Source organism: Pseudomonas sp. TH21 (assembly GCF_016651025.1).
Classification (GTDB): Bacteria; Pseudomonadota; Gammaproteobacteria; order Pseudomonadales; family Pseudomonadaceae; genus Aquipseudomonas; species Aquipseudomonas aylmerensis.
On sequence record NZ_JAEKEQ010000001.1, the window covers coordinates 1,208,333 to 1,263,731 of the forward strand.

Genomic DNA, 55,399 nt, shown 5'->3' on the forward strand with positions numbered 1-55,399 from the left:
CAGGCAGTGTGGCCACAGGATCCAACGCAACGCTGAGGCATATCACTTTCGACCTGTCCCGTTCTGCACGAACGGCAGCAGAGACGCGCCCGCGCAACCTTGCGGTCTTGTGGTGCATAAAGGCTTGGAATGCGCCAATTAATCAAGGAAATATCGACGTTGCAGCGCTCGTCAGCGAGCTTGATGCGCTGAAGTCTGCTGTTCCGGTTGGATCGATTATTCCATTTCCGAAGGCGTCAGTGCCACCGGGGTATTTGGAGCTGGATGGGAGTGTGCAAAGTATCAGTGTTTACCCCGATCTCGCTGCTTATCTAGGCACCACATTCAATACCGGTAGCGAGCCTGCTGGCTTTTTTCGCCTGCCAGAGTCGCGTGGTGAGTTTATGCGTGGCTGGGATCATGGGCGAGGCATCGACTCTGGTAGAGCAATCGCAAGTTATCAAGGCGATGCGTTCAAAAGCCATACCCATACTCCACCTAATCAAACTGGGATCAACTCTGCTGCAGTTGCGACGGGGGCCAAGTCTCTCGGCGGTAATACTTACGACACGCTCTATAATGTGGGTTTTACAGGTGATACTGAGACTCGGCCGCGTAACTTAGCGGTCATGTGGTGCATCAAGGCCTGGAACGCACCGGTCAATCAAGGAAACATCGACGTTTCGGTACTCGCTTCACAGGCAACCGAAACCAATCAAGGCACGGCAAAGACAGCCACCCAACCCCAAGCCGACGCTGGCGTGGATGACGCCACAATCGTCACCCCGAAAAAAATGCGCTTCGGCTTTGCAATGAACTTCACCGCAGCCAGTGGATACGTCCTGTTTCCAACATGGCTCGGCGGCCTGCTGATTCAATACGGCCGCGCATCCCTGGCGGCTGACCAGTTCACCACACTGACCTGGCCACTTGCCTGGCCCGATGCGTGTTATGCCATTTCCGGGGCGGTGCACTCGTCACTTGCCCGTGTCGACGATGGTATCTCCGCACAGTATCGAAATCTGACTAAAACCACGGTCATCCTGGACAGGCAAGACATCGTCTCGGCAGTAGCCAACAACCGCGATATGTTCGTTATCGGAATCGGGAAATAACCATGAGCATTTTTTATTGCGCAGAAACGGGCGGATTTTATCTGCCCGGCATGCAGCCATCTGATAGGGCCTGCCAGGAAATCACCCATGCGCGCCACGCTGAGCTTCGCGCTCAAAACGCTGCCGGAAAAATCATTGCTGCAGATGAGCTGGGTGCCCCGGTCGCCATTAATCCACCAGGGCTGAGCATTGAGCAAATGGCCGCTAAAGAGCGTGCGTGGCGAGACCGGCAGTTGGTGACCGCGACCGGTCTGCGCGATCGGCATCGCGATCAGCTGGAATTGGGCATTCCAACGACGCTGGAAGCAGAGCCGTTCACGGCGTTGCTGAACTACCTGCAGTTGCTGCGTGACTGGCCGCAGTCTGCGGATTTTCCCACGTTGCAAAAGCGTCCATCCCCCCGGACTGGCTCGCCGAACACACCGATTAAACCTCAACTGCCCCCCAAACCGCCCTCCGCGGTTTTTTTTCGCCTGGAGATTACCCCACATGGCAAACCGCCAAACCTACACCGTCCTCATCCCTTTCCCCACCGGCGCCGGCCATTGGTCCACCGCCGGCCAGCAACTGGAACTGCTGGACGTCGAAGCATCCGCCCTGCGCACCGCCGGCCGCCTGGAACTCACCAGCGTCCTTGCTGCGCAGCAAACCATCCCGGCCAAAAAGGCCACTACCAAGAAGGCTGACTAATCATGGCTGAGGTTTTGAACTTCGAGCACAACGGCATCACCGTGAATGCCACTGAATCTCCCGAGGCCATGGGTGGCCTTGGCGACAACGTGATCGGCCTGGTCGGCACTGCGCCGAATGCGCATGCGTCGATCCCCAAGAACGCGCCGTTGCGCATCAACAGCTTCACCACCCAGGCGCTGCTGGACCCCACCGGTGCTGAGTCGGGCACGCTGTTTCACGCCGTCTACCAGATCCTCAAAGTGGTGAAGGTACCGGTGTACGTGGTGATCGTGGAGGAGGGCGCGACACCGGCCGACACCCTCAACAACGTGATTGGTGGTGACGAGCCGATCACCGGGCGCAAGTTGGGCCTGGCGGCACTGGCGAATGTGCCGGAAGACCTGACCATCATCGGTGCCCCGGGCTTCACTGGCACCAAGGCCGTGGCCGGCGAGTTTGCCGCGTTCGGCAAGCGCATCAAGGCCCGCGTGGTGCTGGATGGCAAGGACGCAGCAGTGGCTGACCAGGTGACCTACAGCGGCGAACTGGGCGGTGCCGACCTCGGTTTCGACCGGTGCCTGCTGGTGCACAACATGCCGTCGGTGTACTCCAAGGCGGCGAAGAAAAACGTGTTTCTCGCCCCCTCGTCCCTGGCTATCGCCGCGTTGGCGAAGGTCAAGCAGTGGGAAAGCCCGGGCAATCAGGTGACGTTTGCCGAGGACGTGTCCCGCGTGGTCGAGTACAACATCCTCGACACCTCCACCGAGGGCGACCTGCTCAACCGCTACGGCGTGAGCTACTACGCGCGCACCATCCTTGGCGGCTTCTCGCTGCTGGGCAACCGCTCGATCACCGGCAAGTTCATCAGCTACGTGGGCCTTGAAGATGCGATCAGCCGCAAGCTGGTCAAGGCCGGCCAGAAAGCCATGGCCAAGAACCTCACCAAGTCTTTCATGGACCAGGAGGTCAAGCGCATCAACGACTGGCTGCAAACCCTGGTCGCCGACGAAACCATCCCCGGTGGCAGCGTGTACCTGCACCCGGAATTGAACAGTGTCGAGAAGTACAAGAACGGCACCTGGTACATCGTCATCGACTACGGTCGCTACGCGCCGAACGAACACATGATTTATCAACTCAATGCCCGCGATGAAATCATCGAGCAGTTCCTGGAGGACGTTCTCTAATGTTTACCAATCGAGTCAGACAGGCCATTGCGGCCACCCTTCAAGGCCTGCCATTGTCCGCGACGGTGGAGGAGTTCTCCCCGCCGAAGATCGAGTTCGAAATGGAGCCCATGTCCGGCGGGCGCTTCATCGCCGAAGAAATGGCCAAGAGCGGCAAAGTGCTCGGCGCAACCCTGGTGCTGCAAGGCGCCGGCCCGGAAGTCATGTTGGCGCTGGGCGTGCGCCTGGGTGATGACATCCTGCTGAACGTGCGCGAAGCCGGCCAGGACCAGGACGGCAAGACCTATTTCACTTACCACACAGTCGGCGGCAAGCTGAAATCCCTGACCGAGGCCAAGCTGAAAATGGGCGAAAAGGTCACCACCACCCTGGAGCTGTCCTGCCGTACTTACAACCGCTTGGAAAACGGTATTTCGGTGATCGACATCGACGTGCGCACCCAGAAGTTCGTGCTCAACGGCGTCGACATCCTCGGCGACGCGCGCCGCGCTGTATTGATGCCGTAAGGGCTACCGTGACCTGAAGTGGACACAGCCGATGTGGGCGCCGGGCTTGCTCGCGATGCAGGCGGCTCGGTGTGCCTGGTGCACCGAGCTGTTGCTATCGCAGGCAAGCCAGCTCCCACATTGACCGCGCGCAGCTTTAGATTTGCGCTGCTTTCAACATCGTTTAAACAAGGAATTGCCCCATGGCCTGGATGCCACCGCTGCATGTCCTGCTGTCCCCGATCACCGCCGATACCGGCGCGACGATCCAGCAGGTTCAACTCAAACCGCTGTACTACGCCGCGCAAAAAGACGCGCTGGCCCGGGCCGGTGATGACGAGGATGACCAGTTCTTCGAACTGGCGAAACTCGCCACCGGCCTGTCGGAAAAAGAGCTCGACCAACTCAAGCGACCGGACTACGTGGCCATCGCCCAATACGTACACGAGATGTCGACTCGTCCGGCGTCATTCTTCCTTGGCGAACAAACGGAATCGCCCCACGACCAGCCCGTCCAGCTGTTGCTGCCCCTCGACGCAGCGGGCCGCACCCTGACTGAACTGGTCCTGGAAATGCCCGCCCTGCGCGCCACCAAGGTGATGAAGAAACTCGCCACCAACAAGGAGCGCGCCGAATTCATCACCGCGCATTGCAGCGGCTTGATGATCCCCGATCTCGCCTGCCTGACCGTGCCCGACTGGACCGAATTGCAGGAGCGCATCGACCATTTTTTAAATCAACCGGCGGCCTTCTTTCGCAACGCGACATCGAAGTGATCCTCGATGTGGTGCCGCTGGTTTACTCGGTAAATGAAGCGGAGATCCTCGATTGGGATGCCGCAAAAGCATTGCGCCGCTACGACATCGCGATGACTCGCCTTGGCGTTAAACAGGAGTAGAGCGGGATGCAAGAGACTAAATATGGGCTCAGGCTAGCCCAGGAGGACTTTCGCTGGATGTTCGGCGAGGCCGATCTAGGCAATGTGCTGGCACCGTTTTCCACAAGTGCTGCGGCACCTGTAAGCCTGGAGGCGGCCTCGCAGCTGCCGTTCGAACTGCGCTCCGCGTTGGTCACCCTCAGCGTGGACATCAACGCCTTGATCCAGGAGCAAGTGCGACTGCGCGAGACGCTGAAGACGCTTAACAGCACCTTGTCCATCAATGGCGACTCTCTGGTGCCCAAAGCGGCTGATGTTGCCACGAGCGCATTGAAAGATAAGCCCGAGAAGCCCGCTGATGGTCCTTTTGCGAGCGCGGCCAAGGCGGTTGGAGGCGAGTTATGGGACGCGTTGAAAAGCAAAGCTGCTGAAAAAACGATTGATTTGACCTTTGACCTAATCACTAAGGGCGCCAAAAGTATCAAAAATCGGGGTTGGCGTGGTTCAGGCCTAACGAACCCGTTCGGAAAAAAACGCCAGGCCTTGGTTGCTTCGCCACCAGGCATTCAACCGGGTGCGACCACGCAAAGCTTTCAATCCTTTGCCGGGGCAAGCGTTGCAGCACCAACGTTATCGCGGCTAAACCTATCTTCGGGTGCCCTGAACGATGCCTTTGCCACGCTCGGATCCACCGGCATTCGACGGCTGGCGCCATTGAGAACCGCCGAAGCCACCCTGGACGTGATTCGGGGCGTACGCAACGGTGACGCTAAAGCCATCGGCACCGGCCTGAGTACGGCCGGCGGTGCCTGGGCGGGCGCTTCTGCCGGCGCGGCAATTGGCACTCTGGTCTTCCCCGGCGCAGGCACCGTGGTCGGCGGCGCCCTGGGTGGCTTATTGGGCAGTGAGGCAGGCGCCTGGCTGGGTGAAAAACTGTTCGGTTCGAGTGACCGCCTGCCGCCGCCGAACGCGGTCGGCAAAGAGCTCAACAGCGCTCGCGCCGACAACGTTCAAGTTTCGATTGCCCCGAGTATCCAGATCACCGGTGTCAACCCGGCAGACGCCCAGCAAGTGGCCAATCAAGTGATCCAGGCCCTGCAATTTCAATGCGTGCCAATGCTCACCGACTCGCTGGGGATCCGGCGCAACGCGGCACTGACCGACCCAGGAGGTGATTGATGCGACAGCAAATGGTACTGGGCGACTTTATCTTTGGCCTTTCCCGAGGGTTTGCCTACTCCACGTTGTCCCGTGGCAGCGACGGCGGCTGGAGCGACCTGGCGATTATCGCCAGCAAGCCGCAGTCGCGGCAAAGCGGACAGAAGCTGGAAAAACTCACGTTTACCGGCGCCGCCATGTACGGCATCGGCATGCAGCGACTGGATGAACTGCGCGCGCTGCAAAACAAGCGGGCGCCTTTGCCGCTGGTGGATGGGATCGGCCGCAACTGGGGCCTGTGGCGTATCAATTCGGTGCAGGAAAACCAGAGCAATGTGATTGATGACGGCACCGCCATGGTCATGACTTGGATCCTTGAACTGGAGGAATTCGTCAATGCGTAGAGTGCGAAGTATCGCCGGTGATTCGGTCAATCTGCTGCTCTACCGTGAGTTGGGGCGTTGCGACGATGTAGCTGAAGAAACCCTGTGGCGCTTGAACCCGGATCTTGCCGAGTACGGCCCGGTGCTACCGGCGGGCGTGTGGGTAATCGTGCCGGAGATGCAATCACGGCCGGCTGCGTTGCGGCCTGTCCTGGCGTGGGATTGAGGAGGTTTTATGGCTCAGGGATTTACGCCGATCGTGGAGTTTTACGGCGCCAATGCGGCATTGCTTAATCAACGGATCATGAGCTGGAGTCACACCGACGCGGCGGGTATCGAGTCTGACCGGCTGGAGCTGACGCTCAATATCGAAGACCTTGAAGGTCTGCCGAGCTTGAGCGGCAAGATCGGCATGCGCGTCGGTTACTCAGAGTCGGGACTGGTAGAGAAGGGCGAGTTCGTGATTACCCAACGTACCCCCGTCCTGTTTCCCATGCGCCTGATGATCGTCGCGACGGCCGCACCTTTCAGCGTGGGCGACCCGCGCGGCTATCGTCAGCGGCGCTCCGCCAGTTACGGGCCTACGACCCTGGGGGCACTGTTTCGGCAATTGGTCGGCCGGCATGGTTTTTCGCCGCGTGTGGCGCCGTCGCTGGAGGGTATTGCGATTGCTCATATCGACCAATCCAATGAAAGCGACATGGCGTTTATCACGCGACTGGCCAGTCGCTACCACGCGGTGACGAAGCCGTTCAACGAGTTGTATGTGCTGGCCGAAGCGGGGCAAGCCAAATCGGTGTCCCTTAAACAATTGCCGGAGGTGAAGTTGTCCGTGACCCAGGATAACCGTCCCGGTGACCAGGCCTTCATAACCGCCACGCTCAACGATAAAACCCGCTCCAAATACATGGGCAGCCGTGTCACCTGGTGGGATGTTGCCGGTGGCAAACAGCACGTGGTCGAGGTCGGGGTCGCGCCTTTCAAGACCCTGCGCCAGCGTTGCCAGAACGAAGAGGAAGCGCGTGCCGTCGCTGAAGGTGAACTGCGTCGCGTCGGGCGAGAGGGGCTGGAGATGGTGATTGATTGCCCTGGTAACCCGTTGGTGGCTGCCGAAGGGCTGCTGCGCCTGGATGAAACCTGGCCGGCGTATATGCAAGGCCAGTGGTCGATAACCAAGGTGATCAATGTGGGGGACCCGGTAAAGGGCTATCGCAGCACGATCACGGCCGGTGGTTTGTCTACATAAGGACCTTTGAAGGTGAACGTGGTGGTGATAACTCAGCCCCAATTGATCCAAATCATGCCTGGAGCCCGCCGTGTAGCGGGCATTTTTTTAGCGGATTTCAATGCCGCCTTTATCCGGTACCAGATCAACAGTGTGCAGCGCGCTGCCGCCTTTCTCGCCCAGATCGGCCACGAGTCCGGCGAATTGCACTACATGCGCGAACTGGGCAGTGACGCGTATTTGAGCAAGTACGATACCGGTGCATTGGCCGTGCGCCTGGGCAACACGCCCGAAGCGGATGGTGACGGCCAACTGTACCGGGGGCGGGGGCTGATCCAGATCACCGGCCGCCGCAACTACCTGGCCTGTAGCCAGGCACTGTTCGGCGATGATCGTCTGTTGCGGGAGCCGACATTGTTGGAGCAGCCGCAATGGGCGGTCGAATCGGCCGCCTGGTTCTGGCAGAGCAACGGCCTGAACGAGCTGGCGGATCACGACCAGTTCACCACCATCACACGGCGTATCAACGGTGGGCTCAATGGGCTGGAGGACCGTTTGCGCCTGTGGGCACGCGCGAAGGCGGTGTTATGCGTGTCTTAGGCGTGTGCCGCCTGATCGGTGTCTGCCTGCTGGTGGCTGTTGTCTGGCAGGTGCAGGCGTGGCGGTACGGGGTGCAGATTGAACGCTTGTCGGCACTGCAGGTTCAGGCAATCTTGCAGCAACAGCAGGCTGAACAGGACAAACGGCTGGCCCTGGAGCAACAGCTCAGTGCCAGTGACCAACAACATGCCCGGGAATTGAGCGATGCCCAACGTCATCAGGCAGCTCTGCGTGATCGCCTGGCCACTGCTGATGTGCGGTTGTCAGTCCTTCTCGACGCCTCCAGTGGCTGTCCAGTGCCAGCCACCGCCACCACCGGCGGCGTGGTTCATGCAGCCGCGCGAGCCCGACTTGACCCGGCGCATGCTCAGCGAATTATCGGCATCACCGACGACGGTGATAACGCCCTGATTGCCTTGCGCGCCTGCCAGGCGTATGTGCGCGCCATCGCCCGCTAATCTCTTGATCCAGTCTGTCGCTTGCATGCGCGATTTGCTCCTGTAGGGTAGGCAAACCCCCACCCACTTCTGGAGACGACCGTGAAGGAAATCACTCAACTTGCCGCTGAACTGGGTCGCCGCTTGCAGGTACTCAATGCGCACGTCACCACGGCCGAATCCTGCACCGGTGGCGGTATCGCCGAGGCGATCACGCGGATTCCCGGGAGTTCGGCGTGGTTCGAGGCAGGGTATGTCACCTATTCCAACCGTCAGAAAACCCGACAGTTGAATGTGCCCGAGGCGTTGTTTCCCAAGGTCGGTGCGGTCAGCCAGGAAGTGGTCGAAGCGATGGTGCGCGGCGCCCAGGAAAAAAGCCTGGCGCGGTTCGCCGTGGCGGTGAGTGGAGTGGCCGGGCCGGATGGTGGTTCGCCGGACAAACCGGTGGGCACGGTGTGGCTCGCGTTTGGCGTGGGTGACGAGGTTACGGCCGAGCTTGCGCACTTCCCTGGCAGTCGCGACGAAGTCCGCCGACAGACGGTAAAGGCCGCCCTTGAAGGCTTGATGCGACGAGCTGCAGCAGAAATAGACAATCAGGGGTAGGCGATCTCTGATCTTTGTGGAACAATACTGTCTACTTATACAGGTGTTGGCCGTCAGGCCTTATTGATTACGTGAGGACTTTAATGGACGACAACAAGAAGAAAGCCTTGGCTGCGGCCCTGGGTCAGATCGAACGTCAATTCGGCAAGGGTGCCGTAATGCGTATGGGCGATCACGACCGTCAGGCGATCCCGGCTATTTCCACTGGCTCTCTGGGTCTGGACATCGCGCTCGGCATTGGCGGCCTGCCAAAAGGCCGTATCGTTGAAATCTACGGTCCTGAATCTTCCGGTAAAACCACCCTGACCCTGTCGGTGATTGCCCAGGCGCAAAAAATGGGCGCGACCTGCGCGTTCGTCGACGCCGAGCACGCCCTGGATCCTGAATACGCCGGCAAGCTGGGCGTCAACGTTGACGACCTGCTGGTTTCCCAGCCGGACACCGGTGAGCAAGCCCTGGAAATCACCGACATGCTGGTGCGCTCCAACGCCATCGACGTGATCGTGGTCGACTCCGTGGCTGCCCTGGTGCCGAAGGCTGAGATCGAAGGCGAAATGGGCGACATGCACGTGGGCCTGCAAGCCCGTCTGATGTCCCAGGCGCTGCGTAAAATCACCGGTAACATCAAGAACGCCAACTGCCTGGTGATCTTCATCAACCAGATCCGTATGAAGATCGGCGTGATGTTCGGCAGCCCGGAAACCACCACTGGTGGTAACGCGTTGAAGTTCTACGCTTCGGTCCGTCTGGACATCCGTCGTACTGGCGCGGTGAAAGAAGGTGACGAGGTGGTGGGTAGCGAAACCCGCGTTAAAGTCGTGAAGAACAAAGTGGCCCCGCCTTTCCGTCAGGCCGAGTTCCAAATTCTCTACGGCAAGGGTATCTACCTGAACGGCGAGATGATCGACCTGGGCGTGCTGCACGGCTTCGTCGAGAAGTCTGGTGCCTGGTATGCCTACAACGGCAGCAAGATCGGCCAAGGCAAGGCCAACTCGGCCAAGTTCCTGGCGGACAACCCGGATATCGCCGCCACGCTTGAGAAGCAGATTCGCGACAAGCTGCTGACTGCAGCGCCAGACGTGAAAGCTGCCGCCAACCGTGAGCCGGTTGAAGAAGTAGAAGAAGTCGACACTGACATCTGAAGCAAACGATGACAGTTGTACTGGATACACTCGTCGCCGTTCGGCGCACTGCGATGGACCTGCTCGCTCGCCGCGAGCATGGTCGAGTCGAGCTGACGCGTAAGCTGCGTCAGCGCGGTGCGGAGCCTGAGATGATCGAAACCGCCCTCGACCGGTTGACGGAAGAGGGGCTGCTTTCCGAATCCCGTTACCTTGAAAGCTTTGTGTCCTACCGAGCCCGCTCGGGCTACGGCCCGGCGCGCATTCGTGAGGAACTGAGCCAGCGAGGCCTGCAACGCGCGGATATTGACCTGGCCCTGCGAGAGTGCGGGATCAGTTGGCAGTCGCAACTGGAAGACACTTGGCGTCGCAAATTCTCGGGCCATCTTCCCATCGATGCCAAAGAGCGCGCGAAGCAAGGGCGCTTCCTCAGTTATCGCGGGTTTTCGATGGACATGATCAGCCGCTTGCTCAGCGGTAAGGCCATGGACGACTGACACCTTGGTGCCTCGCCTGCTCTGATACTCCGTCTCCCGTGGCAAACGAGTTTCTGTAGCAAACGGGCCTCTGTGGTACACCGACTTCTATGGCAAACGGGCGTCTGTGGCAAAAGGGTGTCTGTGGCAAACGGGCGTCTATGGCAATCGGGCTTCTGTTGCGAGCGGGCTTGCCCCGCGTTGGGCTGCGAAGCAGCCCCAATCCCCTCCACCCGCCCAAAATGATCCCCCAAAAAGGCCCACTATGAAAATAGTGGGCCTTTTGTCGTTCCTTCAAAAAATCAAGCCGGCTCCGGCGCCAACCGCTGCTGCGCCTTCCCCTGAGCCTGTGCCCAGTTCTCCGGCAAGTTGATGTAATCCACCAACTCTCGCAGGCGGCCCTGATCGCGGCCATTGAAGTTGAACACCAACCGCGTCAGATGGCTGAACCTTGGCTCGTCATGCTCCTCGCCCGTGTAGGCAAGTTGCTGGAACTCCCCACTCAATCGCAGGCTGGCAAACTCGTTTTGCAAATGGGCCAACGCTCGATCACTGAGCGGGTGATTCATGCGCACCACAAACTCGCGTTTCAGCCAGCGTGTGGAGTGGAAGTTGGCATAAAACTGATTGATCTCTTCCACCGCCTCTTCGGCGCTGTAGACCAGCCGCACCAGCTTGAGGTCAGTCGGCAGGATATAGCGATTGGCTTCCAGCTGGCTGCGGATGAAGTCCAGGGCGCCCTGCCAAAAGCCGCCTCCGGGTGCATCCAGCAATACCACGGGCACCAGCGGGCTCTTACCGGTCTGGATCAGGGTCAGTACTTCCAGGGCTTCATCCAGGGTGCCGAAACCACCCGGGCACAACACCAACGCATCGGCTTCCTTGACGAAGAACAGCTTGCGGGTAAAGAAGAAGTGGAACGACAGCAGGTTCTCGGTGCCATCGATAGTCGGGTTGGCATGCTGTTCAAACGGCAGGGTGATATTGAAGCCCAAGCTGTGTTCCAGGCCGGCACCTTCATGAGCTGCCGCCATGATGCCGCCGCCGCCGCCCGTGATCACCATCAGGTCCGAGCGTGCCAGGGCCGCGCCCACTTCCCGGGCCAGCGCGTACAGCGGGCTTTCCACCGGGGTACGGGCCGAGCCAAACACCGTGACTTTGCGCCGGCCCTTGAACTGTTCCAGTACACGGAAGGCATGGTCCAGCTCGCGGATGGCTTGCAAGGTTATCTTGGCGTTCCAGCGGTTGCGGTCATCCTGGGCCATGCGCAGCACGGTCAGGATCATGTCGCGATACAGGGGAATGTTCGGGCTGTTGGGAGCGACCAGTTGGAGTTGTGCTTCGACCTGTTGTGTAAGGTCGGTCCCGTTTTCTTCAAAATGACGGAGCAGGCGGTCATTCGGTTCGTAAGGCATTCAACTTCTCCTTCTTCACAGAGACCGGGCCATCGGCGAGAGATTCGTCCGGGGGCCACGACACTGCATGTGTCGCTGCATACCCAATGCATTGCACGTGTTCGCCAGGCAGCAATCGGGCTCTGTATGTTCCTTGTGATTTAAAAACCTTTGCACTGCAAGTCGCAGGAGGGCAACCCTCTTTTGCCCTGAAAATGTTACAGAACGGCGTGGAAACCGTTGTCGACGGGCGGTTGGGATAGCTTGATCATGGGCCGAAAAACCCTTGGCTGGCAACCGCTTATTGGTCACTCATCAGCAAGTTTAGCCGTGTGAAGGGAGTTGACGCGGGGGGAGTGCGCGCCACCGAAAAGCAGCGCGCTGGGGGCAGGCAAAGGTTACTTTTTCTTCTTGGCGGCAGCCGGTGCCGGGCAGTCCGCTTCCACGAACTTCACCGATGCCACAGGACGGTTGGTCTTGTTCTCGGTGATTTCGTAGCGCATTACCGCGCCCTTGGCCATCAGCTCGCGGTAGCCTTTGTTCAGGCACACGCTCTGGCCCAGTTGGAAATACACCGCCTTGGGGTTGGCACGCATCTGTTCGGCGCGGTCGGGCAACACGCTCAAGTGATCGATCAGCTGCATACCTTCAACGGTGTAGGCCACTTCCAGGGTTTTTTCGTCGATTTCCCGGGGCAGGTCCTTGTTGCTTTCGGCCGCGACGCTTTGCAGCTTCCGGTTCATTTGGGCCTCCAGCAGCGAGGCCGCCTGGGCGCCGACGGGCAATACCAGCGCAAGGGCGATGGAAGGGGCGGCAAGACGCAGCATGGAACGCAGCATGAAACTCTCCTGATTCGGTTACTGGTGCATAGACCAGCCACTGCGCTGTGCGTTCAGTGGCGCGCAATTATAGGTGAGCCGTTGCCACTACAGCCAGGCGTATCGCTGGTAAACTGCCGCCACTTCAGTCTTCCACGAGTTTTTCCGTGTTGATCTACCCCTCTTTACGGCCCACCCAATGAGCCACGCCGTTTCCCGCCTGCGTACCCAGCGCCTGGCGCGGGCCGTCAGGCCGTTTCTGAACCGTGGCTCGCGGGCCGAACGCTGCCCCGGCTGCCGCGTGATCCCCGAGTATTGCCTGTGCGCCTGGCGCCCCAAGGTGGCGGCCAGGTCGGCGATGTGCCTGTTGATGCATGATGTCGAGCCGATGAAGCCCAGCAACACCGGCTGGCTGATTGCCGATGTGATCGACGACACTACGGCGTTTGCCTGGTCGCGCACTGAAGTCGACCCGGATTTGCTCACCTTGCTGGCTGACCCGCAGTGGCAACCCTATATCGTATTCCCCGGCGAATTTGTCGCGCCCGAGCGCGTCGTCAGCGCAGTGGCGGTGGAGGAGGGCAAGCGCCCGTTGTTCATCCTGCTGGATGGCACGTGGAGCGAAGCGCGCAAGATGTTCCGCAAAAGCCCGTACCTGGAGCATTTGCCGGTATTGAGCCTGGCGCCCGAACAGCTCTCGCGCTACAAACTGCGTCGCTCCAAGCGCGATGACCATTTCTGCACCGCCGAAGTCGCGGCCTTGTGCCTTGAGTTGGCCGACGATGGCGCCGCCAGCGAAGTGCTGGACGCCTACCTCGACGTCTTCAGCAGCCATTACCTGGCCGCCAAGTTCCAGCTGCCCCTGGACCCGACCGACATCGTCCATACTCGTCTGGCACCTTATATACCTGCGGTATAACCAGACGACGTTTGCATGATGGCACCGTAAACCCGCGCCCCGCTAAAATGCCCGCGGGCGTAGTGCTTGACCCCCCAGGCTGCGCTGGGCATGCTGGGCGCCGATTGGGGTGCAACCGTGAATTTTCGACGTCGTTCCAAGTGCTTTTGACGTTGAACGTACCCTGTGGCGTCGGCTGCCTGGCTGTCGCCTTGTGTCTTGGTGAACCCTGAACCCATCAGGGCTGCCATAAAAAACAGGATCATTTAATCAATGGCCACATACGAAATCCTGATAGCCGATGACCACCCGCTGTTTCGCAGTGCGCTGCATCAAGCCGTCACCCTGGGCCTGGGCCCTGACGTACGCTTGGTCGAAGTGGCCAGCATTGCCGAACTGGAAGCCCGCCTCACCGAAAAATCCGACTGGGACCTGGTGCTGCTCGACCTGAACATGCCGGGTGCCTACGGTTTCTCCGGGCTGGTGCTGCTGCGCGGGCAATACCCGCAGATTCCCGTGGTGATGGTTTCGGCCCAGGAAGAAGCCGATGTGGTGGTGCGCTCCAAGGAGTTTGGCGCCAGCGGTTTCATTCCCAAGTCCAGCTCGATGGAAGATATCCAGAAAGCAGTACGCACCGTGTTGGATGGCGATGTGTCCTGGCCGCCACAGGCGTTTGAAGAAATCAACGTGTCCGACGAAGCCAAGGCCGCCCGCGATGGCCTGGCCAGCCTCACACCCCAGCAGTTCCGCGTGCTGACCATGGTCTGCGAAGGCTTGTTGAACAAGCAGATTGCCTTCGAGCTGAGCGTGTCCGAAGCGACGATCAAGGCCCATGTGACGGCGATCTTCCGCAAGTTGGGAGTGCGTACACGCACCCAGGCGGCGCTGCTCTTGCAACAACTTGAGTCAATTTCGCAGCACTAAGCTGTCAGCGATTCACGCTTTTTTGACTTGGCGTGATCTAGTTTCCCCACTTCTTTGGTTCAGTTGCCTACGTCTATGTCGCCTTTCAAGGGTCAAACCGGTATCAAACGTATCTTCAATGCAGGGGGTTACTCCCTGGATGGCCTGCGCGCGGCGTTCACTGGCGAGGCGGCCTTCCGTCAGTTGGTGCTGCTCAACGTTATCCTGATCCCGCTGAGCTTTTTCCTGCACGTCAGCCGGGTGGAGCGGGCGTTGCTGATCGCGGTGTGCCTGCTGGCGCTGATCGTCGAATTGCTCAATTCGGCGGTAGAGGCGGCCATCGACCGTATTTCCCTGGACCGCCACCCATTGTCGAAAAACGCCAAGGACATGGGCAGCGCCGCGCAATTTGTAGCGCTGACCATGATCACGCTGGTGTGGGCCGTGATCCTGATCTAACCCTCAGGCAATGCTCGGCAGCACGATCTCGTCGCTGCGCTGGACCCCGGCGGTGAAGGCGCGGCACAGCTCGAGGAATTCGCGCATCGCCGAGGTCTGGTACTTCTGTTTGTGCCAGATGAAGTAGAACTGCCGGGCCAGGTCCAGGTCCGGGGTTTCCACCGGCACCAGGCTGCCACGGCGGAATGCATCGCGCAGCGCCAGGCGAGAGATGCAGCCAATCCCCAATCCCGACTCCACCGCCCGCTTGATCGCCTCGGTATGTTCCAGCTCCAGGCGGATATTCAGCGCGCTGCGGTGATGGCGCATGGCTTGGTCGAACGTCAGGCGCGTACCTGAGCCTTGTTCGCGCAGGATCCAGGCTTCGTGGGTCAACTCGTCCATGCTCGCCACACCGCGCTTGGCCAGGTGATGCTGCGGCGCGCAAAACACCACCAGCTCATCTTCTACCCAGGTTTGTACCTCGATGTCCGGGTGGCTGCAGTCGCCTTCGATTAGACCCAGGTCAATTTCGTAGTGCGCCACCTGGTGCACGATATGTGCAGTGTTCTGCACATGCAGCTTCACCTGGCTCTCGGGGTGCTGTTGCATGAAGCTGCCGATCAGCAACGTGGCCAGGTAATTGCCGATGGTCAGGGTGGCGCCCACCGCCAGCGAGCCGAAGCCGGACTTGCCGTTGAGCAGGTCCTCGATCTCCTTGGCCTGGTCCAGCAGCGCCACCGCCTGGGGTAACAGCTGGTGACCCAAGGCGTTGAGACTCAGGCGCTTACCGGCGCGATCGAATAATTGGCAGCTGGATTGGCGCTCCAGCTCGGTGATCGAGGTGCTGGCGGCGGATTGCGATAAGGCCAGAAGGCCAGCAGCGCGCGAGACGCTTTCCTGCTGGGCGACGGCGACGAAGACTTGCAGTTGACGGAGAGTAAATCGCATATCGATATAACCGATAACCCTTATCTTAATAATCCAGTTAACAGATATTGTCGCCGCCATTAGAATGCTGTGCAATTGCGCACCTATCATTTGGCGCAGACCCATTTCCAGGAGTCCCCCGTACATGAGCAACATGAACCACGAGCGTGTCCTCAGTGTTCATCACTGGAACGACACTCTGTTCAGCTTCAAGTGCACCCGTGATCCGGGCCTGCGCTTCGAGAACGGTCAGTTCGTGATGATCGGCCTGCAACAGCCCAACGGCCGCCCGCTCATGCGCGCTTACTCGATTGCCAGCCCGAACTGGGAAGAGCATCTGGAGTTCTTCAGCATCAAGGTGCCCGATGGCCCGCTGACTTCCCAATTGCAGCACTTGAAGGAAGGCGACGAGATCATCATCAGCAAAAAACCGACAGGCACCCTGGTGCTTGACGATTTGAAGCCGGGCAAACACCTGTACCTGCTCAGCACCGGTACTGGCCTGGCGCCGTTCATGAGCGTGATCCAGGACCCGGAAACCTACGAGCGTTTCGAAAAAGTGATCCTGTGCCACGGCGTGCGTTACGTCAATGAAGTCGCCTACCGCGAGTTCATCACCGAACACCTGCCGCAGAACGAATTCTTCGGCGAAGCGCTGCGTGACAAGCTGATCTATTACCCGACCGTGACCCGCGAGCCGTTCGAGAACGAAGGCCGCCTGACCGACTTGATGCGCAGCGGCAAGCTGTTCAGCGACATCGGCCTGCCACCGATCAACCCCGAGGACGACCGCGCCATGCTGTGCGGCAGCCCGAGCATGTTGGATGAGACCAGCGAAGTGCTGAACAGCTTCGGCCTGAAGGTTTCGCCACGCATGCGTGAGCCGGGTGACTACTTGATCGAACGCGCCTTCGTCGAGAAGTAACCCCTGCAGGAGCCGGCTCCTACAGTAAAAAGAAAAGCCCGCGTTGCCTGAAGGCAGCGCGGGCTTTTTCATGTCTGCGGTTTATTGGGCCGCAACCACTTCCAGCACGCAAATCATCCCGGCCTCGGGATAGTGCCAGCGCACATCCACATCCCAGAACTGCGCGCCATATTCACGCTCCGGCCCCGGGGTTTGATACGCCGGCCGCGGATCCTGGGCCAGACACTGCTCGATCAGCGCCACCAACGGCTCGTCAAGGCGCTGGGCGTGGCCTTGTGCCTGATGCAAGGCGGTCTTCAGCCACTGCACCGTAATCAGCGGCGGCGCGCTGCTGGCGATGTGGTTGGTGGCCGTGTCGATGATGTCGGCATAGGGCACATACGGCTTGATATCCAATACCGGCGTGCCATCGAGCAAATCGAGCCCGGAAATCCACAGCCTGCCCGGTTCGACCCTGTCCAGCTTGACCACCGATTGACCAATGCCGTTGGGCCGATGCGTCGCGCGGGTGGCAAATACGCCCATGGACGTGTTGCCGCCCAGGCGCGGCGGGCGCACCTTGAGGCGCGGCTTGTCTTCCAGTGCCTGGTGAAACAGGAACAACAGCCACACATGGCTGACCTGCTCCAGGCCCTGCACCGCCTCACCCTGGTCGAATGGCGCGACCAATTCCAGCACGCCCCGTGCGGCAGGCGCCAGTTGCGGCTGGCGCGGGATGGCGAACTTCTCCTTGAAACAGGAGCGGACAAAGCCGATGGGCGAGACGCTGTAACTCATTTTTGAAGCCTCAAGTGGCAAACTTCAAGCTGCAAGCTCTTGGCGCTTGAAGCTTGTAGCTGTTTTTAAGCTCTGACGCGCAGCGTCAGCCCCTTGAGGAAGTTGCGCAGCAACTGGTCGCCGCACGGGCGGTAGTTGGTGTGGCCGAACTTGCGAAACAGCGCGCTCAGCTCCGGCTTGGACACCGGGAACTCGGCAGCCTTGAGGATGGCGTGCATGTCGTCTTCCTTCAGCTCGAAGGCCACGCGCAGCTTCTTGAGGATGATGTTGTTGGTCACCGGGGTCTCGATCGGCTGCGGCGGACGGCTTTCGTCCTTGCCGCGCTTGAAAATCACCAGGCCGTCGAGGAAATGGGCCATGACTTCATCCGGGCAGAACACAAAGCCTTCTTCCTCATCTTTCTTGAGGTAGGTCAGCAGGTCTTCCTTGGTCACGTCCATGCCGCCGAGTTTGATGATCTCGACCATCTTGTTATCGCTGATATCGAGCATGTAGCGCACGCTGCGCAGTACGTCATTGTGAATCATGATGGGCAATCCTGGTTTTCAACGGTGGACACCGCCGGGTGAGGCGGTATCGAGAAAAGGTGCGCGGCTTAGAACTTCTCTTTGCCGGACATATAACGCCATTGGCCAACCGGCACTTTGCCGATGGACACGCCGCCGATGCGGATGCGGCGGATGGCGACGACTTTCAGGCCAACGGCTTCGCAGAACAGGGCGATCACGCCCGGTTGCGGGTTTTTCATGGCAAAGCGCAGGCGGTTTTCGTTCTGCCAGCTGGCTTTCACGGCAGGCAGCTCTTTGCCTTTGTAGGTCAGGCCGTGGTTCAGGCGGTTGAGGCCGTGCGCAACCATGTCGCCTTCGACCTCGACCACGTATTCCTGCTCGATCTTGGCGGCATCGGCGGTCAACTTGCGCAGGATCTTCCAGTCCTGGGTGAAGACCAGCAGCCCGCTGGCCTTGGCTTGCAGGTCGGCGCTGGCGCTCAGGCGCAGGAAATGGCCCTTGAGCGGGCGTTTGCCGAAGCGATGCTCTTCGGACAAGGTCTCGGCGCTGATCGACGCCAATGCCGTCTCGGCATCCACGCCGGCAGGCGCGTGCAGCAGGATGGTCACCGGCTCCGGCGCAGTGGCCTTGGCTTCGGGGTCCAGCTCGACTTTCTGCGTGGTGACCTTGAACTGCGGCTCGTCGATCACTTCGCCGTCCACCGAGACCCAGCCGCCTTCGATAAACAGCTCAGCCTCCCGACGGGAGCAACCGACCAGTTCGATGAGGCGTTTGGAGAGGCGTATGGGGTCAGTCATGACAAGGGCCGTAACAAAAGGGGGCGGTTATTGTACCTGCCTGGCGCCGGTTAATCCCGGCCCCATTTCAGTGCTGCTGCTTTTTGTCGGAGCTTGCCTGCGATGGCGTCGCCTCGGTACACCCGATACACCGAGTTGTCTGCATCGCAGGCAAGCCAGCTCCCACAGGTGTTCTGCGCTGTGTCAGCCACTGCGTGCCTGTTGCTGCTGGCGCAAGCGCATGTGCAGCAACGGATACGGTTGCCCAAGGCCATCATGCTCCGTGCGTCCGATCACCTCGAACCCCTGCTTGAAGTAAAACCCCAGGGCCTGCGGGTTTTGTTCGTTAACGTCCAGTTCGTCGGCATTCATGCGCTCGACCGCGTAGCGCAGCAGTTGGCGGCCGAGGCCCTGGCCGCGGTGCTGCGGGTCGATGAACAGCATCTCGACCTTACCCGCAGCGACGCCGGCAAACCCGGTGATGCGTTGGCGCGAGTCCTTGGTGCAAATCAGCATCACCGCGTCCAGGTAGCGGGTCAGCACCAGGTTTTTCAGCAACTCGATGTAACTGTCTGGCAGAAAATCGTGGGTGGCCCGCACCGATGCCTCCCAGATGCGTGCCAATTCGGCGTAATCGCTGATTTTAGGTGTGTGGATAACCGAATGCTGACGCATGCCCGCTGCCCCTTTGCCTTGATGTGCGCTGATGGGCAAAACGATAGACCTAAAAAAGCCCCGCATCTTGTCCAGAGGCAGGGCTTTTTCAAAATATTACACGTCAGTCACGCTTCTCGGCCCACAGGTCGTATTCGTCGGCGTCCGTCACGGTGCACCAGACCTTGTCACCCGGCTTCAAACCGCTGGCATCGTCGATAAACACGTTACCGTCGATCTCCGGGGCATCGAAGAAGCAGCGGCCGACCGCGCCTTGCTCGTCGACTTCGTCGATCAGCACTTCGATTTCCTTGCCGATGCGCAATTGCAGGCGCGCCGAACTGATGGCCTGCTGGTGCGCCATGAACCGCTCCCAACGGTCCTGCTTGATGTCGTCCGGCACCACGGCCAGGTCCAGCAGGTTGGCCGGAGCGCCTTCCACCGGCGAGTACTGGAAGCAGCCGACGCGGTCCAGTTGGGCCTCGGTCAGCCAGTCCAGCAGGTACTGGAAGTCTTCTTCGGTTTCGCCGGGGAAGCCGACGATAAAGGTCGAGCGAATGATCAGCTCCGGGCAGATCTCGCGCCAGTTCTTGATGCGTGCCAGGGTCTTGTCTTCGAAGGCCGGGCGTTTCATGGCTTTCAGGACTTTCGGGCTGGCGTGCTGGAACGGGATGTCCAGGTACGGCAGGATCTTGCCGGCGGCCATCAACGGGATCAACTCGTCCACGTGCGGGTACGGGTAAACGTAGTGCAAGCGCACCCACACACCGAGGCTGCTGAGGGCTTCGCAGAGTTCGGTCATGCGGGTTTTCACCGGCGCGCCGTTCCAGAAGCCGGTGCGGTATTTCACGTCGACGCCGTAGGCGCTGGTGTCCTGGGAGATCACCAGCAGCTCTTTCACGCCGGATTTGACCAGGCGCTGGGCCTCGTCCAGTACATCACCGACCGGGCGGCTGACCAGTTTGCCGCGCATCGAGGGGATAATGCAGAAGCTGCAGCTGTGGTTGCAGCCTTCGGAAATCTTCAGGTACGCATAGTGGCGTGGGGTCAGCTTGATGCCCTGCGGCGGCACCAAGTCGATCAGCGGGTTGTGGTCCTGGCGCGGCGGCACGACTTCGTGCACGGCGTTGACCACCTGCTCGTACTGCTGCGGGCCGGTCACGGCCAACACGCTCGGGTGCACGTTGCGGATATTGCCTTCTTCCACGCCCATGCAGCCGGTCACGATGACCTTGCCGTTTTCCTTGATGGCCTCGCCGATCACTTCCAGCGACTCCGCCTTGGCCGAGTCGATGAAGCCGCAGGTGTTGACCACCACCACGTCGGCGTCCTGATAAGTGGACACCACGTCATAACCTTCCATGCGCAGTTGGGTCAGGATGCGTTCGGAGTCGACCAGAGCCTTCGGGCAACCCAGGGAAACAAAGCCAACCTTGGGGTTGGCCTTTGCGATGGTGGTGGACATGTCTAACCTCGGTATTGAATGACGCCGCCAGTCGGGCACGACAGGGCTGCGGACGGGCACTTGGTGTGCCTCTGATCAAAAAGTGCGCAATTCTAGCGACGGGCAACGCACTTGACCAGCTTTATGCAGGGAAATGCGACGAGTGCTGCGTTGGGTAATTCGCAGAGCCCTTCCACGCTCTCAAGCCCGCACGTCCTGCTCCGTGCGGTGCGCGACGACTTTGGACATGCCCACCCCCAACGCCTGGAGCACTTTCAGCAGGGTGGAAAGTTTTGGGTCGCCGCCGACGGCGATGGATCTGTAGAGATTAGCTCTATTGAGCCCGGTGTTCTGCGACAAGCTGAGCATTCCGCCACGAGCTTCCGCCACTCGACGAATAGCGACAAGAAACGCGTCCTCACCCCCCGCTTCATCGATTTCCTCAAGTGCGACGGATAGATATTCCAGGGCAAATGCTTCGTCGTCTCGGAGCATTTCAAGAACACTCTCTTCATGAGAACGAGTACGAATGGTCATTTTTGCTGCTCCTTGTAGGATTTCCAGAGAGCCTTGGCCTGATCGATGTCGTTCTGCTGTCTGGCCTTGGAGCCACCACCCAACAGGAAAACAATTTTTCGATCCACGATTGCGTAATACACGCGAAACCCAGGTTCGAAGTCGAGCTTCATCTCAAAGACCCCATCACCCACCGGCTCCGCCACCCCAAAGTGACCAAGGGATGCTCGGTCCACTCTGGTGGTGATTCTTGCTTTTGAACGGGTGTCTTGCACGGTGTCCACCCAAGCTTGGTAGATGTCTACGCCGTTGACTGACAGGACGTGTTTCACTTCGTATATAAGGAATGTACTTTAAAAGAGACAGATCGATGATTGAGTTTTTGTATCGACTGCGCGCCGCAGGGGCACGATTGATGGATCAGGTAAGCCGGTCAAGGAAACCCCGCTTGCACCGCTAAAGGCAGCATTACTAAGCCGGGCCCAAAATATACGGTCGGCCGTGATGCGCTCAATGCAGGCAAATAGGCCCTAAAATGCCTTGATCTCTTTTAATGACGGCAGAAAACGCCACCCCTATCACTTGAGCAGGGAAATGCGACGAGTGCTGCGCTATGCTTCGCGCCGTTGCACATGGGTAGAACCCCTGGGTCAATAAAACGTCTGTTACGAGAAGTAAAACAGCGCATGCTAGGGTCAGCTTAGGCGCGTTGTTTATAAAAGACCTCAGGTCAAAGGGCAGGAGTGGTTGATGGGTCACGCGAGTAGTCAGGCAGCAGGTGCCGAGCATTCAAACGCCAAGCCGATTGGCATGCTGGTGGCAGCGGTCGGGGTGGTTTATGGCGATATCGGCACCAGCCCGCTCTACACCCTTAAAGAGGTGTTCAATGGGGGGTATGGGGTTCAGGTCAACCATGACGGGGTGCTGGGGATCCTGGCGCTGATCTTCTGGTCGCTGATCTGGGTGGTATCGATCAAGTACATGCTGTTTGTACTGCGTGCGGACAACCAGGGCGAGGGCGGCATCATGGCGCTGACCGCGCTGGCGCGTCGCGCGGCGGGGGAGCGCAAGAAGCTGCGCAATTTCCTCGTGGTCTGTGGCTTGTGCGGGGCTGCGCTGTTCTACGGCGACAGCATGATCACCCCGGCGATTTCGGTCTTGTCGGCCATTGAAGGCCTGGAACTGGCATTCGATGGCCTGGATAAATGGGTCGTGCCCATCGCGCTGGTCGTGTTGGTGGCGTTGTTTCTGATCCAGAAACACGGCACCGACCGCATCGGCAAGCTGTTCGGACCGGTGATGGTGACCTGGTTCCTGGTGCTGGGTGGACTTGGTGTGTATGGCATCACCCTGCACCCTGAAGTGCTCAACGCCTTGAACCCGATGTGGGGCGTGCGTTTCTTCGAGGCTCACCCAGGCATTGGCGTGGCGATCCTGGGGGCGGTGGTGCTGGCATTGACCGGTGCCGAGGCGCTGTACGCAGACATGGGGCACTTCGGCCGCAAGCCCATCGCCCGCGCCTGGTTCATCCTGGTGCTGCCGGCGTTGGTGCTCAATTATTTCGGCCAGGGCGCGATGCTGCTCGGCGATCCGGAAGCTGCGCGCAACCCGTTCTACTTGCTGGCGCCGAGTTGGGCGCTGATCCCGCTGGTGGTGCTGTCGACCCTGGCCACGGTGATTGCGTCGCAGGCGGTGATTTCCGGTGCGTTCTCGTTGACGCGCCAGGCGATCCAGTTGGGTTATATCCCGCGCATGCACATCCAGCACACGTCCAGTGCCGAGCAGGGCCAGATCTACATCGGCGCGGTGAATTGGTCGCTGATGGTCGGCGTGATCCTGTTGGTGCTGGGCTTCGAGTCCTCTAACGCACTGGCGTCGGCCTACGGTGTAGCCGTGACCGGTACCATGCTGATGACCACGATCCTGGTGTCGGCGGTGATGCTGCTGCTGTGGAAATGGCCACCGATCCTGGCCGTGCCGGTATTGGTCTGCTGCCTGCTGGTCGACGGGCTGTACTTCGCCGCCAACGTGCCGAAGATCATCCAGGGCGGCGCCTTCCCGGTCTTGGCGGGGATCGTGCTCTTTGTGCTGATGACCACGTGGAAGCGCGGCAAGCAGTTGCTGGTCGAGCGCCTCGACGAAGGCGGCCTGCCGTTGCCGATCTTTATCAGCAGCATCCGTGTGCAACCGCCGCATCGCGTGCAGGGTACGGCGGTGTTCCTCACCGCGCGCCCGGACGCCGTGCCCCATGCGCTGTTGCACAACCTGTTGCACAACCAGGTGCTGCACGAGCAAGTGGTGCTGCTGACGGTGGTCTACGAGGATATTCCACGCGTACCGGCCGCCCGCCGCTTCGAGGTGGATGCCTACGGCGAGGGGTTCTTCCGGGTGATCCTGCACTTTGGCTTTACCGATGAGCCGGACGTGCCTGAAGCGCTGAAGCTGTGCCACCTCGACGAGCTGGATTTCAGCCCGATGCGCACCACCTACTTCCTCAGCCGTGAAACGGTGATCGCCTCGCGCATCAAGGGCATGGCCCGTTGGCGTGAAGCGCTGTTCGCGTTCATGTTGAAGAATGCCAACGGCAACCTGCGGTTCTTCAAGCTCCCGGTCAACCGCGTGATCGAACTGGGCACCCAGGTCGAGATGTAAGCCTGTGCACGACGGGAGCCGGCAATCGGCTCCCGCTTTCGTTCTGAACCCTGTGCAATCCAACGTTGTCGACTAGGCTGTAGGAGCAAGCTTGCTCGCGAAAAACGTCAATTAAAACGCGTTGATCCTGAATACACGCGGCGCCGGTGAGTCTTTCGCGAGCAAGCCTGCTCAGTTAAAAGAGCCCAAAAAGCCCAGAAGAGGTGCGCCATGAGTCAGCTGCTCGAACCCTATACCCTGCGCCAATTGACCCTGCTCAACCGCATCGCCGTGTCGCCGATGTGCCAATACTCCAGTGTCGATGGCCTGGCCAATGACTGGCACCTGGTCCACCTTGGCAGTCGCGCAGTCGGCGGCGCCGGGCTGATTTTCACCGAGGCCACCGCGGTGACCGCCGATGGCCGTATCACTGCCGAAGACCTGGGCCTGTGGAACGACGAACAGATCGAACCGCTGCAACGCATCACGCGGTTTATCGCAGCCCAGGGCGCCGTGGCCGGGATCCAGCTGGCCCATGCCGGGCGCAAGGCCAGTACTCATCGGCCATGGATCGGCAAGCATGGCAGCGTCAAGCCGGAGGACGGCGGGTGGGTGCCGGTGGGGCCGTCGCCGATTGCCTTTGACCCCAATCACACGCAGCCCCGGCAGTTGGACGAAGGGCAGATCCAACAGGTGATCGCCGACTTTGTCGCCGCCGCCAAGCGCGCGCTCACGGCCGGGTTTGAAGTGGTGGAAATCCATGCGGCTCACGGTTACCTGCTGCATCAATTCCTCTCGCCGATCAGCAATCAACGCCAGGACCAATACGGCGGCTCTTTTGAAAACCGTATCCGCCTGGTGCTGCAAGTCACCGAAGCCGTGCGTGCGGCCTGGCCTCAGGACCTGCCGCTGTTTGTGCGGGTGTCGGCCACCGACTGGGTGGAAGATGGCTGGAACCCTGATGAAACCGTTGAATTGGCGCGCCGCTTGAAGGATCTGGGTGTGGACCTGATCGACGTGTCCTCTGGTGGCACCGCCGCCAATGCCGAGATTCCGACGGGGCCTGGCTACCAGACGCGCTTCGCCGAACGGGTACGCAAAGAGTCGGGCATCGCCACCGGCACGGTGGGCATGATCACCGAACCGGCACAGGCTGAGCACATCCTGCGCACCTGCCAGGCCGATATTATCTTCCTGGCCCGTGAACTGCTGCGGGACCCGTACTGGCCGCTGCATGCCGATGATGATCTCGGCGGGCGCAAGGCGACCTGGCCGGCGCAGTATCAACGGGCAACCCATCGAGACCAGCCGATTCATGAGTCTGACTTGAGGGATTGATCCGCTTCGCGCTGCACTCGAAACCCACCCTGAACCGGTGGGTTTTTTTTGCATGATGCTGTGGGAAAAGTCCGTAGGTGATTGTTACTCAAGAGATTTTTTAAGTGAATGCTCTAAAAAAATCCCACACGTGACCAGATTGTTTCTACGCTTAGGGTAAGTCTGATTTCTGGCCCAGGGAGTCAGTCCGTTTGTCCGCGCAGGCCTTGTGCTTAAGGGGATGCAGGTGATGGGCGCCAGGAGTATTTGATCGATATCAGGAGAAACAGTCCATGGCCAAGTCCTATGGTGTTGCGGGTGCAGTGGTGTCTTTTCTGGCCCGCAGGGTGTTCATGCGTGGCTGCAGGTTGAGTTCGGACGAGGCTGAATTACTCGCGCAGTATCGCGCCCTGAACGAGAGTGACCAGGTGGCGATGCGGTATCTGATTGGGGCAATGAAGAGTGTGTCGCGGTTCTGAGGCGGGCATTTGAGTCCTGTGGGAGCGAGCAACCTCGCTCCCACAGGTGGCATCACGTGTATTTACGCGCCTCGGGTGCCGGCGGGAAGTACTGATACAGCCAGGTTTCACTCAAGGTGCGGTCCTGGGTGCGGATGAACAGGCGCAGTTCCACAGGCTCGACGCTGTCGCTGGTCGGGTACCAGTCGAACAGGATCCGATAGCCCTTGATGTTGTCGAGCACCAGCACGCTGAAGTCTTTAACTTCGCCGTGGGAGCAGGTCACCACCGGCTCGATCCCGGTGCCGGCCGGCAGGCGATCGAGGCCGCCGCCCTTGAAGTCCACGGCAAACCGACGCGCCCACACCTCTGGGTAATGCTCGCCCGGTGCCCAGCCTTCGGTAAAGCCGCCCATGCCTGAACGGGTGGCGTCGACCTGTGCCAGCGGCGTGCTCACCGGGGGCAGGGCGCTCCAGTAGAGCTTGTAGCCATAGTTGAGCGAATCGCCAGGCGCCACCGGTTTTTTCGGTGTCCAGAAGGCCACGATGTTGTCCAGGGTCTCGCCGGTGGTGGGGATCTCCAGCAGGTCGATCGAGCCTTCGCCCCAGGCGGTGGTCGGTTCTACCCACAGGCTTGGGCGCTTGCTGTACCAGTCCACAGTGTCCTGGTAGCTGGCGAACTCATGGTCGGTCTGCACCAGGCCGAAGCCTTTCGGGTCGGTGTCGGCGAATGCGTTGAACTGCAGCTTGGCCGGGTTGTTCAGCGGGCGACAAATCCACTCGCCATTGCCACGCCACATCGCCAGGCGATCCGAGTCGTGGATTTGCGGGTGGATGGTGTCGCACATGCGGCGTTCGTGGGTGCCGCAACTGAACATGCTGGTCATCGGCGCGATGCCCAGTTGTTCGATGGCGGTGCGCGCATTGATGTTGGCGTCGATCGCCATCACCACCTGGTTGGCCTGGCAGTCGATATCGAAGCGATAGGCGCCGGTGGCGCTCGGCGAGTCGAGCAGGGCGTAGACCACAAAGCGGGTGGCGTTCTTGTCCGGGGTCTCGAACCAGAACTGCGTGAAGTCAGGGAACTCTTCGCGCTTCTTCGCGTAGGTATCAATCGCCAGGCCCCGTGCGGAAAGTCCGTACTGGCCGGTGGAATCCACCGCGCGGAAGTAGCTGGCGCCGAGAAACGACAGCACGTCATGGCGATCCAGTTCCGGTGCCTTGAACAGCTTGAAGCCGGAGAAACCCAGGTCGCCGGTCAACTGTTTGGTGTCGACGGTGGTTTTTTCATAGTTGAACAGTGAAGGGCGGAAATGCACTTCGCGGGCTTCACGGGTCTTGGGGTCGACGCTGTGCATGCGCACCGGCGTCTTGAACCCCATGCCGACGTGGAAGAACTGCACGTCCAGTTGGCCGTTCAATTCCTTCCACAGCGAATGGTTGCCGTCGTACCCGATGGCGTTGAAATTCTGCGGGGTCATGGTCGCCAGGGTGGGCGGGAGTACCTGTTTGGTGTCTTTATACGCGGTCCCGGCGAGCTGCTTGGCCTGGGCCTTGAGCGTTTCAAAATCAAACGCCACGGCCTTGCCATCGGCGGCGCGGTTTCCGGCCCAGGCCTGCGCGGCGAGCAGGCCGCTGGCCGACAAACCGGTGTAAGCCGCAATGGCCATGGACGCTTTGAGCAAATTCCTGCGGTGCATAGAGACAACCTGTCGTGAGCAAATCCCGCGCCGTTCCTGGCACGTGCTGGATCAGAAAGTACGGTTCGGACATGCCTTCGGCCAAACGCAACGGACAATAAACAGACGCCGGATAGCTTAAGCGGTTCGATGACGTAGGAAAAATGATTGATAGCGGCGTGATGGCGTTGCATATGAAACAAGGTATTTCTCAGGAGCAGACAGTCCCCCTGTGGCGAGCGGGCTTGCCCCGCGTTGGGCTGCAAAGCAGCCCCAATACCCGACATCCGGTGTGTCTCAAAGAGCACCGCTGCCTCGAAGGGGCTGCTGCGCAGCCCAACGCGGGCCACGCCCCGCTTACCACAGGAAGCCTTCGCCACACGTGGCTTTCAACTCACCTCGCCGACCGCCCGGTACGCCTCATCAATCGCCGCATGGGCGTACGCACTCCACGCCGCATCCGAGTTGGCGATGCTCACGTGCCCCAGCGGCTTGCGCGCCAGGTTCATCAGCGCTTCGCTCTCGCCGGCGTTGTCGAACAAGCTGTTGGAAAAGTATGCATAGCCATGGGACCAGCGATTCACCGTGATCCCGAGGATATCGGTCTCGTGGTTGAACCCACCCGGGCCGAGCATGCGTTGCAGTTGGTCACGCAATTGCGTTTCCAGTTGCTCGAAGGTCTGCGCATACAACTTGCCACGCCCGGCGCGCGCCTGGTCGCGGGCGTTCATGCCGCTGTTGGGGCTGGTGGGCACGTAGACCATGTGCAAGCCAATCGGCTGCGTCGGGTCGCGCGGGTGGTCGTAGCCGCCCATGCTCACCGGGTAGTCCAGTTTGATGCGGCTGTACGGTTGGGTGGCCGCGTAAATCTCATGCACGCCAAGTTTCTGGAACGACTGCCAGTTGCGGATCACCACCTTGGTGTACACCAGCGGGAATTTCACGTTCTGGCTCAAGGCGTGGGCCTGGGGGGCCGGCAGGTCCTTAAGCAGGTACGGGATCATCATGTTGTAGCAGGCCAGGATGCAGCGTTTGCCACGCACCTGTGTGAGTTGTCCGCCACGGCTGTAGCCGATATGCACGCTGTCGCCCACGTTGCGCACGCTGACCGCCGTGCTGTTCAAGCGCACCCGTACCGGCGCCTTGGGTTGATCGAGCTTGGCGTAGTCAAACGCTGCCAGCACGATATCGTCCATGGTGTGCCCGGGTGCCACGCCGGGGACCAGGCTGCGCACCAGCAGGCGTGCGAGTGACGCGTTGCCATCCGGGAAGTGGTAGATGTAGGGCTCTTCCATTTCGGCAGCGGCTTCTTCGCTGATCGGTGCCAGGTTCATGCCGCCGAAACCTGGGAATCCCACGTTATAGGCGTCGGACGATGCCACGGCATCGATGCTCAAGGCCATGAAGTCATTGGTGCGGCTCTGGAAGTACTTCACCGCGCCTTCCGATAATCCGACGTTCTTCAGCAGGAAATCGCGGTAACTGGTGACCGCCAGGTAGTCGGCCTTTTGCTCGGCCGTCTTGCCCGGCAGGTAATCCTTGGGCGCCGTGTGCAGCTCGATCAACGCCTGACGGTCGGCGGGTGGCAGCGGGAAGTCATTGATGAAGTCGCTGATGGAGCGCGCATGCAATTGGTCGGGCGCGATGTCGTCGGCGACCATCGGCGTCGGGTCGCCGGTCACCAGTTTGTCTTCGCCAAAGTTCTCCTTGTCGAAGAACACCCCGCGCGACAGCCCCAGGCCCGGGTAGAACTGGCGGTCGAAGGCGGTCTCGAAGCGCTTGATGTTCACCCCGAGTTTTTTCAGCAGGCCATTCACTTGCTTGCTGTAGAGGTGGTTGGGCGACTGGAACGCCTCGCTGCCGCCGTAGCCGATGATCATGCGGCCGCCGGCCTGGAATTCATTGCGCTTGGCATGGCCGCCGAAGTCGTCGTGGTTTTCCAGGATCAGGATCTTCGCCTTGGGGTGCTTCTCGCGGTAGAACCACGCCGCCGACAGACCACTCAGGCCGCCCCCGACCACCACCAGGTCATAGTCCTCGGTGATCGGCAGTTTGTCGGTGTCGAAGACCTTCTTTTCCCAGCCCATCTGGTGCGCCACTTCGAACGAGCCGACATGGCTGCCGCGCAGGCCGGTGAGGGCGGGCGGGTAGTAGCGGCCGTCGGGCGCGGCCTGGAGGATTTGCAGCGGGGTCATGCCGGCGGCAATAGTGATGGCGACGCCGTTGAGGAAGTCGCGGCGGGTAATGTCCATGGGAACCTACGAATTATTTATTGTTATGAGGAGGTCCCCTGTGGGAGCGGGCTTGCCCGCGATAGCGTCGGCACAGACACGCCGCCATCGCGGGCAAGCCCGCACACAGGGGTAAAGCGTCAGTGCTTGAACATCACATGGCGTACGGTGGTGTAGTCCTCCAGCCCATACATGGACATGTCCTTGCCATACCCGGACAGTTTCTGACCGCCGTGGGGCATTTCACTGACGAGCATGAAGTGGGTGTTGACCCAGGTGCAGCCATATTGCAAACGCGCGGCCAGGCGATGGGCGCGTCCGACATCGGCGGTCCATACGGATGACGCCAGGCCGTAGTCCGAATCGTTGGCCCAGCCGAGCACCTGCGCTTCATCGGTGAATTTAGTCACCGACACCACCGGCCCGAACACCTCGCGGCGCACGATTTCGTCGTCCTGCTGCGCATCGGCCAGCACCGTCGGTTCAAAGAAGAAACCATTGCCTTCCACCGCCTTGCCGCCGGTCACCAGGCGGATGTGCGGCTGGGCCACGGCGCGTTCGACAAAGCCGGCGACGCGGTCGCGGTGCTGCGCGGTGATCAGCGGGCCGAGCTCGGTGGCCGGGTCATCCTGCAGGCCGTACTGGATGCTGGCGACTGCCGCGCCGAGCTTCTCGACAAACGCATCATAGATGTCCGCCTGGGCATAGATGCGGCACGCCGCGGTGCAGTCCTGGCCGGCGTTGTAGAAGCCGAAGGTGCGAATGCCTTCGACGGCCGCGTCGATATCGGCATCGTTGAAGATGATCACCGGGGCCTTGCCGCCCAGCTCCATGTGCATGCGCTTCACGCTGTCGGCGGTGCTGGAGATAATATTTGCGCCGGTGGCGATGGAGCCGGTCAGCGACACCATGCGCACTTTCGGGTGGTTCACCAACGGGCTGCCCACGGTCGGACCACGCCCGAACACCAGGTTGAGGACACCGGCCGGGAAAATATCGGCGGCCAGTTCGACCATGCGCAACGCCGTCAGCGGGGTTTGTTCCGACGGCTTGAGCACCACGGTATTACCGGCAGCCAGGGCAGGGGCGATTTTCCAGGCGACCATCATCAGCGGGTAGTTCCACGGCGCGATGGAAGCGATGACGCCCACCGGGTCGCGACGGATCATCGAGGTGTGACCGGGCAGGTATTCGCCGCCAGCCGACCCGCTCATGCAACGGCTGGCACCGGCAAAGAAGCGGAACACGTCGGCAATCGCCGGGATCTCATCGTTCAGTGCGGCGCTGTAGGGCTTGCCGCAGTTGTCCGATTCCAGCTTGGCCAGCTCTTCACCGTGGGCCTCGATCACGTCCGCCAGTTTGAGCAGCAGCAAGGAGCGGTCTTTGGGTGCGGTCTGCGACCAGCCTTCAAAGGCGGCATCGGCGGCGCGCACGGCGGCGTCGACCTGGGCTTCGCTGGCTTCCTTGATTTCCACCAGCACGCGGCCGAGCGCCGGGTTGAATACGGCTTGGGCCGGGCCTTCGCCTTCGACCAGGTGGCCGTTGATCAACAGTTTGGTTTGCATGGTTAATTCCTCCTCAAAGCGACAGTTCTATCTCTGGAGAAACCGGTTCGACTGTGGGAGCTGGCTTGCCTGCGATTGCGGTGGTTGAGTTGATACCGCTATCGCAGGCACGCCAGCTGCCACATTGACCGTGTTTCAACAGTAGCAATGGGTTGTCAGTTATTTACCGCCACTCCCGGCCACGCTTTCACCGCCGCGCGTCAGGTAGTAGGCACCGAGAATCGGGAACATCGTCACCAGCATCACCAGCATCGCGACCACGTTGGTCACCGGCACATCGCGTGGCCGGCTGAGCTGGTTGAGCAGCCACAGCGGCAAGGTGCGCTCGTGGCCGGCGGTGAAGGTGGTGACGATGATTTCGTCGAACGACAGCGCAAACGCGAGCATGCCGCCGGCCAGCAGCGCCGAGCCGAGGTTGGGCATGATGATGTAGCGGAAGGTCTGCCAGCCGTCGGCACCCAGGTCCATCGAGGCTTCGATGAGGCTGTGGGAAGTACGCCGCAGGCGCGCGATCACGTTGTTGTAGACGATCACCACACAGAAGGTCGCGTGGCCGACGATGATGGTGAACATCCCGGGCTCGATGCCCAGCGTCTTGAACGTCGCCAGCAGTGCGATACCGGTGATGATCCCCGGCAGTGCAATCGGCAGGATCAGCATCAGCGACACGCCTTGCTTGCCGAAGAATTCGCGCCGATACAGCGCCGCCGAGGCCAGGGTGCCGAGCACCATGGCGATCAATGTGGCGATGGCCGCGATCTGCAGCGACAGCTTGATCGCTTCGAGCACGTCGGGCCGGGCGAAGGCCACGCTGAACCACTTCAGGGTAAAGCCCTGGGGCGGAAAGCTGAACGCGGCTTCTTCGGTGTTGAAGGCGTAGAGGAAGATGATCAGGATCGGGAAGTGCAGGAAAACCAACCCGCCCCAAGCCGCTATTTTCAGGCTCCACGAAGCTTTTTCAGAGTGCATCGAAGGCCCCCAGACGTTTGACGATGGACAGGTAAACTGCGATCAGCACGATCGGTACCAGGGTGAACGCGGCGGCCATGGGCATGTTGCCGATGGCACCTTGCTGGGCGTACACCATGCCGCCGACGAAGTAGCCCGGCGGGCCCACCAGTTGCGGCACGATGAAATCGCCCAGGGTCAGCGAGAACGTGAAGATCGAGCCGGCGGCAATGCCCGGCACCGACAGCGGCAAAATCACCTGCATGAAGGTTTGGCGCGGCTTGGCCCCGAGATCCGCCGAGGCTTGCAGCAGGGACGGCGGCAAGCGTTCCAGCGAGGCCTGGATCGGCAGGATCATGAACGGCAGCCAGATGTACACGAACACCATGAAGCGCCCCAGGTGCGAGGTGCTCAAGGTGCTGCCGCCCACGCCGGGAATGCCCAGCACGAACTGCAGCAGCGGTTCCAGCCCCAGGTGCTGCACGAACCACTGTGCGACGCCGCCCTTGGCCAGCAGCAAGGTCCAGGCATACGCCTTGACGATATAGCTGGCCCACATCGGCATCATCACCGCGATATAGAAGAACGCCTTGGTCTTGCCCGTGGTGTAGCGCGCCATGTAGTAGGCGATCGGGAAGGCGACGATGGCGCTGGCGATCGACACCACGATCGCCATGCTCAGGGTGCGCACGATGATGTCGAAGTTCGACGGCTGGAACAGGGCGGCGAAGTTGGCCAGGGTCAGGTCCGGCGTGACCGCCATGGTGAAGTCGTCGAAGGTATAGAAACCTTGCCACAGCAGGGTCAGCAGTGAGCCCAGGTAGATCGCGCCGAACCAGATCAGCGGCGGTACCAGCAGCATTGCCAGGTACAGGTTGGGCTTGCGGTACAGCAGGTTGGAAAACCTGCGCATCGGCGGTTGGGAAAGGGCCGAAGTCATCTCACACCTCGCCTGCGATGTCGGTCAGCGGGGTCATGGCTTCCCGCGCCCAGCGCGCGGTGACGGTCTGGCCGACCTGGTGGCCGCTGCTGGTATCCAGCCATTGGTTGTTCGCCTGGCTGATGTTCAGCGCCTGGCCGTTTTCCAGTTTCAGTTCATAGCGGGTGGCGCTGCCCTGGTACTGGATGTCGTGCAGCAGGCCGCTGATTTCGACCTCGCCGACGCCCAGCGGGCCTTCGGCAAAGCGCACGTGTTCCGGGCGGATCGAGAACGGCTGCGGGGTGCCGCTGAGGCGTTGGGCCAGCTCGCCGCGAAGCACGTTGGAGGTGCCAACGAATTCGGCGACGAACGACGTGGCCGGCTTCATGTACAGGTTGCGCGGGGTGTCGACCTGTTCGATGCGGCCCTTGTTGAACACCGCCACCCGGTCGGACATCGACAGCGCTTCGGTCTGATCGTGCGTCACGAAGATAAAGGTGATGCCGAGTTGGCGTTGCAGCTTCTTCAACTCGCTTTGCATCTGCTCGCGCAGCTTGAGGTCGAGAGCGCCGAGCGGCTCATCGAGCAGCAGCACCCGCGGGCGATTGACCAGTGCGCGGGCCAGTGCCACCCGTTGGCGCTGGCCGCCGGAGAGCTGCACTGGCTTGCGGTCGCCGTAGCCGCCGAGGGCGACCATGCCCAGGGCTTCTTCGGCGCGGTTGAGGCGCTCGGCCTTGCCGACGCCCTTGACCTTGAGGCCGTAGGCGACGTTGTCGCGCACATTCATATGCGGGAACAGCGCGTAATCCTGGAACACGGTGTTGACGTCACGCTGATACGGCGGCAAGCCGGCGGCTTCCTCGCCATGAATGCGGATCGAGCCTGCGCTCGGCTGCTCGAACCCGGCGATCAGGCGCAGGCACGTGGTCTTGCCTGAGCCGGAAGGGCCGAGCATGGAAAAGAACTCGCCGTCCTGGATATCGATGGAAACCCGGTCAACGGCTTTCACTTCGCCGAACTGACGGGAAACGTGGGTGAATTGGACTGCAAGCGTCATGGTGCGGTGCTCCAAAAAGGCGCGGGTCGTCGCAGCGGCCCGGCCTGGACTTCTGAAAAAATTAACGCGGTGTTGAGGGCGACTCGGTCGAAATGTGGGAGCGGGCTTGCTCGCGAATGCGGTGTGTCAGTCACCGATGAATCAACTGAAAGTCCGCTTTCGCGAGCAAGCCCGCTCCCACATGGGGCCGGTGTCGCCTGGGAGGGCTTAGCGCCCGCCCATGATCGCGATGTAATCCTGGGTCCAGCGGCTGTACGGCACAAACTTGCCGCCTTCAGCCTGCGGGGTTTTCCAGAAAGCGATCTTTTCGAACTGGTCGAACCCGTTGGTCTTGCAGCCTTCAGCGCCGAGCAGTTCGCTCTCTTTACACGCCGCAGGCACCGCCGGCAGCGAGCCGAACCAGGCCGCGACATCGCCTTGGACCTTCGGCTGCAGTGACCAGTCCATCCACTTGTAGGCGCAGTTGGGGTGCTTGGCCTCGGTGTGCAGCATGGTGGTGTCGGCCCAGCCGGTGGCGCCTTCCTTGGGAATGGTCGAGGCGATCGGCTGTTTCTCGTTGACCAGGCCGTTGACCTGATACGGCCAGGCGCTGGAGGCCACTACGCCTTCGTTCTTGAAGTCGCTCATTTGCACGGTGGTGTCGTGCCAGTAGCGGTGGATCAACGGCTGCTGGGCGCGCAACAGTTCGAGCACGGCCTTGTACTGGGTTTCGGTCAGTTCGTAAGGGCTCTGGATGCCCAACTCCGGCTTGGTCGACTTGAGATACAGCGCCGCGTCGGCGATGTAGATCGGACCGTCGTAGGCTTGCACGCGGCCTTTGTTCGGCTTGCCGTCAGGCAGGTTCTGCGCATCGAACAGCACGTTCCAGCTGGTGGGCGCGGTCTTGAACACGTTGGTGTTGTACATCAGCACGTTCGGGCCCCACTGGTACGGGGTGCCGTAGGTTTGCTGGCCGACCACGTACCACGGCGCATCCTTGAGGCGCGGGTCGAGGTTTTTCCAGTTGGGGATCAACGCCGTGTTGATCGGCTGCACACGCTTGCCGACGATCAACCGCAACGAGGCATCGCCGGATGCGGTGACCAGGTCATAACCGCCCTTGGCCATCAGGCTGACCATTTCGTCAGAGGTGGCGGCGGTTTTCACGTTGACCTTGCAACCGGTTTCCTTCTCGAAACCGGTGACCCAGTCGTAGGCCTTGTCGCTTTCGCCACGTTCGATATAGCCGGGCCAGGCGACGATATCCAATTGGCCTTCACCTGCCCCCACCGCTTTCAGCGGTTCGGCGGCCTGAAGGCTGGCGCTGGCCAGCAGCGCGGTGGTCAGGGCACTGAGCAGTGCGGTCTTGTGCGCGGACATGGGGATTCCCTCTTCTTTAATTATGGTCGGGGCAGTAAAAACAGGTATACGGGTTGATTATTGTTTTAGCGTAGCTCTTGGGGCTGAGCCGCAAGCCGCAAGCCACAAGTCGCAAGCTGCAAGCTGCAAGCTGCAAGCCGCAAGCAAAAGCAAAAGCAACAGCAAACGCAGATCCGCTTTAACTTGCAGCTTGAAGCTTGCCGCTTATAGCTGATGCCCATGTCTAGCCATGATGTGCCGCACCACGCTGTAGTCCTGAAGCGAATCGCTGGACAGATCTTTCCCATACCCCGAGCGCTTCAAGCCGCCGTGGGGCATTTCGCTGACCAGCATGAAATGGCTGTTGATCCAGGTGCAGCCGTATTGCAGGCGCGCCGCCACCTGCATGGCCTTGTCCAGGTTCTGCGTCCATACCGACGAGGCCAGGCCGTATTCGGAGTCGTTGGCCCAGTCCACTGCCTGTTCCAGCTCATCGAAGCGGGTCACGGTGACCACCGGGCCGAAGACTTCGCGCTGCACGATCTCATCGTTTTGTTTGCAACCGGCGAGGAGTGTCGGCTGGTAATAGAAGCCGGCACCGGAATGCACGGCGGCACCCGTGACCCGCTCGATATGCGGCTGGCCGAGGGCGCGCTCGACAAAACTGGCGACGCGGTCACGCTGGCGCGTGCTGATCAGCGGGCCGAGTTCGTTGTCGGCATCACGCTTGCCGGCAAAGCGCAGGCTGCTGACGGCCGCGCCAAGCTCGGCGACCAATTTGTCGTGGATGCCGGCCTGGGCGTAGATGCGGCAGGCCGCGGTGCAGTCCTGGCCGGCGTTGTAATAGCCGTAGGCGCGCACGCCTTCGACCACGGCTTGCAGGTCGGCGTCGTTGCAGACGATCACCGGGGCCTTGCCGCCCAGTTCCAGGTGCGTGCGTTTCAGGGTTTTCGATGCGGCTTGCAGAATTTTCTGCCCGGTGACGATATCGCCGGTCAGCGACACCATGCGCACCTTGGGGTGGCTGACCAAATGGCTGCCGACGCCTTCGCCGCCGCCACACAGAATGTTGATGACCCCGCGCGGCAGCAGTTCTTTAAGGACGGGGGCGAGGGCCAGGATCGACAGCGGCGTATGTTCCGACGGCTTGAACACCAGCGTATTACCGGCGGCCAGGGCGGGAGCGATCTTCCACGCGGCCATCATCAACGGGTAGTTCCACGGCGCAATGGAGGCGACCACGCCAATCGGGTCACGGCGCACCATGCTGGTGTAGCCCGGCAGGTATTCGCCGCTGAGCTGGCCGGTCTGGCAGCGCACGGCCCCGGCGAAGAAGCGGAACACATCGACGGTGGCGCTCAAGTCATCCTGGCGCGCCAGGTGCAAGGGCTTGCCGCAATTGAGTGATTCGAGGCGAGCGAGGTAGTCGGCTTGTTTTTCGATGGCGTCGGCAATGCCCAGCAGGATGATCGAGCGTTGCTGCGGCGTGGTCCGCGACCAGCCGGCAAACGCGCGGTGCGCGGCAAGGATGGCGCTTTCGACCTGTTCGGTGCTGGCTTCGGCGATCTGGGTGAGGACTTCACCGGTGGCCGGGTTGAGGATCGGCTCGACAAAACCCTGGCCCTGGACCAGTTCGCCGTCGATCAGCAACGCAGTGAGCAGCGGGGTGGGCGCGCCGGACATTTTTCGCGATCTCTTTTCTTGTGTGGCCATGGGCGTTCTCTTACAAGGCGCCTGACCTTCTCTTATGGATGAGCTGAGAGTAGAGGTCGGGCGCGAGGTCAACAAATACTAAATACTGAATGCAGCATTCGATTAAATAGATGGCTTGCGCGGATGCGGCTGTTCGCGGGCCACCGTCAGGAACGGGTCCACCAGCGCCGGGCGCGCGGTGCCACGGCGCCAGGCCAGGCCCACATCGAGGGTCTGGCTGAGGTCGGCAATCGGCCGTGCTTCAATAATGTCGCCTTCCAGGGACCAGGGCCGGTAGGTCATGTCCGGCTGGATCGACACCCCAAGGCCGGCAGCCACCAGGCTGCGCACTGCTTCGGTGGAAGCGGTGCGCAAGGTCACGCGTGGTTGCAGCGCGGCTGCAGTCCACAGGCGTTGGGCGTTGTGGCCCATTTCGTCGACATTCAGCTGAATCAATGGCTCGCGCGCCACATCGGCCAGGTTGATGCTGTCGTGCTCCAGCAACGGGTGCTGCGCCGGCAGCCACAGGCGATGGGGCGAGTGGGTGAGGACTTCGGTCTGCAGGGCGTGGCGGTCTTCGAGGTTGGACAGGATCAGCACTCCCACATCGATCTCACCGCTGACCAGCAAATGCTCGATATACGGGCGCTCATCCTCCATCACACGGATTTCCACATTCGGATAGGCGCGCTGGAAACGGGTCAGCAGGTCGGCAAGGTAATACCCGGCAACCAGGCTGGTCACGCCGATGATCAACTGGCCGGCGACCTGGTCGGTGCTCTGCTGCAGGCTGCGCTTGGCGTTGTCGACGGTGGCAAGGATCAGGTGTGCCTGGCGCAGGAACTGATGGCCCTGGTGAGTCAGGGTCATGCCCTTGGCGTGGCGGTTGAAAAGGTTGACGCCGATTTCCTGCTCCAGTTGCTGGATGGCCAGGGTCAGGGTCGACTGGGAAATGAACGCGGTTTGCGCGGCGGCGGAGATCGAACCCGTCTCGGCCACGGCGATGAAATGCCGGATTTGACGCAAGGTCATCATGCTGGAATTACCAGTGGGGTGTTTTTATAGATTTATCCGAGTGTATATCGATTTAAGCGAAGGGCAGTGGCGTTACATCTGGAAGCACTCTAGATCGGGGGTTTTTGGCACTTAGTTTTACGCTGGGAGCCTATTGGTCCTACGAACCCAAGTGTCTGGAGGCTGCGAATGAATACCCGTGGATTGCTCGATCAACTGCTCAAATCTGGCCAGGACATGTTGCAGAACAAGGCCGGCGGCCAGCGCAAGCCGGACGACAAAGGCGCCCTTGGCGGGCTGCTGGGCGGTGGTGGCCTTGGCAGTCTGCTCGGTGGTGCTGGCGGTGGCGCCCTGGCGGCCGGGGCCATGGGCCTGCTGCTGGGGAACAAGAAAGCCCGCAAGTTCGGCGGCAAGGCCCTGACCTACGGCGGGCTCGCCGCGTTGGGTGTCATTGCCTATAAAGCCTATGGCAACTGGCAGGCAAACCAGGCCAGCGCACCTCAAGGCGAACCGCAAACCATCGACCGTTTGCCACCGGCCCAAGTCGAGCAACACAGCCAGGGCATCCTCAAGGCCCTGGTAGCCGCCGCCAAGGCGGACGGGCATGTGGATGAGCGCGAGCGCGCGCTGATCGAAGGCGAATTCACCAAGCTGGACGATGACCGCGAGTTGCACAGCTGGCTGCACGCCGAACTGAACAAACCCCTGGACCCGGCCGATGTGGCCCGCGCCGCCAGCACCCCGGAAATGGCCGCGGAGATGTACATCGCCAGCGTGATGCTGGTGGATGAGGAGAATTTCATGGAGAAGGCCTACCTCGATGAGCTGGCGCGGCAACTCAAGCTGGAGCCTGGCTTGAAGATCGAGCTGGAAAAACAGGTGCGGCTGGCGCAATAAACGCCTGCCCTGGAGCGATCAAACTGTGGGAGTGGGCCTGCTCGCGAATGCGCTGGTCAGTCATCGAATCTATTGACTGACCCTGCGCCTTCGCGAGCAGGCCCTCTCCCACATTTGCATTCTGTGATCACTACAGCAAAACCCGTTGATTAATGAGGGCTTCTGCTCAGCTATACTCCCCTCCATTTGAATGGCCCTTCGAGGAATTACTGTGAAGAACTGGACCTTGCGCCAACGGATTTTGGCGAGCTTTGCGGTCATTATCGCGATCATGCTGCTGATGGTCGTGGTGTCCTACTCACGGTTGCTGAAGATCGAAGCCAGCCAGGAAGCGGTCCGCGACGACGCGGTGCCCGGGGTGTACCTCAGCTCGATGATCCGCAGCGCCTGGGTCGACAGCTATTTGCAGACCATCGACATCATTGGCCTGCGCGAGGATAAAACCTTCACCAATACCGACAAGAACGACTACAAGTCCTTCGAGACGCGTATTGAACTGCAGATGGCCAACTACGAAAAAACCATTCATGGCCAGGCTGACCGCATGGAGTTCGATAACTTCAAGGCGGCGCACATCAACTACAACAAAGTCTTGGCGCAGGTGCTGGAGCGCGTGCAAGCCAATGACCTGCCGGGGGCCAACCAATTGCTCGAGGAGCAATTGACGCCGATCTGGACCGAAGGTCGCATGAAGCTCAATGACATCATCACGGAAAACAAGAACGTGTCCGACCGTGCCACGGCGGCCATCGACGAGTCGGTGCTGTCGGCCAAGATCAGCATGGCCGTTTCGCTGATCATCGCCATCCTCGCGGCCGGCCTGTGTGGCCTGCTGCTGATGCGCGCGATCATGGCGCCGATGCAGCGCATCGTCGACATCCTCGAAACCATGCGTACCGGCGACCTGAGCAAGCGCCTGAACCTGGAGCGCAAGGATGAATTCGGCGCAGTCGAAACCGGCTTCAACGACATGATGACCGAGCTGACGGCCCTGGTGTCCCAGGCCCAGCGCTCGTCGGTGCAGGTCACCACCTCGGTGACCGAGATTGCCGCGACGTCCAAGCAACAGCAGGCGACCGCGACTGAAACCGCGGCCACCACCACCGAGATCGGCGCGACTTCCCGGGAAATCGCCGCGACGTCCAAGGACCTGGTGCGCACCATGACTGAAGTCTCCACCGCCGCCGACCAGGCCTCGGTGGCCGCAGGCTCCGGCCAGCAGGGCCTGGCGCGCATGGAAGAAACCATGCATTCGGTAATGGGCGCCGCCGACCTGGTCAACGCCAAGCTGGCGATCCTCAATGAGAAGGCCGGCAACATCAACCAGGTGGTGGTCACCATCGTCAAGGTTGCCGACCAGACCAACCTGCTGTCGCTCAACGCCGCCATCGAGGCGGAGAAAGCTGGCGAGTACGGGCGCGGTTTTGCCGTGGTGGCCACCGAAGTGCGCCGCCTGGCGGACCAGACGGCCGTGGCCACCTATGACATCGAGCAGATGGTGCGCGAGATCCAGTCGGCGGTGTCGGCGGGGGTGATGGGCATGGACAAGTTCTCCGAGGAAGTGCGCCGGGGCATGTTCGAAGTACAGCAAGTGGGCGAGCAGCTGTCGCAGATCATCCACCAGGTGCAGGCGCTGGCGCCGCGGGTATTGATGGTCAACGAAGGTATGCAGGCCCAGGCCACCGGTGCCGAGCAGATCAATCACGCCCTGGTGCAACTGGGCGATGCCAGCAGCCAGACTGTGGAATCCCTGCGCCAGGCCAGCTTTGCCATTGATGAGCTGAGCCAGGTGGCGGTGGGCCTGCGCAGCGGCGTGTCGCGTTTCAAAGTCTGATGAGCGACCTCGCGGCTAAACGCGGCGCCGTCCCGGCAGCGAAAAAGGCTTTGTTCCTGGTGTTTCACATCGGCGATGAACGCTTTGCATTAAGGGCCACCGAAGTGGCCGAGGTGCTGCCGCGCCTGCCTCTCAAACCTATTGCCCATGCGCCTCTGTGGGTGGCGGGCATCTTCGCCCATCGCGGTGCGTTGGTGCCGGTCATTGACCTCAGTGCGCTGACGTTTGGTCAGCCGGCCCAGGCGCGGACCAGCACGCGGCTGGTGCTGGTCAACTACCAGCCCGAACCCTGGGTTGCAGCCCGTTGGCTGGGGTTGATCCTGGAACAGGCCACCGACACCCTGCGGTGTGACCTCAGCGAGTTCAAGCCCTATGGCCTGGACAATCGCGAGGCGCCGTACCTGGGGCTGGTGCGTGAAGACGCCGCGGGCTTGATGCAGTGGATCGGCGTGAATGAGTTGCTCACCGAGCCGGTGCGTGCGTTGCTGTTCTCTGCCGAGCTGAGCGTATGAGCAACGATCCGCGCTTCTTTGCCTTCCTCAAGGAGCGCATCGGTCTCGATGTCGCCTCCGTGGGCGAAGCCATCATCGAGCGTGCCGTGCGCCAGCGCAGCCAGGCCTTGCAGGCGCAGACGGCGGCCGAGTACTGGCAGCACCTGCAAAGCTCCCATGACGAGCAGCAGGCGCTGATCGAAGCGGTGATCGTCCCCGAAACCTGGTTTTTCCGTTACCCCGAATCCTTCGTGACCCTGGCCCGCCTGGCCAAGGCGCGCCTGGTCGAGATCAAGCAGATGCGCGCCCTGCGTATCCTCAGCCTGCCGTGTTCCACTGGCGAAGAACCCTATTCGATTGCCATGGCGCTGCTGGACGCGGGCCTCGCACCGCATCAGTTCAAGGTGCAGGGCATGGATGTCAGCCCGCTGTCGGTGGAGCGTGCCCGGCGCGGGGTGTACGGCAAGAACTCGTTTCGCGGGGGCGACATTGCCTTTCGCGACCGCCACTTCGTGGAACACGGCGACGGGTTCCACATCGCCGAGCGGGTGCGTGAGCAAGTGCGCCTGCAAGTCGGCAACCTGCTCGACCCGGCGTTGCTGGCCAATGAGGCCAGCTACGACTTCGTGTTCTGCCGCAACCTGCTGATCTACTTCGACCAGGCGACCCAGAAACAAGTGTTCGATGTACTCAAGGGCCTGACCCACGTCGACGGCGTGCTGTTTATCGGCCCCGCCGAGGGCAGCCTGCTGGGGCGCCATGGCATGCGTTCGATCGGTGCGGCGCAGTCGTTTGCCTTCAGTCGGCAGGCTGAGCCGCAGCAGCCTGCGCCGGTGTTCGTGCCGCTGCCAGCACCCATCCCGCAGCGCAGCGCGGCGCCGCTTCCGGTCAGGCCGCGCCCGTTCAGTACTGTCGCCACTGCGCAGGTCATACCGATCAAGGCCGCGCCGTCCGATGCCGCCGCCTTGCTCAGCCGCATCGCCACCCTCGCCAACGAAGGCAAGAGCCTGGAGGCGCGGGCCGCGTGTGAAGAGTATTTGAATCACCACCCGCCGGCCGCCCAGGTGTTTTACTGGCTGGGGCTGCTCAGCGATGTGGCCGGCAGTGCCCTGGAAGCCCAGGGCTATTATCGAAAAGCCTTGTACCTGGAGCCCCAGCATTCGCAGGCCTTGATGCACCTGGCCGCCTTGCTGGAGTCCCAGGGCGACAGCGCGGGAGCCCGCCGCCTGCAGGCGCGGGCCGCGCGTAGCGAGCGAGCTGACAGTGAGCACAAACCATGAGTAGCCCCGACGCGCTCGACACCACCGGCCTGGACCTGACCCTGGCTGACACGCAAGCCATCGACGATTGCTGGAACCGCATCGGCATCCATGGTGACAAATCCTGCCCGCTGCTGGCGGACCACATCCATTGCCGCAATTGCTCGGTGTACTCGGCAGCCGCCACGCGCCTGTTGGATCGCTATGCCTTGCAGCAGGACGACCGTCGGCCACAGGCAGTGGTCGAGCATGGCGCCGAGGTGGTCACGCGCTCGCTGCTGATATTCCGCCTGGGCGAAGAGTGGCTGGGCATCGCCACCCGTTGCCTGGTGGAAGTGGCCACGTTGCAACCGATCCACTCCCTACCGCACCAGCGTTCCCGTGCCTTGCTCGGCGTGGCCAACGTACGCGGCGCGCTGGTGGCGTGCCTGTCGCTGGTGGAACTGCTGGGCCTGGACAACACCGGCAGTGGCGCCAGCGGTGGCCGGATCATGCCGCGCATGCTGATCATTGCCGCGCAAGATGGCCCGGTGGTGGTGCCGGTGGACGAAGTCGACGGCATCCATGCCATCGATGAGCGCACCTTGAAGGCTGCGTCAGCGCCCGGCAGCCAGGCCAGTGGCCGCTTCACCCAAGGTGTGTTGCAGTGGAAAGGCCGCAGCCTGCGTTGGCTGGACGAGGCGCAATTGTTGTCCGCCGTGACCCGGAGCCTCACATGACCCCCGACCAGATGCGCGATGCCTCGCTGCTGGAGCTGTTCAGCCTGGAAGCCGATGCGCAGACCCAGGTATTGAGCGCGGGCCTGCTGGCCCTGGAACGCAACCCGACCCAGGCCGACCAGCTCGAAGCCTGCATGCGCGCCGCGCACTCGCTCAAGGGCGCGGCGCGGATTGTCGGGGTGGACGCCGGGGTCAGCGTGTCGCATGTCATGGAGGATTGCCTGGTCAGCGCCCAGGAAGGTCGCCTGTACCTGCAACCCGAACACATTGATGCGTTGCTGCAAGGCACCGACCTGTTGATGCGCATCGCCACGCCGGGCAATGACGTCGGGCCGGCGGATATCGAGGCGTATGTGGCGCTGATGGAGCGCCTGCTCGATCCATCGCAACTGAGTGCCAAGGTCGCCCCGTCAGCCCCGCCGCCGCCTGAGTCGTCCCCGGCGCCCGTCGTCGAGGAGCTGCCGCCGGAGCCCGAGCCCGCGCCACCCGTCACCAGCGAGCCTGCGCGCCAGAACAAACGCATGACCGAAGGCGGCGAACGCGTGTTGCGCGTGACCGCCGAGCGCTTGAACAGCCTGCTCGACCTGTCGAGCAAGTCCCTGGTCGAAACCCAGCGGCTCAAGCCATACCTCGCCAGCCTGCAGCGCCTCAAACGCATTCAAAGCCAGAGCGCGCGGGCCCTGGATACGCTGGACGGCCAGCTCAAGACCGTGGACTTGAACCTCGAAGCCCAGGAAGCCCTGGCCGATACCCGTCGGCTATTGAGCGAAGCCCAGGCGCTGCTGGCAGAAAAACATGCCGAGCTGGACGAGTTCGGCTGGCAGGCCGGGCAGCGCGCCCAGGTGCTCTACGACACCGCGCTGGCGTGCCGCATGCGCCCGTTTGCCGATGTACTGGCCGGGCAGGTGCGCATGGTCCGCGACCTCGGCCGCAGCCTGGGCAAGCAGGTGCGCCTGGAGATCGAGGGCGAAAAGACCCAGGTTGACCGCGACGTGCTGGAGAAGCTTGAAGCGCCGCTCACCCATTTGCTGCGCAATGCCGTCGACCACGGCATCGAAATGCCCGAGCAGCGTCTGCTGGCGGGCAAGCCGGCCGAGGGCCTGATCCGCTTGCGCGCGTCTCATCAGGCTGGCCTGCTGGTGCTGGAGTTGAGCGATGACGGTAACGGCGTCGACCTGGAGCGCCTGCGCGGCACCATCGTCGACCGGCACCTGTCGCCGCTGGAAACCGCCCAGCGCCTGAGCGAAGAGGAGCTGCTGACGTTCCTGTTCCTGCCGGGGTTCAGCCTGCGCGACAAGGTCACCGAAGTGTCCGGGCGGGGTGTTGGCCTGGATGCAGTGCAGCATATGGTCCGCCAATTGCGCGGTGCGGTGGTGCTGGAGCAGACGGCGGGGCAGGGCAGTCGTTTCCATCTGGAGGTGCCGCTGACCCTGTCGGTGGTGCGCAGCCTGGTGGTGGAAGTCGGCGAAGAAGCCTACGCGTTCCCGCTGGCCCATATCGAGCGCATGTGCGACCTGGCGCCCGACGACATCGTGCAACTGGAAGGCCGTCAGCATTTCTGGCACGAGGGCCGGCATGTCGGCCTGGTGGCCGCCAGCCAGTTGTTGCAGCGCCCGGCGGGGCAGAATAATGACGAAACCTTGAAAGTGGTGGTGATCCGCGAACGCGATGCCGTATACGGAATCGCCGTGGAACGCTTCATCGGCGAGCGCACCCTGGTGGTGTTGCCGCTCGATGACCGCCTGGGCAAGGTCCAGGATATTTCCGCCGGCGCCTTGCTGGACGACGGCTCGGTGGTATTGATCGTCGATGTCGAAGACATGCTGCGCTCGGTCGACAAGCTGCTCAACACCGGTCGCCTGGAACGCATTGCCCGGCGCAGCCAGCAGGCCACCGAAGCACCGCGCAAACGCGTGCTGGTGGTGGACGATTCGCTCACCGTGCGTGAGCTGCAACGCAAATTGTTACTTAATCGTGGTTATGAAGTGGCCGTGGCGGTCGATGGCATGGACGGTTGGAACGCGTTGCGCTCCGAGGACTTTGACCTGTTGATCACTGATATTGATATGCCTCGCATGGACGGTATTGAATTGGTCACACTCTTGCGCCGTGACAGTCGCCTGCAATCGTTGCCGGTGATGGTGGTGTCCTACAAGGACCGTGAAGAAGACCGACGTCGTGGACTGGACGCCGGCGCCGACTATTATTTAGCCAAAGCCAGTTTCCATGACGATGCCTTGTTGGACGCCGTGGTGGAGCTGATTGGAGGCGCGCGGGCATGAGGATTGCGATCGTCAATGATATGCCCCTGGCGGTGGAGGCCTTGCGCCGCGCCTTGAGTTTCGAGCCCGCGCACGAAGTGGTGTGGGTCGCCGGCAATGGCCTGGAAGCGGTGCAGCGCTGCGCCGAACTGACCCCGGACCTGATCCTGATGGACCTGATCATGCCGGTCATGGACGGTGTCGAGGCGACGCGGCAGATCATGGCCGAGACCCCGTGCGCCATCGTGATCGTCACGGTCGACCGCCAGGCCAATGTCAGCCGGGTGTTCGAAGCCATGGGCCATGGCGCCCTGGACGTCGTGGATACGCCGCCCCTGGGCGTCGGCAACCCCAAGGATGCGGCGGCGCCGCTGTTGCGCAAGATCCTCAATATCGGCTGGTTGATTGGCCAGCGCGGCAGCCGTGTGCGTGCCGAAACCACACCTGCGCGCAGCACCGGCAAACGCCAGAGCCTGGTTGCCATCGGCTCGTCGGCGGGTGGCCCGGCTGCCCTGGAAATCCTGCTCAAGGGCTTGCCCCGCGACTTTCCCGCCGCCATTGTGCTGGTGCAGCATGTGGACCAGGTCTTCGCTGCCGGCATGGCCGAGTGGCTGAGCAGCGCCTCGAGCCTGCCGGTGCGCCTGGCCCGCGAGGGAGAGCCGCCGCAACCCGGCGTGGTGCTGCTGGCCGGGACCAACCACCACATTCGTTTATTGCGCAACGGCACGCTAGCCTATACCGCAGACCCGGTTAACGAGATCTATCGGCCTTCGATCGACGTGTTTTTCGAAAGCGTGGCCAGCCACTGGAATGGCGATGCCGTCGGCGTACTGCTGACAGGCATGGGCCGCGACGGGGCCCAGGGCCTCAAGTTACTGCGAGAACAAGGATATCTGACCATCGCCCAGGATCAGCAGAGCTCGGCGGTGTATGGCATGCCCAAAGCAGCGGCGGCGATTGACGCTGCTGTTGAAATTCGCCCACTGGACAGAATTGCGCCCCGATTGCTGGAGGTATTTTCGAAATGAGCCCTACCTCCCGCGGTGCTGGCTTGCAGGTAGTAATTCAGGTGACTGCAGATGAATGATTTACAGATCGACGACATCAAGACCGACGAAAATGCCGCCATGGTGTTGCTGGTCGACGACCAGGCCATGATCGGCGAAGCCGTGCGGCGTGGCCTGGCCCATGAAGAAAACATCGACTTCCACTTCTGCGCCGACCCGCACCAGGCCATTGCCCAGGCGATCCGCATCAAGCCGACGGTGATCCTGCAGGACCTGGTGATGCCCGGCCTCGACGGCCTGACCCTGGTGCGCGAATACCGCAACCACCCGGCCACGCAGAACATTCCGATCATCGTGCTTTCCACCAAGGAAGACCCGCTGATCAAGAGCGCGGCGTTCTCGGCCGGCGCCAACGATTACCTGGTCAAGCTGCCGGACAATATCGAGTTGGTGGCGCGCATTCGCTACCACTCGCGCTCATACATGACGCTGTTGCAGCGGGACGCGGCCTACCGTGCGCTGCGGGTCAGCCAGCAACAATTGCTCGACACCAACCTGGTGCTGCAACGGCTGATGAACTCCGATGGCCTCACCGGGCTGTCCAACCGCCGGCACTTCGACGAGTACCTGGAGCTGGAGTGGCGCCGTGCCATGCGCGACCAGACCCAGTTGTCGTTGCTGATGATCGACGTGGATTTCTTCAAGACCTACAACGACAGCTTCGGTCACGTCGAGGGCGATGAGGCCTTGCGCAAAGTCGCCGCGTCGATCCGTGAAGCCAGCAGCCGGCCGTCGGACTTGCCGGCACGTTATGGCGGTGAAGAGTTTGCGCTGGTGCTGCCCAATACCTCGCCGGGTGGTGCGCGACTGGTGGCCGAAAAGCTGCGCATGGCGGTGGCCGCGCTGAAAATCCCGCACATTGCCCCGACTGAAGGTTCGAGCCTGACCATCAGTATCGGCCTGTCGACCCTGACGCCGGCGCAGGGGACCGATTGCCGGCAACTGATCCTGGCGGCAGACAAGGGGTTGTACACGGCCAAGCATAATGGGCGAAATCAGGTGGGGATCGAGTAGGGTTTTGTGTACATATGCGGTGCTGCGGTAACGGCTAACCCGGCGTCCTGCCGGGTTAGCCACGGATTCAAGCCTGGGTTCGGCCAGCTCCTACACGTATCCGCTTTTGATCCAACCCCTCAGGTCGGCTTTCGGGCACACCGAGCCCAGGCGAGGTGTCGAGTGGCGGGGCAAGAGCCCTTTTCGCCCAGCGGGCTGCCGCTCCCCCCCGTTTATCGTTATACTCGTCGGCTTTCAAAAGTTCGCCAACGAGTGCTGCCCGCCATGGAAATCAACCCGATCCTTAACACCATCAAGGACCTGTCCGAGCGCTCCGAAACTATTCGGGGGTATCTTTGACTACGATCAAAAGCATGAGCGTCTGACCGAAGTCAATCGCGAGCTTGAAGATCCGAGTGTCTGGAACAAACCTGAATACGCCCAGGAACTGGGCCGCGAGCGCGCTGCGCTGGCGCAGATCGTCGATACCCTCGACGAGCTGAACACCGGTCTGGCCGATTGCCGTGACCTGCTGGACATGGCCGTCGAAGAAAACGACGAAGGCGCAGTGGGCGATGTCGTCGCCGAGCTGGCCCGTCTCGAGGAAAACCTCGCCAAGCTTGAATTCCGCCGCATGTTCAGCCATGAAATGGACCCGAACAACGCCTACCTGGACATCCAGGCCGGCTCCGGTGGCACCGAAGCCCAGGACTGGGCCAACATCCTGTTGCGCATGTACCTGCGCTGGGCTGACAAACGCGGTTTCGACGCCACCATCATGGAGCTGTCGGCCGGTGAAGTCGCCGGTATCAAGGGCGCGACCGTGCACATCAAGGGTGAATACGCCTTTGGCTGGTTGCGGACCGAGATCGGCGTGCACCGCCTGGTGCGCAAGAGCCCGTTCGACTCCGGCAACCGTCGCCACACCTCGTTCTCTGCGGTGTTCGTCTCGCCAGAGATCGACGACAAGGTCGAAATCGAGATCAACCCGGCCGACCTGCGGATCGACACCTACCGTTCCTCCGGTGCCGGTGGCCAGCACGTAAACACCACCGACTCGGCCGTGCGTATTACCCACGTACCGACCAACACCGTGGTCAGCTGCCAGAACGAACGTTCCCAGCACGCGAACAAGGACACCGCCATGAAAATGCTGCGGGCCAAGTTGTACGAGCAGGAAATGCAGAAGCGCAACGCCGCGTCCCAGGCGCTGGAAGACACCAAGTCGGATATCGGCTGGGGCCACCAGATCCGTTCGTATGTGCTCGATGCCTCGCGGATCAAGGATCTGCGCACTAACATCGAACGCAGCGACTGCGACAAGGTGCTCGACGGCGATATCGACGAATACCTGGAAGCCAGCCTGAAATCAGGCCTGTAACAGGCTCCATACCGCGATCCCTGTAGGAGCCGGCTTGCCGGCGATCCCCGGCCGCAGGCCGGGGACAACGAACCAGATGGAATATTTAAAGACATGAGCGACCAACAACTCGACCAGGCCCTGCAACAGGAAGAAAACTCCCTGATCGCCCTGCGCAAGGAAAAGCTTGCTGCCGAGCGCGCCAAGGGCAATGCCTTCCCCAACGACTTCCGCCGCGACAACTACTGCGATGCCTTGCAGAAACAGTACGCGGACAAGACCAAGGAAGAGCTGGCTGAGGCTGCGATTCCGGTCAAGGTGGCAGGTCGCATCATGCTCAACCGTGGCTCGTTCATGGTGATCCAGGACATGACCGGTCGCATCCAGGTCTACGTCAACCGTAAAACCCTGTCCGAAGAAACCCTGGCCTCGGTGAAGACCTGGGACATGGGCGACATCATCGCCGCCGAAGGCACCCTGGCGCGTTCCGGCAAGGGCGACCTGTATGTCGAAATGACCAACGTGCGCCTGCTGACCAAATCCCTGCGCCCGCTGCCGGACAAGCACCACGGGCTGACCGACACCGAACAGCGTTACCGCCAGCGCTACGTCGACCTGATCGTCAACGAAGACGTGCGCCAGACCTTCCGCGTGCGTTCGCAAGTCATTGCGCACATCCGCAGCTTCCTGATGAAGCGTGACTTCCTCGAAGTCGAAACCCCGATGCTGCAAACCATCCCGGGTGGTGCCGCAGCCAAGCCGTTCGAAACCCACCACAATGCGCTGGACATGGAAATGTTCCTGCGTATCGCGCCGGAGCTGTACCTCAAGCGCCTGGTGGTTGGCGGCTTTGAAAAGGTGTTCGAGATCAACCGCAACTTCCGTAACGAAGGTGTTTCGACGCGTCACAACCCTGAATTCACCATGTTGGAGTTCTACCAGGCGTACGCCGACTACGAAGACAACATGGACCTGACCGAAGAACTGTTCCGCGAGCTGGCGCAGTTGGTCCTGGGCAGCACCGACGTGCCGTATGGCGACAAGGTGTTCCACTTCGGCGAGCCGTTCGTGCGCCTGTCGGTGTTCGACTCGATCCTCAAGTACAACCCGGAGCTGACCGCTGACGACCTGACCGACATCGACAAGGCCCGTGCCATCGCCAAGAAAGCCGGCGCCAAGGTGCTGGGTTTCGAAGGCCTGGGCAAGCTGCAGGTGATGATTTTCGAAGAACTGGTGGAGCACAAGCTGGAACAGCCGCACTTCATTACCCAGTACCCGTTCGAAGTGTCGCCGCTGGCTCGTCGCAACGACGACAACCCGAACGTCACCGACCGTTTCGAGCTGTTCATCGGTGGTCGCGAAATCGCCAACGCCTACTCCGAGCTTAACGACGCGGAAGACCAGGCCGAGCGCTTCATGGCCCAGGTGGCCGACAAGGACGCCGGCGATGACGAAGCCATGCACTACGACGCTGACTTCGTGCGCGCCCTGGAATATGGCATGCCGCCGACCGCGGGCGAAGGCATCGGCATCGACCGCCTGGTGATGTTGTTGACCAACTCGCCGTCGATCCGCGACGTGATCTTGTTCCCGCACATGCGGCCACAAGCGTAAGCGTAGCGAAATCCGAAGCCGCCTTTTATAAGGCGGCTTTTTTATGCGGCATTAACAAGCGTCAAGCAAACAGCGCCAGGGGATCGTTCCCGTGCCCTGCGTGGGAATGCACACCGTGACGCTCCGCGTCACTCTAATAAGGAAGATCAGTCGTGAACCGCGTAACCGCTCAAGAAGGCGCCGCCGGCATTGCCGCTGCCGTGGCTGAAAGCGTCCAGTACCAGGGCCGCAAGGCCAGCCGTCGGGGCAGCGAGCAACGCAGGCAAGACATTCTCGACGCGGCCATGCGCATTGTGGTGCGCGACGGCGTGCGGGCCGTGCGCCACCGGGCGGTGGCGGCGGAGGCGGGGGTGCCGTTGTCGGCAACCACCTACTACTTCAAGGATATCGATGACCTGCTCACCGATACCTTCGCCCAATACGTGGAGCGCAGCGCTGCCTTCATGGGCAAGTTGTGGGTGCGCAACGAAGGCCTGCTGCGTGAGATGGTCGCCTATGGCGATGGCAGCCCGGCGTCGCGCTCACAGCTGGCCGATGACATTGCGCGACTGACTGCCGACTACGTCATGCGCCAACTCAGCAATCGCCGTGAACACCTGATGGCCGAGCAGGCCTTTCGCCAGGAAGCCTTGCTCAACCCGCGCCTGGCGGAGCTGGTGCGCTCCCACCAGCAGATCCTGTTGCAGGGCACCGGGCAGTTTTTCCAGGTATTGGGCTCCCGCGAGCCGCAACAGGATGCCAAAGTGTTGACGGCGATAATCAGTCGGATGGAATATCAGGGCCTGCTGGGCGGCGCAGAGCCTCTGACCGCTGACGAGATGCTTGAGATTCTCAAGCGCTACATGCATTTGGTCCTGGCTTCGGTCTAGCCTCATGTGGGCGCTGGCTTGTCGAATCGTCGCACCGCTGCGATAGCCTCACCGCGGTTTACCTGAAGCACCGCGGGGCCTGTATCGCAGGCGAGCCAGCTCCCACACTTTATGGAGTATGCAATGAAAGCCTGGCGTGTCGCGGTCATCGCTCTGTCGTTCCTGTTGCTCAGCGGTTGCCTGGTGACTTTCAAGGACCCGCTGCCGGCCCGGGAAGCCGCGCCGGAGGAACTGCTCGGCCAATGGACGAGCAAGAATGCCTGGGGCGAACCGCTCAACCTGCACATCACCCACCCCGGCGAGCACCGTTATAAAGCCGTGAGCTACCCTACAGCCAAGCCGGGCCAGCGCGATGAGTACCTGTTTACGGTGTCGCGGCATGGCAGTCGCTGGTACCTGTCGGCGCGGTTGCCGGCCAAGCTGGGTGGCAATTACATCCTCGCGGGATTCGAGTTCGATGAAAAACACGAATTGGTGGTCTACAACCTCGACCTCGAGCAGATCCACCAGGCGATCGGCCAGCGCGCCTTGCACGGCAGCACCGTGGAGACCGTCGAAGGTGCCGGCGTGCGGGTGGACAGCCCCATGGACCAGGTGTTTGCCTACCTGGATGACCCGGCCAATGCCGATGTGTTCGTTGAAGCCGTGCGCTACCAGCGCGCGGGCAAATAACGTTTAAAGAGGAAGTAGCGGTGGACGATTACCAGCAGACGATACGCACCTTGTCTGATCGCATTGTGCTGGCGCAAACACCGATTCGCGTCCTCGACGCGGTGAAATGGGACGAAAACATTCGCCAGGGATTTCTCAAGGCCAAGGGCAAGGAACTGCCCGCCGTGGACCGCGACTATTACCTCAACCGGCCGCTGTCATTCGATTCCAGCGCGGTGAAGCTGGAGTTCCAGAACATTGAGCGTGACATCACGCGCCGCCTCGGCCAGTTCAGCCCGGTGGGGCAGATCATGCGCCGCATGTGCAAGGAGTACCGCATGGTGGTGCGCATGCTCGAGGCCCGTGGCACCGAGGACTTTGGCCTGATCTCCCAGGAACTGTACGGCGCCGCCTCCGATGCCTTTCACGCCGGCGACCCGACCCTTGCGGACCTGGGCCTGATGCTCTCCGACTACCTGAACAACATCGACGGGCGTGGCGACCTCAAGGACGAAGCCAAGACCCTCACCGCCAAGGACGCCGTGGCGCTGCTGCAAACCCGCTTGAACCGGGTGTTTGGCGAGGCCGAAGAGACCATCCGCGTGTTCGAGTCCGACGGTATCGTCGCCGATGCAGCGGCGGGCGCCGACTACATCAAGATCCGCGCCGACGCGATGTTCAACGAGCGCGACGTGCGTGCGCTGGAAGTGCATGAAGGCCTGGTGCACGTCGGCACCACGCTCAATGGCCAGAACCAGCCAATCTGCACCTTTCTTTCCAAGGGCCCGCCGTCGTCGACCGTGACCCAGGAAGGCCTGGCGATATTGATGGAGATCATCACCTTCGCCTCCTACCCGAGCCGCCTGCGCAAGCTCACCAACCGCACCCGCGCCATCCACATGGTGGAAGAGGGCGCCGACTTCCTGCAGGTGTTCGAATTCTTCCGCGAGCAGGGGTTTGAGATGGCCGAAAGCTACGGCAACGCCAGTCGCGTATTCCGTGGCTCGGTGCCGACCGGTCTGCCTTTCACCAAGGACTTGTCCTACCTGAAAGGCTTTATCATGGTCTACAACTACATCCAGCTGGCCGTGCGCAAGGGCAAGCTGGAACAAGTGCCGCTGCTGTTCTGCGGCAAGACCACGCTGGAAGACATGCGCACCCTGCGCCAGCTGGTGGACGAGGGCCTGGTGGTACCGCCCAAGTACCTGCCCGAGCAGTTTCGCGACATGAATGCGCTGGCGGCGTGGATGTGCTTCTCCAACTTCCTCAACCACTTGAGCCTGGACCGGATCGAGGCGGATTACTCGAATATCCTTTAACACCGATCTAGCTGTAGTTGGCGGCTTGCCGACGATGGCTGCAGGAGACCGCGTTGCCTGCATCGCCGGCAAGCCGGCTCCTACAGGGTTTCGGCGTTATTCAGATGTGTTGTTTAACTACTCACGAGGCTTCAACGGATGAGAATCCTCGGCATTCTATGCCTGCTACTCACATTGAACGGCTGCAGCTCACTGCTGTTCTATCCCGAGCCCGGCCTGCCGTTCACGCCGGAAAAAGCCCACCTGGACTACCGCGACGTCACAGTCACCACCGCCGACGGGGTCAAGCTGCATGCCTGGTGGCTGCCGGCCAAGCCCGGCGTGCCGCTCAAGGGCACAGTGCTGCACCTGCACGGTAACGGCGGCAACCTGGCCTGGCACCTGGGTGGCAGTTGGTGGTTGCCGGAGCAGGGCTACCAGGTGCTGCTGCTGGACTATCGCGGTTATGGGCTGTCGCAGGGCAAGCCGTCATTGCCGGCGGTCTATCAGGACGTGGACGCTGCCTTCAGCTGGCTCGACCAGGCCCCCGAGACCCGGGGCCAGCCGCTGATCGTCCTCGGTCAAAGCCTCGGCGGCGCGCTGGCGGTGCATTACCTGGCAGCCCACCCGGAACGACAGGCGCAGCTCAAGGCCCTGGTGCTGGACGGCGTGCCCGCCAGTTATCGTGACGTAGGACAATTCGCCCTGAGCACCTCCTGGTTAACATGGCCGTTTCAGGTGCCGTTGTCCTGGCTGGTGCCGGATGGCGACAGTGCGATCCGCGCCATGCCGCAACTGACCGGTGTGCCCAAGCTGCTGTTCCACAGCCTGGATGACCCGATTGTGCCGGTGGCCAACGGCATCCGCCTGTACCAGGCCGCGCCGCCACCTCGGGTGTTGCAGTTGACGCGCGGTGGCCACGTGCAGACCTTTGCCGACAAGACCTGGCAAACCGTGATGCTGCGTTACCTGGATGACCCGCAGCACTTCAACGGCCTGCGTCGCCTGGGCGAAATCCCGAATTATCCCGATTCTAAAGTTGATTCATCAGAGAGCCCGCAATGAGCGAAGAACGCAACATGATCCCGCTGATCCTCACCGGCATCGGCACCATCATCGGTACTGTCGGCTGCCTGTGGTACTACGGCTACCTGCACTTCGCCAAGCCGGAAGATGCGCTGCTGCTCAGCGATTTCACCCTGCTCAAGACCGTGCCCGGCGAAGACTACAAGATCTCGCTGACCCCGGCCGCGCAGGTGGCGCAGTGCGTCGACGGCGTGCTGGTGATGTTCGACACCGAGCAAAAAGGCTTGAGTGGCGTGCTGGTCAATAACAAGAAGCAGGCGGTACGTTGCCTGGGCCAGGAAACCCCGCAACTGCAGCAGTGACCTGGCACATCGCCCCGTGGGAAAACGCCATTGAACCTGGCGATTAGTCCCTTGCTGCATGTGCGACCCGTTGCTGACCGGAACCATCTTTATTTACCCGCCACAGACTATGGACTGATCGGAGCGACTGATCAGTCCTTTTTTAATTAATGAGTCTGGAGTTTGCATTTATGGCAGGTATCAACGGTGTGTCGGGTTCAACGGGCTTGTCAGGCATTGGTGGTGGCCAAGGTCCCCAGCAAAGCCTTGATCAGCAGATTCAGGACGTACAAAACAAAATCAAGCAACAGTCACAAGGTTCCCAGGGCAGCCAGGGAAGCGGTGGAGCTGGGGGCGGGGGTGGCCTTGAAGAGCTGGAGAAGCTACTGAAGAAACTGCTTGCAGAAAAAGCTCAAGGTGCTCAGGGCGGTGAAGGTGCACAAAATGGCCAGGGCTCACAAGACAGTCAAGGTGGCTCACAGGGCGGCGGCCAAATCCAGTCGCCCGACTACCAGGGTTCCAGCAAAGTCGGCGGCTGATTGCCATCTCTGCAAAGCCCGCCCGCCATGGG

56 protein-coding genes and 2 pseudogenes (1 of these 58 only partly in view) are annotated in these 55,399 nt (G+C 61.3%); 39 read left to right on the forward strand and 19 right to left on the reverse strand.

What is annotated here, in order from left to right; genetic code table 11:
* The 16 genes and pseudogenes from JFU04_RS30225 to recX form a co-directional block, all read left to right on the forward strand.
* Nucleotides 1-1,094: pseudogene (locus JFU04_RS30225) on the forward strand (phage tail-collar fiber domain-containing protein) (it extends 879 nt beyond the left edge of the window).
* A 197-nt stretch (nucleotides 1,095-1,291) separates the two neighbouring features.
* Nucleotides 1,292-1,480, forward strand: a pseudogene (locus tag JFU04_RS30540) (phage tail assembly chaperone); the annotation flags it as partial.
* Between the two features lie 103 nt (nucleotides 1,481-1,583).
* Nucleotides 1,584-1,784 carry a hypothetical protein gene (locus JFU04_RS05300; RefSeq protein WP_201143626.1) on the forward strand — a complete coding sequence of 67 codons (201 nt, stop codon included), beginning with the start codon at nucleotides 1,584-1,586 and terminating at the stop codon, nucleotides 1,782-1,784.
* 2 nt (nucleotides 1,785-1,786) lie between these two features.
* Nucleotides 1,787-2,953: a phage tail protein gene (locus JFU04_RS05305; protein ID WP_065903306.1), complete on the forward strand. Its 1,167-nt coding sequence runs from the start codon at nucleotides 1,787-1,789 to the stop codon at nucleotides 2,951-2,953.
* Entirely contained in the window at nucleotides 2,953-3,459 is a 507-nt protein-coding gene (locus JFU04_RS05310) for a phage major tail tube protein (protein ID WP_065903305.1), read from the forward strand. The genes JFU04_RS05305 and JFU04_RS05310 overlap by 1 nt, the downstream gene beginning before the upstream one ends.
* Before the next feature lie 182 nt (nucleotides 3,460-3,641).
* Nucleotides 3,642-4,214 (forward strand): phage tail assembly protein, encoded by a 573-nt coding sequence (locus tag JFU04_RS05315; RefSeq protein WP_201143627.1) that lies wholly within the window; start codon nucleotides 3,642-3,644, stop codon nucleotides 4,212-4,214.
* The gene (locus JFU04_RS30390) at nucleotides 4,211-4,336 is read left to right on the forward strand and encodes a hypothetical protein (RefSeq protein ID WP_034102430.1); all 126 of its coding nucleotides are present in this window, start codon (nucleotides 4,211-4,213) and stop codon (nucleotides 4,334-4,336) included. The genes JFU04_RS05315 and JFU04_RS30390 overlap by 4 nt, the downstream gene beginning before the upstream one ends.
* Before the next feature lie 6 nt (nucleotides 4,337-4,342).
* Complete coding sequence (locus JFU04_RS05320) at nucleotides 4,343-5,494, forward strand: hypothetical protein (RefSeq protein ID WP_201143628.1); 1,152 nt, start codon at nucleotides 4,343-4,345, stop codon at nucleotides 5,492-5,494.
* Nucleotides 5,494-5,877 carry a phage tail protein gene (locus tag JFU04_RS05325; RefSeq protein ID WP_065903298.1) on the forward strand — a complete coding sequence of 128 codons (384 nt, stop codon included), beginning with the start codon at nucleotides 5,494-5,496 and terminating at the stop codon, nucleotides 5,875-5,877. The genes JFU04_RS05320 and JFU04_RS05325 overlap by 1 nt, the downstream gene beginning before the upstream one ends.
* Nucleotides 5,870-6,082 carry a tail protein X gene (locus JFU04_RS05330; protein WP_065903295.1) on the forward strand — a complete coding sequence of 71 codons (213 nt, stop codon included), beginning with the start codon at nucleotides 5,870-5,872 and terminating at the stop codon, nucleotides 6,080-6,082. Before JFU04_RS05325 ends, JFU04_RS05330 begins: the two co-directional genes overlap by 8 nt.
* A 9-nt stretch (nucleotides 6,083-6,091) precedes the next feature.
* On the forward strand, nucleotides 6,092-7,102 hold the full coding sequence (locus tag JFU04_RS05335) for a contractile injection system protein, VgrG/Pvc8 family (RefSeq protein WP_201143629.1): 1,011 nt from the start codon (nucleotides 6,092-6,094) through the stop codon (nucleotides 7,100-7,102).
* A gap of 21 nt (nucleotides 7,103-7,123) precedes the next feature.
* Entirely contained in the window at nucleotides 7,124-7,681 is a 558-nt protein-coding gene (locus JFU04_RS05340; protein WP_201143630.1) for a glycoside hydrolase family 19 protein, read from the forward strand.
* The gene (locus tag JFU04_RS05345) at nucleotides 7,669-8,139 is read left to right on the forward strand and encodes a lysis system i-spanin subunit Rz (RefSeq protein WP_201143631.1); all 471 of its coding nucleotides are present in this window, start codon (nucleotides 7,669-7,671) and stop codon (nucleotides 8,137-8,139) included. The genes JFU04_RS05340 and JFU04_RS05345 overlap by 13 nt, the downstream gene beginning before the upstream one ends.
* A gap of 81 nt (nucleotides 8,140-8,220) precedes the next feature.
* Nucleotides 8,221-8,721 (forward strand): CinA family protein, encoded by a 501-nt coding sequence (locus JFU04_RS05350; protein ID WP_065903282.1) that lies wholly within the window; start codon nucleotides 8,221-8,223, stop codon nucleotides 8,719-8,721.
* A gap of 83 nt (nucleotides 8,722-8,804) precedes the next feature.
* The gene (recA, locus tag JFU04_RS05355) at nucleotides 8,805-9,863 is read left to right on the forward strand and encodes a recombinase RecA (protein ID WP_010170065.1); all 1,059 of its coding nucleotides are present in this window, start codon (nucleotides 8,805-8,807) and stop codon (nucleotides 9,861-9,863) included.
* 8 nt (nucleotides 9,864-9,871) lie between these two features.
* Nucleotides 9,872-10,339 (forward strand): recombination regulator RecX, encoded by a 468-nt coding sequence (gene recX, locus JFU04_RS05360; protein WP_065903279.1) that lies wholly within the window; start codon nucleotides 9,872-9,874, stop codon nucleotides 10,337-10,339.
* Nucleotides 10,340-10,620: 281 nt separating this feature from the next.
* Here the strand turns inward: recX and JFU04_RS05365 are convergent, their stop codons facing one another.
* Entirely contained in the window at nucleotides 10,621-11,733 is a 1,113-nt protein-coding gene (locus tag JFU04_RS05365) for an LOG family protein (RefSeq protein ID WP_201143632.1), read from the reverse strand.
* Nucleotides 11,734-12,110: 377 nt separating this feature from the next.
* Nucleotides 12,111-12,551 carry a PA3611 family quorum-sensing-regulated virulence factor gene (locus JFU04_RS05370; RefSeq protein ID WP_065903274.1) on the reverse strand — a complete coding sequence of 147 codons (441 nt, stop codon included), beginning with the start codon at nucleotides 12,549-12,551 and terminating at the stop codon, nucleotides 12,111-12,113.
* 178 nt (nucleotides 12,552-12,729) lie between these two features.
* Between JFU04_RS05370 and JFU04_RS05375 the strand changes: the two genes are divergently transcribed.
* The 3 genes from JFU04_RS05375 to JFU04_RS05385 all read left to right on the forward strand — a co-directional run bounded on the left by JFU04_RS05375 (nucleotide 12,730) and on the right by JFU04_RS05385 (nucleotide 14,790).
* A complete protein-coding gene (locus tag JFU04_RS05375; protein ID WP_201143633.1) occupies nucleotides 12,730-13,449 on the forward strand; it encodes a tRNA-uridine aminocarboxypropyltransferase in 720 nt (239 codons plus the stop codon).
* A 252-nt stretch (nucleotides 13,450-13,701) separates the two neighbouring features.
* Complete coding sequence (gene erdR, locus JFU04_RS05380) at nucleotides 13,702-14,352, forward strand: response regulator transcription factor ErdR (protein ID WP_065903269.1); 651 nt, start codon at nucleotides 13,702-13,704, stop codon at nucleotides 14,350-14,352.
* 75 nt (nucleotides 14,353-14,427) lie between these two features.
* Nucleotides 14,428-14,790, forward strand: coding sequence for a diacylglycerol kinase (locus tag JFU04_RS05385; RefSeq protein WP_017137081.1), 363 nt, complete (start codon nucleotides 14,428-14,430; stop codon nucleotides 14,788-14,790).
* 3 nt (nucleotides 14,791-14,793) lie between these two features.
* Here the strand turns inward: JFU04_RS05385 and JFU04_RS05390 are convergent, their stop codons facing one another.
* Nucleotides 14,794-15,720 carry a LysR family transcriptional regulator gene (locus JFU04_RS05390; protein WP_010212678.1) on the reverse strand — a complete coding sequence of 309 codons (927 nt, stop codon included), beginning with the start codon at nucleotides 15,718-15,720 and terminating at the stop codon, nucleotides 14,794-14,796.
* A gap of 124 nt (nucleotides 15,721-15,844) precedes the next feature.
* Here JFU04_RS05390 and fpr point away from each other — a divergent pair, with 124 nt between their 5' ends.
* Nucleotides 15,845-16,624 carry a ferredoxin-NADP reductase gene (gene fpr / locus JFU04_RS05395; protein ID WP_003189055.1) on the forward strand — a complete coding sequence of 260 codons (780 nt, stop codon included), beginning with the start codon at nucleotides 15,845-15,847 and terminating at the stop codon, nucleotides 16,622-16,624.
* An 81-nt stretch (nucleotides 16,625-16,705) separates the two neighbouring features.
* Here the strand turns inward: fpr and tsaA are convergent, their stop codons facing one another.
* The 7 genes from tsaA to JFU04_RS05430 all read right to left on the reverse strand — a co-directional run bounded on the left by tsaA (nucleotide 16,706) and on the right by JFU04_RS05430 (nucleotide 21,641).
* Entirely contained in the window at nucleotides 16,706-17,401 is a 696-nt protein-coding gene (tsaA, locus tag JFU04_RS05400) for a tRNA (N6-threonylcarbamoyladenosine(37)-N6)-methyltransferase TrmO (RefSeq protein WP_201143634.1), read from the reverse strand.
* Nucleotides 17,402-17,466: 65 nt separating this feature from the next.
* Entirely contained in the window at nucleotides 17,467-17,928 is a 462-nt protein-coding gene (locus tag JFU04_RS05405; RefSeq protein WP_043048901.1) for a DUF1456 family protein, read from the reverse strand.
* 68 nt (nucleotides 17,929-17,996) lie between these two features.
* Entirely contained in the window at nucleotides 17,997-18,707 is a 711-nt protein-coding gene (locus tag JFU04_RS05410; RefSeq protein WP_120447756.1) for an rRNA pseudouridine synthase, read from the reverse strand.
* A 183-nt stretch (nucleotides 18,708-18,890) separates the two neighbouring features.
* The gene (locus tag JFU04_RS05415; protein WP_201143635.1) at nucleotides 18,891-19,361 is read right to left on the reverse strand and encodes a GNAT family N-acetyltransferase; all 471 of its coding nucleotides are present in this window, start codon (nucleotides 19,359-19,361) and stop codon (nucleotides 18,891-18,893) included.
* 103 nt (nucleotides 19,362-19,464) lie between these two features.
* Complete coding sequence (rimO, locus tag JFU04_RS05420; RefSeq protein ID WP_207200633.1) at nucleotides 19,465-20,805, reverse strand: 30S ribosomal protein S12 methylthiotransferase RimO; 1,341 nt, start codon at nucleotides 20,803-20,805, stop codon at nucleotides 19,465-19,467.
* 180 nt (nucleotides 20,806-20,985) lie between these two features.
* Nucleotides 20,986-21,321 (reverse strand): addiction module antidote protein, encoded by a 336-nt coding sequence (locus JFU04_RS05425; protein ID WP_106804992.1) that lies wholly within the window; start codon nucleotides 21,319-21,321, stop codon nucleotides 20,986-20,988.
* The gene (locus JFU04_RS05430) at nucleotides 21,318-21,641 is read right to left on the reverse strand and encodes a type II toxin-antitoxin system RelE/ParE family toxin (RefSeq protein ID WP_201146313.1); all 324 of its coding nucleotides are present in this window, start codon (nucleotides 21,639-21,641) and stop codon (nucleotides 21,318-21,320) included. Before JFU04_RS05430 ends, JFU04_RS05425 begins: the two co-directional genes overlap by 4 nt.
* Nucleotides 21,642-22,050: 409 nt before the next feature.
* Between JFU04_RS05430 and JFU04_RS05435 the strand changes: the two genes are divergently transcribed.
* From JFU04_RS05435 to JFU04_RS05445, 3 genes are all read left to right on the forward strand, one after another.
* Nucleotides 22,051-23,952, forward strand: a complete 1,902-nt coding sequence (locus JFU04_RS05435) for a potassium transporter Kup (protein WP_065903251.1) — start codon at nucleotides 22,051-22,053, stop codon at nucleotides 23,950-23,952.
* A 210-nt stretch (nucleotides 23,953-24,162) separates the two neighbouring features.
* Entirely contained in the window at nucleotides 24,163-25,269 is a 1,107-nt protein-coding gene (locus JFU04_RS05440; RefSeq protein WP_120447760.1) for an NADH:flavin oxidoreductase/NADH oxidase, read from the forward strand.
* A 272-nt stretch (nucleotides 25,270-25,541) separates the two neighbouring features.
* Nucleotides 25,542-25,727: a hypothetical protein gene (locus JFU04_RS05445; protein WP_106804989.1), complete on the forward strand. Its 186-nt coding sequence runs from the start codon at nucleotides 25,542-25,544 to the stop codon at nucleotides 25,725-25,727.
* A gap of 52 nt (nucleotides 25,728-25,779) precedes the next feature.
* On the opposite strand, the gene JFU04_RS05450 is transcribed toward JFU04_RS05445, so the two are convergent.
* From JFU04_RS05450 to JFU04_RS05490, 9 genes are all read right to left on the reverse strand, one after another.
* Nucleotides 25,780-27,405, reverse strand: a complete 1,626-nt coding sequence (locus JFU04_RS05450; protein ID WP_106804988.1) for a glucan biosynthesis protein D — start codon at nucleotides 27,403-27,405, stop codon at nucleotides 25,780-25,782.
* Between the two features lie 368 nt (nucleotides 27,406-27,773).
* A complete protein-coding gene (locus tag JFU04_RS05455) occupies nucleotides 27,774-29,636 on the reverse strand; it encodes an NAD(P)/FAD-dependent oxidoreductase (RefSeq protein ID WP_201143636.1) in 1,863 nt (620 codons plus the stop codon).
* 119 nt (nucleotides 29,637-29,755) lie between these two features.
* The gene (locus JFU04_RS05460; protein WP_065903235.1) at nucleotides 29,756-31,180 is read right to left on the reverse strand and encodes a gamma-aminobutyraldehyde dehydrogenase; all 1,425 of its coding nucleotides are present in this window, start codon (nucleotides 31,178-31,180) and stop codon (nucleotides 29,756-29,758) included.
* A 159-nt stretch (nucleotides 31,181-31,339) separates the two neighbouring features.
* On the reverse strand, nucleotides 31,340-32,149 hold the full coding sequence (locus tag JFU04_RS05465) for an ABC transporter permease (RefSeq protein ID WP_065903232.1): 810 nt from the start codon (nucleotides 32,147-32,149) through the stop codon (nucleotides 31,340-31,342).
* Complete coding sequence (locus JFU04_RS05470) at nucleotides 32,139-33,068, reverse strand: ABC transporter permease (RefSeq protein ID WP_106804986.1); 930 nt, start codon at nucleotides 33,066-33,068, stop codon at nucleotides 32,139-32,141. Before JFU04_RS05470 ends, JFU04_RS05465 begins: the two co-directional genes overlap by 11 nt.
* 1 nt (nucleotide 33,069) lies before the next feature.
* Nucleotides 33,070-34,104, reverse strand: coding sequence for an ABC transporter ATP-binding protein (locus tag JFU04_RS05475; protein ID WP_201143637.1), 1,035 nt, complete (start codon nucleotides 34,102-34,104; stop codon nucleotides 33,070-33,072).
* A 207-nt stretch (nucleotides 34,105-34,311) separates the two neighbouring features.
* Nucleotides 34,312-35,463 (reverse strand): putative ABC transporter substrate-binding protein YdcS, encoded by a 1,152-nt coding sequence (gene ydcS / locus JFU04_RS05480; RefSeq protein ID WP_201143638.1) that lies wholly within the window; start codon nucleotides 35,461-35,463, stop codon nucleotides 34,312-34,314.
* A gap of 204 nt (nucleotides 35,464-35,667) precedes the next feature.
* Nucleotides 35,668-37,125: a gamma-aminobutyraldehyde dehydrogenase gene (locus tag JFU04_RS05485; RefSeq protein ID WP_065903215.1), complete on the reverse strand. Its 1,458-nt coding sequence runs from the start codon at nucleotides 37,123-37,125 to the stop codon at nucleotides 35,668-35,670.
* 132 nt (nucleotides 37,126-37,257) lie between these two features.
* On the reverse strand, nucleotides 37,258-38,169 hold the full coding sequence (locus JFU04_RS05490) for a LysR family transcriptional regulator (protein ID WP_065903213.1): 912 nt from the start codon (nucleotides 38,167-38,169) through the stop codon (nucleotides 37,258-37,260).
* A 168-nt stretch (nucleotides 38,170-38,337) separates the two neighbouring features.
* On the opposite strand from JFU04_RS05490, the gene JFU04_RS05495 reads away from it, so the two are divergent.
* The 16 genes from JFU04_RS05495 to JFU04_RS05570 all read left to right on the forward strand — a co-directional run bounded on the left by JFU04_RS05495 (nucleotide 38,338) and on the right by JFU04_RS05570 (nucleotide 55,367).
* Nucleotides 38,338-39,045 (forward strand): tellurite resistance TerB family protein, encoded by a 708-nt coding sequence (locus JFU04_RS05495; protein ID WP_120447764.1) that lies wholly within the window; start codon nucleotides 38,338-38,340, stop codon nucleotides 39,043-39,045.
* Nucleotides 39,046-39,256: 211 nt separating this feature from the next.
* Nucleotides 39,257-40,879 (forward strand): methyl-accepting chemotaxis protein, encoded by a 1,623-nt coding sequence (locus JFU04_RS05500; protein ID WP_065903210.1) that lies wholly within the window; start codon nucleotides 39,257-39,259, stop codon nucleotides 40,877-40,879.
* On the forward strand, nucleotides 40,879-41,391 hold the full coding sequence (locus tag JFU04_RS05505; protein ID WP_120447765.1) for a chemotaxis protein CheW: 513 nt from the start codon (nucleotides 40,879-40,881) through the stop codon (nucleotides 41,389-41,391). The genes JFU04_RS05500 and JFU04_RS05505 overlap by 1 nt, the downstream gene beginning before the upstream one ends.
* Nucleotides 41,388-42,650 (forward strand): CheR family methyltransferase, encoded by a 1,263-nt coding sequence (locus JFU04_RS05510; RefSeq protein WP_201143639.1) that lies wholly within the window; start codon nucleotides 41,388-41,390, stop codon nucleotides 42,648-42,650. The genes JFU04_RS05505 and JFU04_RS05510 overlap by 4 nt, the downstream gene beginning before the upstream one ends.
* Nucleotides 42,647-43,348, forward strand: a complete 702-nt coding sequence (locus JFU04_RS05515; RefSeq protein ID WP_106804982.1) for a chemotaxis protein CheW — start codon at nucleotides 42,647-42,649, stop codon at nucleotides 43,346-43,348. The genes JFU04_RS05510 and JFU04_RS05515 overlap by 4 nt, the downstream gene beginning before the upstream one ends.
* A complete protein-coding gene (locus tag JFU04_RS05520) occupies nucleotides 43,345-45,630 on the forward strand; it encodes a hybrid sensor histidine kinase/response regulator (protein WP_201143640.1) in 2,286 nt (761 codons plus the stop codon). Before JFU04_RS05515 ends, JFU04_RS05520 begins: the two co-directional genes overlap by 4 nt.
* Nucleotides 45,627-46,637, forward strand: a complete 1,011-nt coding sequence (gene cheB, locus JFU04_RS05525; protein ID WP_106804980.1) for a chemotaxis response regulator protein-glutamate methylesterase — start codon at nucleotides 45,627-45,629, stop codon at nucleotides 46,635-46,637. The genes JFU04_RS05520 and cheB overlap by 4 nt, the downstream gene beginning before the upstream one ends.
* A gap of 51 nt (nucleotides 46,638-46,688) precedes the next feature.
* Nucleotides 46,689-47,690: a response regulator gene (locus JFU04_RS05530; protein WP_065903189.1), complete on the forward strand. Its 1,002-nt coding sequence runs from the start codon at nucleotides 46,689-46,691 to the stop codon at nucleotides 47,688-47,690.
* Nucleotides 47,691-47,954: 264 nt separating this feature from the next.
* Nucleotides 47,955-49,050, forward strand: a protein-coding gene (gene prfB / locus JFU04_RS05535; protein ID WP_098465888.1) for a peptide chain release factor 2 whose coding sequence is annotated in 2 segments (ribosomal slippage) — nucleotides 47,955-48,026 and nucleotides 48,028-49,050 — 1,095 coding nt in all. Because the reading frame shifts where the segments join, the coding sequence is not laid out codon by codon here.
* Between the two features lie 93 nt (nucleotides 49,051-49,143).
* On the forward strand, nucleotides 49,144-50,643 hold the full coding sequence (lysS, locus tag JFU04_RS05540; RefSeq protein ID WP_106804979.1) for a lysine--tRNA ligase: 1,500 nt from the start codon (nucleotides 49,144-49,146) through the stop codon (nucleotides 50,641-50,643).
* Between the two features lie 152 nt (nucleotides 50,644-50,795).
* Nucleotides 50,796-51,512 (forward strand): TetR/AcrR family transcriptional regulator, encoded by a 717-nt coding sequence (locus tag JFU04_RS05545; protein ID WP_065903180.1) that lies wholly within the window; start codon nucleotides 50,796-50,798, stop codon nucleotides 51,510-51,512.
* A 123-nt stretch (nucleotides 51,513-51,635) separates the two neighbouring features.
* Complete coding sequence (locus JFU04_RS05550; protein WP_201143641.1) at nucleotides 51,636-52,184, forward strand: hypothetical protein; 549 nt, start codon at nucleotides 51,636-51,638, stop codon at nucleotides 52,182-52,184.
* Nucleotides 52,185-52,204: 20 nt separating this feature from the next.
* Nucleotides 52,205-53,482 (forward strand): flavohemoglobin expression-modulating QEGLA motif protein, encoded by a 1,278-nt coding sequence (locus JFU04_RS05555; protein WP_065903174.1) that lies wholly within the window; start codon nucleotides 52,205-52,207, stop codon nucleotides 53,480-53,482.
* Nucleotides 53,483-53,620: 138 nt separating this feature from the next.
* A complete protein-coding gene (locus JFU04_RS05560; protein WP_106804977.1) occupies nucleotides 53,621-54,526 on the forward strand; it encodes an alpha/beta hydrolase in 906 nt (301 codons plus the stop codon).
* Entirely contained in the window at nucleotides 54,523-54,849 is a 327-nt protein-coding gene (locus JFU04_RS05565; RefSeq protein ID WP_064054946.1) for a hypothetical protein, read from the forward strand. Before JFU04_RS05560 ends, JFU04_RS05565 begins: the two co-directional genes overlap by 4 nt.
* A gap of 170 nt (nucleotides 54,850-55,019) precedes the next feature.
* Entirely contained in the window at nucleotides 55,020-55,367 is a 348-nt protein-coding gene (locus tag JFU04_RS05570; RefSeq protein ID WP_201143642.1) for a hypothetical protein, read from the forward strand.
* The last annotated feature ends 32 nt before the right edge of the window (nucleotides 55,368-55,399 follow it).

What these genes read in the sequence shown, in the direction of transcription:
- JFU04_RS05300 (WP_201143626.1), top strand. Translation starts at nt 1,584, where the DNA reads ATGGCAAACCGCCAAACCTACACCGTCCTCATCCCTTTCCCCACCGGC.
- JFU04_RS05305 (WP_065903306.1), top strand. Translation starts at nt 1,787, where the DNA reads ATGGCTGAGGTTTTGAACTTCGAGCACAACGGCATCACCGTGAATGCC.
- JFU04_RS05310 (WP_065903305.1), top strand. Translation starts at nt 2,953, where the DNA reads ATGTTTACCAATCGAGTCAGACAGGCCATTGCGGCCACCCTTCAAGGC.
- JFU04_RS05315 (WP_201143627.1), top strand. Translation starts at nt 3,642, where the DNA reads ATGGCCTGGATGCCACCGCTGCATGTCCTGCTGTCCCCGATCACCGCC.
- JFU04_RS05320 (WP_201143628.1), top strand. Translation starts at nt 4,343, where the DNA reads ATGCAAGAGACTAAATATGGGCTCAGGCTAGCCCAGGAGGACTTTCGC.
- JFU04_RS05325 (WP_065903298.1), top strand. Translation starts at nt 5,494, where the DNA reads ATGCGACAGCAAATGGTACTGGGCGACTTTATCTTTGGCCTTTCCCGA.
- JFU04_RS05330 (WP_065903295.1), top strand. Translation starts at nt 5,870, where the DNA reads ATGCGTAGAGTGCGAAGTATCGCCGGTGATTCGGTCAATCTGCTGCTC.
- JFU04_RS05335 (WP_201143629.1), top strand. Translation starts at nt 6,092, where the DNA reads ATGGCTCAGGGATTTACGCCGATCGTGGAGTTTTACGGCGCCAATGCG.
- JFU04_RS05345 (WP_201143631.1), top strand. Translation starts at nt 7,669, where the DNA reads ATGCGTGTCTTAGGCGTGTGCCGCCTGATCGGTGTCTGCCTGCTGGTG.
- recA (WP_010170065.1), top strand. Translation starts at nt 8,805, where the DNA reads ATGGACGACAACAAGAAGAAAGCCTTGGCTGCGGCCCTGGGTCAGATC.
- recX (WP_065903279.1), top strand. Translation starts at nt 9,872, where the DNA reads ATGACAGTTGTACTGGATACACTCGTCGCCGTTCGGCGCACTGCGATG.
- JFU04_RS05365 (WP_201143632.1), bottom strand. Translation starts at nt 11,733, where the DNA reads ATGCCTTACGAACCGAATGACCGCCTGCTCCGTCATTTTGAAGAAAAC.
- JFU04_RS05370 (WP_065903274.1), bottom strand. Translation starts at nt 12,551, where the DNA reads ATGCTGCGTTCCATGCTGCGTCTTGCCGCCCCTTCCATCGCCCTTGCG.
- JFU04_RS05375 (WP_201143633.1), top strand. Translation starts at nt 12,730, where the DNA reads ATGAGCCACGCCGTTTCCCGCCTGCGTACCCAGCGCCTGGCGCGGGCC.
- erdR (WP_065903269.1), top strand. Translation starts at nt 13,702, where the DNA reads ATGGCCACATACGAAATCCTGATAGCCGATGACCACCCGCTGTTTCGC.
- JFU04_RS05385 (WP_017137081.1), top strand. Translation starts at nt 14,428, where the DNA reads ATGTCGCCTTTCAAGGGTCAAACCGGTATCAAACGTATCTTCAATGCA.
- JFU04_RS05390 (WP_010212678.1), bottom strand. Translation starts at nt 15,720, where the DNA reads ATGCGATTTACTCTCCGTCAACTGCAAGTCTTCGTCGCCGTCGCCCAG.
- fpr (WP_003189055.1), top strand. Translation starts at nt 15,845, where the DNA reads ATGAGCAACATGAACCACGAGCGTGTCCTCAGTGTTCATCACTGGAAC.
- tsaA (WP_201143634.1), bottom strand. Translation starts at nt 17,401, where the DNA reads ATGAGTTACAGCGTCTCGCCCATCGGCTTTGTCCGCTCCTGTTTCAAG.
- JFU04_RS05405 (WP_043048901.1), bottom strand. Translation starts at nt 17,928, where the DNA reads ATGATTCACAATGACGTACTGCGCAGCGTGCGCTACATGCTCGATATC.
- JFU04_RS05410 (WP_120447756.1), bottom strand. Translation starts at nt 18,707, where the DNA reads ATGACTGACCCCATACGCCTCTCCAAACGCCTCATCGAACTGGTCGGT.
- JFU04_RS05415 (WP_201143635.1), bottom strand. Translation starts at nt 19,361, where the DNA reads ATGCGTCAGCATTCGGTTATCCACACACCTAAAATCAGCGATTACGCC.
- rimO (WP_207200633.1), bottom strand. Translation starts at nt 20,805, where the DNA reads ATGTCCACCACCATCGCAAAGGCCAACCCCAAGGTTGGCTTTGTTTCC.
- JFU04_RS05425 (WP_106804992.1), bottom strand. Translation starts at nt 21,321, where the DNA reads ATGACCATTCGTACTCGTTCTCATGAAGAGAGTGTTCTTGAAATGCTC.
- JFU04_RS05435 (WP_065903251.1), top strand. Translation starts at nt 22,051, where the DNA reads ATGGGTCACGCGAGTAGTCAGGCAGCAGGTGCCGAGCATTCAAACGCC.
- JFU04_RS05440 (WP_120447760.1), top strand. Translation starts at nt 24,163, where the DNA reads ATGAGTCAGCTGCTCGAACCCTATACCCTGCGCCAATTGACCCTGCTC.
- JFU04_RS05445 (WP_106804989.1), top strand. Translation starts at nt 25,542, where the DNA reads ATGGCCAAGTCCTATGGTGTTGCGGGTGCAGTGGTGTCTTTTCTGGCC.
- JFU04_RS05450 (WP_106804988.1), bottom strand. Translation starts at nt 27,405, where the DNA reads ATGCACCGCAGGAATTTGCTCAAAGCGTCCATGGCCATTGCGGCTTAC.
- JFU04_RS05455 (WP_201143636.1), bottom strand. Translation starts at nt 29,636, where the DNA reads ATGGACATTACCCGCCGCGACTTCCTCAACGGCGTCGCCATCACTATT.
- JFU04_RS05460 (WP_065903235.1), bottom strand. Translation starts at nt 31,180, where the DNA reads ATGCAAACCAAACTGTTGATCAACGGCCACCTGGTCGAAGGCGAAGGC.
- JFU04_RS05465 (WP_065903232.1), bottom strand. Translation starts at nt 32,149, where the DNA reads ATGCACTCTGAAAAAGCTTCGTGGAGCCTGAAAATAGCGGCTTGGGGC.
- JFU04_RS05470 (WP_106804986.1), bottom strand. Translation starts at nt 33,068, where the DNA reads ATGACTTCGGCCCTTTCCCAACCGCCGATGCGCAGGTTTTCCAACCTG.
- JFU04_RS05475 (WP_201143637.1), bottom strand. Translation starts at nt 34,104, where the DNA reads ATGACGCTTGCAGTCCAATTCACCCACGTTTCCCGTCAGTTCGGCGAA.
- ydcS (WP_201143638.1), bottom strand. Translation starts at nt 35,463, where the DNA reads ATGTCCGCGCACAAGACCGCACTGCTCAGTGCCCTGACCACCGCGCTG.
- JFU04_RS05485 (WP_065903215.1), bottom strand. Translation starts at nt 37,125, where the DNA reads ATGTCCGGCGCGCCCACCCCGCTGCTCACTGCGTTGCTGATCGACGGC.
- JFU04_RS05490 (WP_065903213.1), bottom strand. Translation starts at nt 38,169, where the DNA reads ATGATGACCTTGCGTCAAATCCGGCATTTCATCGCCGTGGCCGAGACG.
- JFU04_RS05495 (WP_120447764.1), top strand. Translation starts at nt 38,338, where the DNA reads ATGAATACCCGTGGATTGCTCGATCAACTGCTCAAATCTGGCCAGGAC.
- JFU04_RS05505 (WP_120447765.1), top strand. Translation starts at nt 40,879, where the DNA reads ATGAGCGACCTCGCGGCTAAACGCGGCGCCGTCCCGGCAGCGAAAAAG.
- JFU04_RS05510 (WP_201143639.1), top strand. Translation starts at nt 41,388, where the DNA reads ATGAGCAACGATCCGCGCTTCTTTGCCTTCCTCAAGGAGCGCATCGGT.
- JFU04_RS05515 (WP_106804982.1), top strand. Translation starts at nt 42,647, where the DNA reads ATGAGTAGCCCCGACGCGCTCGACACCACCGGCCTGGACCTGACCCTG.
- JFU04_RS05520 (WP_201143640.1), top strand. Translation starts at nt 43,345, where the DNA reads ATGACCCCCGACCAGATGCGCGATGCCTCGCTGCTGGAGCTGTTCAGC.
- cheB (WP_106804980.1), top strand. Translation starts at nt 45,627, where the DNA reads ATGAGGATTGCGATCGTCAATGATATGCCCCTGGCGGTGGAGGCCTTG.
- JFU04_RS05530 (WP_065903189.1), top strand. Translation starts at nt 46,689, where the DNA reads ATGAATGATTTACAGATCGACGACATCAAGACCGACGAAAATGCCGCC.
- lysS (WP_106804979.1), top strand. Translation starts at nt 49,144, where the DNA reads ATGAGCGACCAACAACTCGACCAGGCCCTGCAACAGGAAGAAAACTCC.
- JFU04_RS05550 (WP_201143641.1), top strand. Translation starts at nt 51,636, where the DNA reads ATGAAAGCCTGGCGTGTCGCGGTCATCGCTCTGTCGTTCCTGTTGCTC.
- JFU04_RS05560 (WP_106804977.1), top strand. Translation starts at nt 53,621, where the DNA reads ATGAGAATCCTCGGCATTCTATGCCTGCTACTCACATTGAACGGCTGC.
- JFU04_RS05565 (WP_064054946.1), top strand. Translation starts at nt 54,523, where the DNA reads ATGAGCGAAGAACGCAACATGATCCCGCTGATCCTCACCGGCATCGGC.
- JFU04_RS05570 (WP_201143642.1), top strand. Translation starts at nt 55,020, where the DNA reads ATGGCAGGTATCAACGGTGTGTCGGGTTCAACGGGCTTGTCAGGCATT.